The sequence below is a fragment of the Helicobacter pylori genome, assembly GCF_011140715.1.
Lineage (GTDB): Bacteria > Campylobacterota > Campylobacteria > Campylobacterales > Helicobacteraceae > Helicobacter > Helicobacter pylori_DA.
This window is the reverse complement of record NZ_SFZZ01000050.1, coordinates 1-54,410: the sequence shown is the minus strand read 5'-3', so window position 1 is coordinate 54,410 and position 54,410 is coordinate 1. Positions and strand designations below refer to the sequence as shown.

Annotated in this window: 39 protein-coding genes, 4 tRNA genes, 2 rRNA genes and 4 pseudogenes; 35 read left to right on the top strand and 14 right to left on the bottom strand. The window is 39.3% G+C overall.

Annotated features, from left to right (window positions below; genetic code table 11):
• The first annotated feature begins 675 nt into the window (after positions 1 to 675).
• The 5 genes from EWZ81_RS04590 (at position 676) to EWZ81_RS04570 (ending at position 6,991) form a co-directional block, all read left to right on the top strand.
• Positions 676 to 3,562 (top strand): 23S ribosomal RNA (locus tag EWZ81_RS04590).
• Positions 3,563 to 3,796: 234 nt separating this feature from the next.
• Positions 3,797 to 3,914, top strand: a 5S ribosomal RNA gene (gene rrf, locus EWZ81_RS04585).
• Between the two features lie 297 nt (positions 3,915 to 4,211).
• Positions 4,212 to 4,397: a hypothetical protein gene (locus EWZ81_RS08320; RefSeq protein ID WP_205250232.1), complete on the top strand. Its 186-nt coding sequence runs from the start codon at positions 4,212 to 4,214 to the stop codon at positions 4,395 to 4,397.
• Positions 4,398 to 4,537: 140 nt separating this feature from the next.
• Entirely contained in the window at positions 4,538 to 5,362 is an 825-nt protein-coding gene (gene mscS, locus EWZ81_RS04575) for a small-conductance mechanosensitive channel MscS (protein ID WP_000343428.1), read from the top strand.
• Between the two features lie 348 nt (positions 5,363 to 5,710).
• Positions 5,711 to 6,991, top strand: coding sequence for a hypothetical protein (locus EWZ81_RS04570; protein ID WP_165549167.1), 1,281 nt, complete (start codon positions 5,711 to 5,713; stop codon positions 6,989 to 6,991).
• Positions 6,992 to 7,251: 260 nt separating this feature from the next.
• Here EWZ81_RS04570 and ftsZ read toward each other — a convergent pair whose 3' ends face one another.
• From ftsZ to EWZ81_RS04555, 3 genes are all read right to left on the bottom strand, one after another.
• On the bottom strand, positions 7,252 to 8,409 hold the full coding sequence (gene ftsZ / locus EWZ81_RS04565) for a cell division protein FtsZ (RefSeq protein ID WP_165549166.1): 1,158 nt from the start codon (positions 8,407 to 8,409) through the stop codon (positions 7,252 to 7,254).
• Between the two features lie 130 nt (positions 8,410 to 8,539).
• On the bottom strand, positions 8,540 to 10,021 hold the full coding sequence (ftsA, locus tag EWZ81_RS04560; protein WP_165549165.1) for a cell division protein FtsA: 1,482 nt from the start codon (positions 10,019 to 10,021) through the stop codon (positions 8,540 to 8,542).
• A 14-nt stretch (positions 10,022 to 10,035) separates the two neighbouring features.
• A complete protein-coding gene (locus EWZ81_RS04555; protein ID WP_165549164.1) occupies positions 10,036 to 11,499 on the bottom strand; it encodes a peptidylprolyl isomerase in 1,464 nt (487 codons plus the stop codon).
• Between the two features lie 129 nt (positions 11,500 to 11,628).
• Between EWZ81_RS04555 and bioA the strand changes: the two genes are divergently transcribed.
• Positions 11,629 to 12,939 (top strand): adenosylmethionine--8-amino-7-oxononanoate transaminase, encoded by a 1,311-nt coding sequence (gene bioA / locus EWZ81_RS04550; protein WP_165549163.1) that lies wholly within the window; start codon positions 11,629 to 11,631, stop codon positions 12,937 to 12,939.
• Positions 12,940 to 13,057: 118 nt separating this feature from the next.
• Here bioA and gatC read toward each other — a convergent pair whose 3' ends face one another.
• The 3 genes from gatC to EWZ81_RS04535 are packed head-to-tail and all read right to left on the bottom strand — an operon-like array spanning position 13,058 to position 15,924.
• Positions 13,058 to 13,339 carry an Asp-tRNA(Asn)/Glu-tRNA(Gln) amidotransferase subunit GatC gene (gatC, locus tag EWZ81_RS04545; RefSeq protein ID WP_165549162.1) on the bottom strand — a complete coding sequence of 94 codons (282 nt, stop codon included), beginning with the start codon at positions 13,337 to 13,339 and terminating at the stop codon, positions 13,058 to 13,060.
• A 14-nt stretch (positions 13,340 to 13,353) separates the two neighbouring features.
• Positions 13,354 to 14,829, bottom strand: coding sequence for a 2,3-bisphosphoglycerate-independent phosphoglycerate mutase (gene gpmI / locus EWZ81_RS04540; protein WP_165549161.1), 1,476 nt, complete (start codon positions 14,827 to 14,829; stop codon positions 13,354 to 13,356).
• 12 nt (positions 14,830 to 14,841) lie between these two features.
• The gene (locus EWZ81_RS04535) at positions 14,842 to 15,924 is read right to left on the bottom strand and encodes a hypothetical protein (protein ID WP_165549160.1); all 1,083 of its coding nucleotides are present in this window, start codon (positions 15,922 to 15,924) and stop codon (positions 14,842 to 14,844) included.
• A gap of 112 nt (positions 15,925 to 16,036) precedes the next feature.
• Between EWZ81_RS04535 and glyS the strand changes: the two genes are divergently transcribed.
• The 18 genes and pseudogenes from glyS to EWZ81_RS04445 all read left to right on the top strand — a co-directional run bounded on the left by glyS (position 16,037) and on the right by EWZ81_RS04445 (position 37,614).
• A complete protein-coding gene (glyS, locus tag EWZ81_RS04530; protein ID WP_165549159.1) occupies positions 16,037 to 18,142 on the top strand; it encodes a glycine--tRNA ligase subunit beta in 2,106 nt (701 codons plus the stop codon).
• Positions 18,132 to 19,430: a TolC family protein gene (locus EWZ81_RS04525; RefSeq protein WP_165549158.1), complete on the top strand. Its 1,299-nt coding sequence runs from the start codon at positions 18,132 to 18,134 to the stop codon at positions 19,428 to 19,430. The genes glyS and EWZ81_RS04525 overlap by 11 nt, the downstream gene beginning before the upstream one ends.
• A complete protein-coding gene (locus EWZ81_RS04520; RefSeq protein WP_165549157.1) occupies positions 19,427 to 20,506 on the top strand; it encodes an efflux RND transporter periplasmic adaptor subunit in 1,080 nt (359 codons plus the stop codon). Before EWZ81_RS04525 ends, EWZ81_RS04520 begins: the two co-directional genes overlap by 4 nt.
• Entirely contained in the window at positions 20,506 to 23,565 is a 3,060-nt protein-coding gene (locus EWZ81_RS04515) for an efflux RND transporter permease subunit (RefSeq protein WP_165549156.1), read from the top strand. The genes EWZ81_RS04520 and EWZ81_RS04515 overlap by 1 nt, the downstream gene beginning before the upstream one ends.
• Positions 23,566 to 23,575: 10 nt before the next feature.
• Complete coding sequence (locus EWZ81_RS04510; protein ID WP_000880303.1) at positions 23,576 to 23,857, top strand: DUF3240 family protein; 282 nt, start codon at positions 23,576 to 23,578, stop codon at positions 23,855 to 23,857.
• A 67-nt stretch (positions 23,858 to 23,924) separates the two neighbouring features.
• Complete coding sequence (locus tag EWZ81_RS04505) at positions 23,925 to 24,212, top strand: virulence factor (protein ID WP_165549155.1); 288 nt, start codon at positions 23,925 to 23,927, stop codon at positions 24,210 to 24,212.
• 260 nt (positions 24,213 to 24,472) lie between these two features.
• Complete coding sequence (locus tag EWZ81_RS04500) at positions 24,473 to 26,119, top strand: dynamin-like GTPase family protein (protein ID WP_165549154.1); 1,647 nt, start codon at positions 24,473 to 24,475, stop codon at positions 26,117 to 26,119.
• 2 nt (positions 26,120 to 26,121) lie between these two features.
• Positions 26,122 to 28,458: pseudogene (locus tag EWZ81_RS04495) on the top strand (dynamin family protein).
• A 22-nt stretch (positions 28,459 to 28,480) separates the two neighbouring features.
• A pseudogene (locus EWZ81_RS04490) lies at positions 28,481 to 30,060 on the top strand (dynamin family protein).
• A gap of 138 nt (positions 30,061 to 30,198) precedes the next feature.
• Positions 30,199 to 31,137 (top strand): NAD(P)H-dependent glycerol-3-phosphate dehydrogenase, encoded by a 939-nt coding sequence (locus tag EWZ81_RS04485; protein ID WP_165529225.1) that lies wholly within the window; start codon positions 30,199 to 30,201, stop codon positions 31,135 to 31,137.
• A gap of 13 nt (positions 31,138 to 31,150) precedes the next feature.
• The gene (gene glyQ / locus EWZ81_RS04480; RefSeq protein ID WP_165549153.1) at positions 31,151 to 32,047 is read left to right on the top strand and encodes a glycine--tRNA ligase subunit alpha; all 897 of its coding nucleotides are present in this window, start codon (positions 31,151 to 31,153) and stop codon (positions 32,045 to 32,047) included.
• Between the two features lies 1 nt (position 32,048).
• Positions 32,049 to 32,780 (top strand): GTP cyclohydrolase I, encoded by a 732-nt coding sequence (locus tag EWZ81_RS04475; RefSeq protein WP_165549152.1) that lies wholly within the window; start codon positions 32,049 to 32,051, stop codon positions 32,778 to 32,780.
• Between the two features lie 9 nt (positions 32,781 to 32,789).
• On the top strand, positions 32,790 to 33,569 hold the full coding sequence (locus tag EWZ81_RS04470) for a zinc ribbon domain-containing protein (RefSeq protein ID WP_165549151.1): 780 nt from the start codon (positions 32,790 to 32,792) through the stop codon (positions 33,567 to 33,569).
• On the top strand, positions 33,570 to 34,751 hold the full coding sequence (waaA, locus tag EWZ81_RS04465) for a lipid IV(A) 3-deoxy-D-manno-octulosonic acid transferase (RefSeq protein ID WP_165549150.1): 1,182 nt from the start codon (positions 33,570 to 33,572) through the stop codon (positions 34,749 to 34,751).
• Positions 34,752 to 34,762: 11 nt separating this feature from the next.
• Positions 34,763 to 35,491: an RluA family pseudouridine synthase gene (locus EWZ81_RS04460; RefSeq protein ID WP_000409629.1), complete on the top strand. Its 729-nt coding sequence runs from the start codon at positions 34,763 to 34,765 to the stop codon at positions 35,489 to 35,491.
• Between the two features lie 8 nt (positions 35,492 to 35,499).
• Complete coding sequence (gene lgt, locus EWZ81_RS04455) at positions 35,500 to 36,354, top strand: prolipoprotein diacylglyceryl transferase (protein WP_165549149.1); 855 nt, start codon at positions 35,500 to 35,502, stop codon at positions 36,352 to 36,354.
• Complete coding sequence (rdxA, locus tag EWZ81_RS04450; protein ID WP_165549148.1) at positions 36,351 to 36,983, top strand: oxygen-insensitive NAD(P)H-dependent oxidoreductase RdxA; 633 nt, start codon at positions 36,351 to 36,353, stop codon at positions 36,981 to 36,983. Before lgt ends, rdxA begins: the two co-directional genes overlap by 4 nt.
• Positions 36,984 to 37,047: 64 nt before the next feature.
• Entirely contained in the window at positions 37,048 to 37,614 is a 567-nt protein-coding gene (locus EWZ81_RS04445) for a hypothetical protein (RefSeq protein WP_165530835.1), read from the top strand.
• A gap of 2 nt (positions 37,615 to 37,616) precedes the next feature.
• Here EWZ81_RS04445 and EWZ81_RS04440 read toward each other — a convergent pair whose 3' ends face one another.
• Positions 37,617 to 38,273 (bottom strand): CinA family protein, encoded by a 657-nt coding sequence (locus EWZ81_RS04440; RefSeq protein WP_165549147.1) that lies wholly within the window; start codon positions 38,271 to 38,273, stop codon positions 37,617 to 37,619.
• 10 nt (positions 38,274 to 38,283) lie between these two features.
• Positions 38,284 to 38,898: a recombination protein RecO gene (gene recO / locus EWZ81_RS04435; protein WP_163563392.1), complete on the bottom strand. Its 615-nt coding sequence runs from the start codon at positions 38,896 to 38,898 to the stop codon at positions 38,284 to 38,286.
• 80 nt (positions 38,899 to 38,978) lie between these two features.
• On the opposite strand from recO, the gene accD reads away from it, so the two are divergent.
• Genes accD through EWZ81_RS04420 form a run of 3 tightly spaced genes read left to right on the top strand, consistent with a single transcriptional unit; the run spans position 38,979 to position 41,337 of the window.
• Positions 38,979 to 39,848, top strand: a complete 870-nt coding sequence (gene accD / locus EWZ81_RS04430; RefSeq protein ID WP_000505042.1) for an acetyl-CoA carboxylase, carboxyltransferase subunit beta — start codon at positions 38,979 to 38,981, stop codon at positions 39,846 to 39,848.
• Positions 39,849 to 39,861: 13 nt separating this feature from the next.
• Entirely contained in the window at positions 39,862 to 40,314 is a 453-nt protein-coding gene (rlmH, locus tag EWZ81_RS04425; protein WP_001203854.1) for a 23S rRNA (pseudouridine(1915)-N(3))-methyltransferase RlmH, read from the top strand.
• A gap of 9 nt (positions 40,315 to 40,323) precedes the next feature.
• The gene (locus tag EWZ81_RS04420; protein WP_165549146.1) at positions 40,324 to 41,337 is read left to right on the top strand and encodes a LapA family protein; all 1,014 of its coding nucleotides are present in this window, start codon (positions 40,324 to 40,326) and stop codon (positions 41,335 to 41,337) included.
• Between the two features lie 402 nt (positions 41,338 to 41,739).
• Here EWZ81_RS04420 and EWZ81_RS04415 read toward each other — a convergent pair whose 3' ends face one another.
• The 6 genes from EWZ81_RS04415 to EWZ81_RS04390 all read right to left on the bottom strand — a co-directional run bounded on the left by EWZ81_RS04415 (position 41,740) and on the right by EWZ81_RS04390 (position 44,504).
• Complete coding sequence (locus EWZ81_RS04415) at positions 41,740 to 42,102, bottom strand: hypothetical protein (RefSeq protein WP_165549145.1); 363 nt, start codon at positions 42,100 to 42,102, stop codon at positions 41,740 to 41,742.
• Positions 42,103 to 42,417: 315 nt separating this feature from the next.
• Positions 42,418 to 43,908, bottom strand: a complete 1,491-nt coding sequence (locus EWZ81_RS04410) for a Na+/H+ antiporter NhaC family protein (RefSeq protein WP_165549144.1) — start codon at positions 43,906 to 43,908, stop codon at positions 42,418 to 42,420.
• 125 nt (positions 43,909 to 44,033) lie between these two features.
• A tRNA-Ser gene (locus tag EWZ81_RS04405) sits at positions 44,034 to 44,121 on the bottom strand.
• Between the two features lie 49 nt (positions 44,122 to 44,170).
• Positions 44,171 to 44,245: transfer RNA gene (locus EWZ81_RS04400), tRNA-Cys, on the bottom strand.
• 58 nt (positions 44,246 to 44,303) lie between these two features.
• Positions 44,304 to 44,390: transfer RNA gene (locus tag EWZ81_RS04395), tRNA-Leu, on the bottom strand.
• A gap of 39 nt (positions 44,391 to 44,429) precedes the next feature.
• Positions 44,430 to 44,504: transfer RNA gene (locus EWZ81_RS04390), tRNA-Gly, on the bottom strand.
• A gap of 311 nt (positions 44,505 to 44,815) precedes the next feature.
• Between EWZ81_RS04390 and EWZ81_RS04385 the strand changes: the two genes are divergently transcribed.
• From EWZ81_RS04385 to EWZ81_RS04350, 8 genes and pseudogenes are all read left to right on the top strand, one after another.
• Positions 44,816 to 45,193, top strand: coding sequence for a RidA family protein (locus tag EWZ81_RS04385; protein WP_165549143.1), 378 nt, complete (start codon positions 44,816 to 44,818; stop codon positions 45,191 to 45,193).
• 22 nt (positions 45,194 to 45,215) lie between these two features.
• Complete coding sequence (locus EWZ81_RS04380; protein WP_165549142.1) at positions 45,216 to 46,448, top strand: NAD(P)/FAD-dependent oxidoreductase; 1,233 nt, start codon at positions 45,216 to 45,218, stop codon at positions 46,446 to 46,448.
• A gap of 40 nt (positions 46,449 to 46,488) precedes the next feature.
• Complete coding sequence (locus EWZ81_RS04375) at positions 46,489 to 47,841, top strand: alanine/glycine:cation symporter family protein (RefSeq protein ID WP_165549141.1); 1,353 nt, start codon at positions 46,489 to 46,491, stop codon at positions 47,839 to 47,841.
• Between the two features lie 6 nt (positions 47,842 to 47,847).
• Positions 47,848 to 48,981, top strand: a complete 1,134-nt coding sequence (gene alr / locus EWZ81_RS04370; protein ID WP_165549140.1) for an alanine racemase — start codon at positions 47,848 to 47,850, stop codon at positions 48,979 to 48,981.
• Between the two features lie 70 nt (positions 48,982 to 49,051).
• Positions 49,052 to 49,822: an amino acid ABC transporter substrate-binding protein gene (locus tag EWZ81_RS04365; protein ID WP_165549139.1), complete on the top strand. Its 771-nt coding sequence runs from the start codon at positions 49,052 to 49,054 to the stop codon at positions 49,820 to 49,822.
• Entirely contained in the window at positions 49,806 to 50,519 is a 714-nt protein-coding gene (locus EWZ81_RS04360) for an amino acid ABC transporter permease (RefSeq protein WP_165538929.1), read from the top strand. The genes EWZ81_RS04365 and EWZ81_RS04360 overlap by 17 nt, the downstream gene beginning before the upstream one ends.
• 62 nt (positions 50,520 to 50,581) lie before the next feature.
• Positions 50,582 to 52,286, top strand: a pseudogene (locus EWZ81_RS04355) (DUF262 domain-containing protein).
• Between the two features lie 256 nt (positions 52,287 to 52,542).
• Positions 52,543 to 53,917 (top strand): annotated as a pseudogene (locus tag EWZ81_RS04350) (MFS transporter).
• The last annotated feature ends 493 nt before the right edge of the window (positions 53,918 to 54,410 follow it).

The following is a 54,410-nucleotide window of genomic DNA, read 5'->3' as shown; positions in this document are numbered from 1 at the left end:
TGACATGTTTTATTTTGCGATGCGTTTTATCTTTTTATCTTATGAAATGTTGAAATGTTTTATTTTGCGATGCGTTTTATCTTAATTTATTCAAAGCTCTATTGATTCAAAGCTTTATTTTATTAAAGCTTTATTTTATTAAAGCTTTATTGATTTAAAGCTTTATTCCACCCCCCCTTCCAATCATTCCAAACCGCTTTTATCCATTTCTTTCAAATTCTAAAAACTTTAAGCAAAATTTAAGCATTGCATGTCTATAATTACATTTCGTTTTTAAAGACAAGCTTTAAAAAGTTCTTTAATTTGAAACAACTCAAACAAGCCATAAAAGCTTAAAAAGCTTTTAAACAAGTTCAAGTTAAATTATTATAAAAGCTAAAAGCTTTCAACAATAAAAAGCTCCTTAGCTGATAAAACTTGGCGATTAAAAAAGATTAGGGATCAAGCATTGTTAGTCTTCTTTAAAGGGTTTAACATTAAGAGCGATTATAGCGGGTTTTTAAAGAAAAACGAAGTTATTTGATTTAATATTGTTAATAGCCTATGTAAAAGTAAAGTAAAACTACAATAACTCTGTCTTATATTCATTAAGGCAGTGGTAGTGCTGAAGAATATTCGTGCAATTGTCGTTATTCATTATAAAAGGGCGGGTTTTAAAGGATATTTTAAAATTTAAAACAAGCTTTTAAGAGCAGATGGCGGATGCCTTGCCAAAGAGAGGCGATGAAGGACGTACTAGACTGCGATAAGCTATGCGGAGCTGTCAAGGAGCTTTGATGCGTAGATGTCCGAATGGGGCAACCCAACTAATAGAGATATTAGTTACTCTTTAATAGAGAGCGAACCTAGTGAAGTGAAACATCTCAGTAACTAGAGGAAAAGAAATCAACGAGATTCCCTAAGTAGTGGCGAGCGAACGGGGAAAAGGGCAAACCGAGTGCTTGCATTCGGGGTTGAGGACTGCAACATCCAAGAGAACGCTTTAGCAGAGTTACCTGGAAAGGTAAGCCATAGAAAGTGATAGCCTTGTATGCGACAAGGCGTTCTTAGGTAGCAGTATCCAGAGTAGGCCAGGACACGAGAAATCCAGGTTGAAGCCGGGGAGACCACTCTCCAACCCTAAATACTACTCTTTGAGCGATAGCGAACAAGTACCGTGAGGGAAAGGTGAAAAGAACCGCAGTGAGCGGAGTGAAATAGAACCTGAAACCATCTGCTTACAATCATTCAGAGCCCTATGATTTATCAGGGTGATGGACTGCCTTTTGCATAATGATCCTGCGAGTTGTGGTATCTGGCAAGGTTAAGCGAATGCGAAGCCGTAGCGAAAGCGAGTCTTAATAGGGCGAACAAGTCAGATGCTGCAGACCCGAAGCTAAGTGATCTATCCATGGCCAAGTTGAAACGCGTGTAATAGCGCGTGGAGGACTGAACTCGTACCCATTGAAACGGGTTGGGATGAGCTGTGGATAGGGGTGAAAGGCCAAACAAACTTAGTGATAGCTGGTTCTCTTCGAAATATATTTAGGTATAGCCTCAAGTGATAATAAAAGGGGGTAGAGCTCTGATTGGGCTAGGGCTGCTCGCCGCGGTACCAAACCCTATCAAACTTCGAATACCTTTTATCGTATCTTGGGAGTCAGGCGGTGGGTGATAAAATCAATCGTCAAAAGGGGAACAACCCAGACTACCAAATAAGGTCCCTAAGTTCTATTCTGAGTGGAAAAAGATGTGTGGCTACTCAAACAACCAGGAGGTTGGCTTAGAAGCAGCCATCCTTTAAAGAAAGCGTAACAGCTCACTGGTCTAGTGGTCATGCGCTGAAAATATAACGGGGCTAAGATAGACACCGAATTTGTAGATTGTGTTAAACACAGTGGTAGAAGAGCGTTCATACCAGCGTTGAAGGTATACCGGTAAGGAGTGCTGGAGCGGTATGAAGTGAGCATGCAGGAATGAGTAACGATAAGATATATGAGAATTGTATCCGCCGTAAATCTAAGGTTTCCTACGCGATGGTCGTCATCGTAGGGTTAGTCGGGTCCTAAGCCGAGTCCGAAAGGGGTAGGTGATGGCAAATTGGTTAATATTCCAATACCGACTATGGAGCGTGATGGGGGGACGCATAGGGTTAAGCGAGCTAGCTGATGGAAGCGCTAGTCTAAGGGCGTAGATTGGAGGGAAGGCAAATCCACCTCTGTATTTGAAACCCAAACAGGCTCTTTGAGTCCTTTTAGGACAAAGGGAGAATCGCTGATACCGTCGTGCCAAGAAAAGCCTCTAAGCATATCCATAGTCGTCCGTACCGCAAACCGACACAGGTAGATGAGATGAGTATTCTAAGGCGCGTGAAAGAACTCTGGTTAAGGAACTCTGCAAACTAGCACCGTAAGTTCGCGATAAGGTGTGCCACAGCGATGTGGTCTCAGCAAAGAGTCCCTCCCGACTGTTTACCAAAAACACAGCACTTTGCCAACTCGTAAGAGGAAGTATAAGGTGTGACGCCTGCCCGGTGCTCGAAGGTTAAGAGGATGCGTCAGTCGCAAGATGAAGCGTTGAATTGAAGCCCGAGTAAACGGCGGCCGTAACTATAACGGTCCTAAGGTAGCGAAATTCCTTGTCGGTTAAATACCGACCTGCATGAATGGCGTAACGAGATGGGAGCTGTCTCAACCAGAGATTCAGTGAAATTGTAGTGGAGGTGAAAATTCCTCCTACCCGCGGCAAGACGGAAAGACCCCGTGGACCTTTACTACAACTTAGCACTGCTAATGGGAATATCATGCGCAGGATAGGTGGGAGGCTTTGAAGTAAGGGCTTTGGCTCTTATGGAGCCATCCTTGAGATACCACCCTTGATGTTTCTGTTAGCTAACTGGCCTGTGTTATCCACAGGCAGGACAATGCTTGGTGGGTAGTTTGACTGGGGCGGTCGCCTCCTAAAAAGTAACGGAGGCTTGCAAAGGTTGGCTCATTGCGGTTGGAAATCGCAAGTTGAGTGTAATGGCACAAGCCAGCCTGACTGTAAGACATACAAGTCAAGCAGAGACGAAAGTCGGTCATAGTGATCCGGTGGTTCTGTGTGGAAGGGCCATCGCTCAAAGGATAAAAGGTACCCCGGGGATAACAGGCTGATCTCCCCCAAGAGCTCACATCGACGGGGAGGTTTGGCACCTCGATGTCGGCTCATCGCATCCTGGGGCTGGAGCAGGTCCCAAGGGTATGGCTGTTCGCCATTTAAAGCGGTACGCGAGCTGGGTTCAGAACGTCGTGAGACAGTTCGGTCCCTATCTGCCGTGGGCGTAGGAAAGTTGAGGAGAGCTGTCCCTAGTACGAGAGGACCGGGATGGACGTGTCACTGGTGCACCAGTTGTTCTGCCAAGAGCATCGCTGGGTAGCTACACACGGATGTGATAACTGCTGAAAGCATCTAAGCAGGAAGCCAACTCCAAGATGAACTTTCCCTGAAGCTCGCACAAAGACTATGTGCTTGATAGGGTAGATGTGTGAGCGCAGTAATGCGTTTAGCTGACTACTACTAATAGAGCGTTTGGCTTGTTTTTTGCTTTTTGTATAAGATAACGGCAATAGAGCATGGATAAGTTACCACTGCCTTACTGAGTGTAAGAGAGTTGGAGTTTTATAAAGACTTTTATATTATAAATTTTAAGTAGAATGAGATACTCTCTCAATGATTTAAAGTTAAAGGCTATTAACGATCTTCTTTGTTAAAAACAGCTCCCTATAAAGAGAAAGGGGAGTTAAGGGTAAATGCGATTTATCTTTAGCTCCCTTTTCCTTGTGCCTTTAGAGAAGAGGAACTACCCAGTTAACCATTCCGAACCTGGAAGTCAAGCTCTTCATCGCTGATAATACTGCTCTTTTCAAGAGTGGGAATGTAGGTCGGTGCAGGGATAGGGAAATGTTTTTTAGTCTTGCTTTTTATCTGATTTCATTATTGATTATATTTCAGTGTTTTATTTTTCTGTTGCTTTTTTCATTTTTTTATTTTTAGTTGTTTTGGTTTGGGGGTTTATTGTTTTATTGTTTTGTTCTTTGAGAAAAAGGAAGGGTGAAGGCTATAAGCCTTATAAAAGGGGTCAAAAAATTAAGATTGCTAACCACATCAATATTGACCAAAATTGAGAAAGCCCCAACTCCCCTAAATTCTTAAAGAATTACTCAGAGACTTTTAAACACACCATAGCCTTTATGCGAAAATCTTATAGAGCGGTATTTGTTGATAGCATAACGATAAAATCCATTAAAGACAAGCTAGGGGGTAACCATTGCCATAAAGTAAGCGGTAGCCATCAAGTAGGGGGTGTGCGTAAAGTAATCTCTAGGTTCAACACTCAAAAACCCTTTTTCATTAGACAGCATCTTAAAAGCCACTGAATTTATCGCTAATACTGGATTGAGCGTTTGAGTTGTGGTAATAAGGTTAGTCCTAAACATGCTAACATGTCAAAATTAGCTACATAAGGGTAAGTTATCTTGTCTCTTTTAGCGATTTTGTGATTTGCAAGGAAAGATTTATGGATGAAATTAAAACGCTGTTAGTGGATTTTTTTCCGCAGGCAAAGCATTTTGGGATAATCTTAATCAAGGCCATTGTTGTCTTTTGTATAGGTTTTTATTTTTCGTTTTTCTTACGGAACAAAACCATGAAGCTTTTATCCAAAAAGGATGAGATTTTAGCAAATTTTGTTGCGCAGGTTACTTTTATCTTAATCCTTATCATCACCACAATCATTGCACTCAGCACGCTAGGCGTGCAAACCACCTCTATTATCACTGTTTTAGGAACGGTGGGGATCGCTGTGGCGTTGGCTTTAAAAGATTACCTTTCAAGCATTGCTGGAGGGATAATCCTTATTATTTTACACCCTTTCAAAAAAGGAGACATCATTGAAATCTCTGGCCTAGAGGGCAAAGTAGAAGCACTTAATTTTTTTAACACTTCTTTACGCTTGCATGACGGACGCTTGGCGGTTTTACCCAATAGAAGTGTCGCTAATTCTAATATTATCAATAGCAATAACACGGCGTGTCGGCGCATTGAATGGGTTTGTGGGGTAGGGTATGGGAGCGATATTGAACTGGTGCATAAGACTATAAAAGATGTTATTGACGCAATGGAAAAAATTGATAAAAACATGCCCACTTTTATTGGGATCACGGATTTTGGACAAAGTTCGCTGAATTTCACCATTAGGGTTTGGGCAAAGATTGAAGATGGGATCTTTAATGTGAGGAGCGAACTCATTGAACGCATCAAAAACGCCCTGGACGCTAATCGTATTGAAATCCCTTTCAACAAGCTAGATATTTCTATCAACAAACAAGACTCTTCTAAGTGATTGGCGTGAGGCGCGTTGGTTATGGTGGTTGATTTTAAAGGATAACCCATGTCAAGCGATTTCAAAAACCTTTTCATCGGTGCGGATAATTCTAAACGCACCAAGTTTGACTTATTGGATAGCAAAAAAAGACCCTATCAATTCCCATTCGTTATCATCTGTCCTTGATGCTAATCTTAAGGAATACTAAGGAAGCTAAAAAACAGCTATCTCTCTCAAAATTTCTGTCAAAATCCTAACCAATCTTTATTGGCTCAACTAAACGAGTATGACAGGAAAAAGTCAGCGTTAAAGAACGGCGCAAGTAATAGAGTGGTATCATTAAACAATAACAAAAAGGAGCGAGTTATGCTATTGAACTATGATTTTTTGGAAAGAATGGAAGGCTCTAAAGTCAGAGCCATTGATGAGAAAATGAAATTTCTGCATTGTTCGAACAGCATTGACAGGTTGATTTTAAGTTATAAGATGAACCCTATTAAAGACTCTACTATTGAGAGCGCCAATCTTTCTAGGGTGGTGAGTAAGATTAAAAACAGACTACCCTTTGGGACTATCTCGGCGTTTAGACCTTTTAATTTTACTGAAGAGGAACGAGAAAAACTGATTGAAGCGTATAAGAGCGGTTATAAACATTCTAAAGCAGACCGAGTAGCCAAAAATTGGAATGGCAACTCTAATTTCATAGACGCCTATTATGATGCTGACGCCTTTTTGAGAGGTAATGGAACCATCTACGCCAAACTCTGTAAGGGGTTAGGAAAACCTTTTGTTAATAAATTCTTAAATCCTAAAAGTGAAACCCCAATGAAAGGCTTTATGTCCAGTAAGGAATTTGTCAAAAGATACCGCTACACAAGCAAGGACAATATGGAAAGGACACGACAGCTGAAATCATTTTTAAACTTTAAGCGGGATTTTCTGGGTTATATTGAAGTGGTAGGGTATTGGAAAGAGAGCCTAAAAGATGACCTTTTACCCGATAAAGAAACGAGCTTTTTCGTATTTCAAAACGAACCTAGTGATACCTTTAATTTAAAAAAGACCTTATTGGTGTTAGCTAGAGCGTTTAGTCAAGCGGCTATTTGCTATTGTCAAAACGCAAGCGCTAATGAAGTGGATTTAATCGGTGCTGAGCCTGGTAGTTATGGTGAAGTGTGGGATACATTCAATGGCATTGCTTTTTCAGTGCCTGCGCAATTACCTCAATCCCTCACACGATTAAAAGACAAGGTTTATACCTTTTTCAAAAAACAACTTGATAGCGGTTATGGCATAGATTTTGGTGGAATCGCTAAAACGCAAATCAAAGCAGCTATTTTACCTATTGATAGGCTTAGCGAACCTTTTGAGAGCTATATTGTAGGCTCTATCAAAGGGAGGCAGAGCATGGCTCGTGCGTATGGATACCCTAAAGTTTTTACCATTGATGAGGTGAGTGGATGGGAAAAAGAAGCCATTAAAAGCCGAGACTATGAGAGGCGGAATTTGAGTAAGACTTATAGATTGAGCGCGAAACAAAACCTTGAAATCATTAAAATTTCTAACGCTCTGGCACAAGGTAAGAGCATGAGCGTTGGCTTTATTGCGAGCGTGTTAAACAATACCAACAAGCCTAACAACAAGTAGAGAAAACCCATCTCTTATCTATGTGTTGGATAAAGATATAACCTATAACGGCTTTCTAGCGTTTCATTAACAATAGGGGGGTATGATGATTTCCCTTTAAAGTTAAAACCCCCATAAAACGCTCTAAAAATCAGCATAACGAAAAATCAAAGTTTTAAAATCAAAGCTTTTTAATTTTATTCTAAAAAAGAATGAGAGCAAACCCAACAAACCGCTTTATTATGACCCTATAAAAATAGGGGGGAAAGCGAGATCTGCAATTAATCTTGCTGGATCCTTATGGCTGTGGGTGTGGATAGTTCTTCTTCAGTAGGGATTCTTAAAAAATCGCTATTACCCACTTTTCTTGTTTGTTTCACCACAGGCTGAGAGGGCGTAGCGATAGATTCCAAACCCGCTCCACCGCTGTTTCTTTCAGCACCGGTTGCAATGATAGTAACGCGCACATGATCAATGGGGATACTCTCGCTCGTGTGTTGGCCAAACTTAACATCAACATCTTGATTGGCTCGTTCTTGAATAGATATGCAAGCTTGAGAATAAGCATACATAGGATAATCAGGGTGGTGCTCAAAAAAGACAATAATGCTCTTAGCCCCATCAATAGAAGCGTCATCAAGAAGAGGCGATTGGATCGCATTTTCCACCGCTAATTTAGCGGATTCTTCGCCAGTGGCCTCACCAATACCCATTAACGCAAAGCCTTTAAAACCAAGAGCGCTTTTTAAATCAGAAAAATCAACATTAATATCACCGGGCTTAGTGATGATCGTAGAAATACCGCTCACAGCCCTAACCAAGACATCATCAACTTCCCTATAGCATTCCGTGGTGCTGGCGTTTTTTTTCATGGTCAAAAGAATTTTATCATTAGGGATAACCAAAATAGAATCGCTAGATTGCTCCAACTCCTTTAACCCCTCTTCGGCTTTCTTGCTTTTTTGAGACCCTTCGTATTTGAAAGGCTTGGTAACGATAGCAATCGTGAGCGCTCCCACTTCTTTTGCGATTTTAACGATAGTAGGGGTGGCTCCAGTCCCAGTCCCTCCTCCAAGCCCTGTAGAGACAATGACTAATTTGGCGTCCTTAATCGCTTCTCTAATTTCATTAGCGCTTTCTTCAGCGGCTTTCCTACCAATATCAGGAACCCCTCCAGCGCCTAAACCTCCAGTAGACTCTTTGCCTAAAAGGATTTTAACCGGAGCGGGATTGTTTTTGAGATGTTGGCCATCAGTGTTCGTTGCAATGGGGGTAACATCTTGATGCACTCCGTATTCAACCAGGTGTTTAATCATGTTAGACCCCCCACCTCCAACACCGATGACGACAATCTTAGCCCCTTTATAAGCTGGATCGCTTACTTCTTCAATGCTCGCTTGACCAATATTATAATTTTCCATCTCTGATTGATGAACCATAGCCACATTCCCCTTGAGATACGATTTTTGCAAATCTTAAACTTTGATAAATAGCTAAAGGATTATACCATGTTTTCTGGCTTTTGATAACTATCAAGGCGTTTTTATCGCATAAAGAAATGGCTGTATCTTAAAAGATTTTAGAAATCTTATCAAGGAAACTTTTAAAAAAACCTTTTTGTTCGGTGGGTTTTATAGGCAAGAAGTCATCGTTTTTAGCGGTGTTTAAAGGAGTGCTAGAGGCTTTTAAATCGCTCAAATTCCTTTCTGTAGGCGATGAATGGATATGGGGGGTAGGGCTTGATTGATGGGCTGTTCTTGTGTAATCATCGCTTTCATGGTAGCGGATAACCCCTTTAGAGTCTCTTTCATAATTGGTATGCCCCCCTGCTTTGTATAAAATCAAGCCAACCACGACTGAAAAGCGAGGATCTTTCAAGTCTTCAAACATGCCCATGATATTGTATTTTTCCACAGGGGCCGCTAAACGCACCGGGTAATTAGTGAAATGGGTTCTGGCTAATTCTTTGATCCCTTTCATTAAAGCCATCCCACCGGTTAACACAACGCCCCCGCCCAAATGCTCTTCTAAGCCGCTATCTTGAATGCTTCTGTGGATGATTTTAAAAGTTTCTAAAGCCCTTTCCCTCATGATAGTTTGGATTTCACTGAGCGGCACAATATGGCTTTCATGGCCATCAGAGCCGGTGGTAGGGATTTGGACATTTTGAGAGGGCGTTTCTTCTCCGCCTTCAAAAGAAAGATCCCCATATTTGATCTTAACTTCTTCAGCGTAAGGGAATGGGGTATTGAGCATGTGCGACAAATCCGTGGTTAAATGGTGAGAGCCTACGGGTAAGTATTTGTTATAGCGTATGGAATTGCCGCTATAAATCGTAAGGTTGCATGTCTCTCCGCCCATATCCACGCAAGCCACGCCCAATTCCCTTTCGTCATTAGACAAGGTAGCAATCGAGGCGGCATAAGAATTGATCACGATGTTTTCAATCTCTACCCCAGATTGGATCATGATTTTTTCTAAATTTTCAATGTTGTTTTTTTCTGTATAGACAATATGGATAAAGACTTCTAGGCGAGTCCCGCTCATCCCTAAGGGGTCATTCACTTCCTGTTTGTCTAAAGTGAAGCGATAAGGGAGGGCATGCAAAATGTGTTTGTCGTTATCCAAGCCTGCTTTAGCGCATGCGTTATTGATAGCGCGATTGATTTCATCTATAGTAACCACATTGTCTTTGGTGCTGGCCACACCAGTAACATCTCTAATGCTTTCGGTATAAGCCCCAGAAAAAGAAACGATCGCCTTAGTTTTAGGGTGATACGATTCTCTAAAGGAGGAAATGGGGTTATTCCTGTCTTCATCAGCGTTCAAACCTGCCATTTTTTTAGCGCTATTAATCACTTCCTTAATGGCGTTAGAAGCGTGAGCAAGGCTATTGATACGCCCTCTTTTAATGGCTTTTGAATTGATTTCTTTAGAGTCTTGATGAGCGGTGCCAATGATGCGTAGAATCCCGTCTTTAAATTCAGCCACTATGGCACAAATCTTTCTAGAGCCTATATCAACCCCTATAACGATTTCTTTATGTTCCATGATTTCCCCTTGCATTATTGAATGTATTTGACTATCTTATAGCGTTTTTTCAATTCTTCTATCAACGCTTTATCAAAAAAATCCGTTTTAGTGTTATTGACTAAACGCTGCATGTACTGGCTTTCTTCTGCGCTAAAGGGGTGGTTGAAATTTTGTTCTGTGATTTGATAAAGCACCACTTTATTACCTATGGTTACAAACCCCTTTTTTTCCTGGCGGTTAAAAAGGGTGTTGATAAATTTGGCGCTCTCTTCTTGATTCAGCTCATTAATAGTGCCTCCAAAATTAGGGCTTACATAGCCCACGCTTTTCCCTTTAAAATCCTTAAGTTTTTCTTTAGCTAAAGTTTGCAACGCCATAAGGGTTTTTTCTTGAGTCAGACGGGTTTTAAGAGCGTTTTTGGCTTCATCAAAATTTTGCAATTCGTCTTTAACTTGAGAGATGAGCTGCACCACAATAAAACCATCTTTAAAAGGCTCTGGTTTTAGGACTTCAAGGGGCTTGAGAGCGGTGAGTTTTTGCGTGATTTCAGCAGTATAGGGGGAGTTGTTTTCTTCAAAATCTTGCGTGGTGTAGTTTTGTGCGTTCGCTTTTTTTAGAGCGATATAGCTCCTTAAGGCTTTTTCATTCGCTTTTTGCATGCTTAAATCATGCTTGACTTGCTCTTGAACGCTTTTAAAATCCTGTAATTTCCCCTCTTTGTCCAAATAAGAAACCTTGTTTTTATGGTAGTATTCCTCCAACTCTTTCAAATCAGTTTTTTCTAAACTAGCGTCAAAATATAAAGAGCGTGTTTTAAAGCTTGTGGGCTTTTTAAAATCCTTTCTATGGTTTTCATAATATTTTTTCATCTCTTCTTCATTGAGAGAGATTTTAACATCATCAGGGTTTAGGATAAGAATGTCTAATTTGTCTTGCAATTTTGCCCAAAGCGATAAACTGGATTGCTCCAAAGGGGTGGTGGTTTTGGGGAATAGAGTGCTGATTTTTTGAAGGATTAAAAGCCTTTCAACGCTTTCTTCAAAATGCTTGGGGCGGTAATGGCTTTGCTTTAAGATATTTTTATACAACTCCTCATCAAAAACGCCATCTTTTTGAAAAACGCTTGTTTTTCTGATCTCTTTCGCCACTTCTTGCTTGGTAGCGCCAAGCCCTAAATCTAAAGCGAGATTTCTCAATAGGGCTTGATTGATGAGCGAATCTAAAGCGCTTTTTTCTAAATGCATGGCTTTGATTTGATCCTCAGTGAGTTCTTTAAAATTGGGGATAGACTCAGCGTATGCGTCTTTAAGGCGGCGGTATTCTTGGGCTAATTCTTCTTGAGAAATCTTAATCTGTCCCACTTTGGCAGCGCTATCGCTATCTAAAGAAAAGCTGTATTGCCCCCAGCCTATCATCCCGGCAGCAATAAAAGCGATCGTGCTTATCCATATTGTAACCACTAAATACTTTCTATGATTTTGCATCCATTCAATCATAAGAACTCTAATCCCTTTTAAAAAATCAAAAATGTGAAATTCAGGTTTAAACAACCTTATAGTAAAATCAAATAACCTTATTTTAACCAAAGGTTATTAAAATTATCCTTATTATAGAGAGTTTTTAACATGAATTTTCAAGAAAATTTAGCCGCTTTGGATTTGGAGTATCTTTGGCACCCTTGCTCGCAAATGCAAGAGCATCAAAATTTCCCCATTATCCCCATTAAAAAGGCTCAAGGGATTTATCTCTATGATTTTAATGATAACGCCTACATGGATTTAATCAGCTCATGGTGGGTGAATCTTTTTGGGCATAATAACGCCTACATCAGCCAGCAGCTCAAAAATCAAATTGATAATTTAGAGCATGTCCTTTTGGCCTCTTTTAGCCATAAGCCCATCATCACGCTCTCTCAAAGGCTTTGCCAGCTCACCGGTATGGATAAATGCTTTTATGCGGATAACGGCTCATCTTGTATTGAAATCGCTTTGAAAATGAGCTATCACGCCCATTTTTTAAAGAATCAAACGCGCCCTAAAAAGCTTTTTTTATCGCTTTCTAATTCCTATCATGGCGAGACTTTGGGAGCGTTAAGCGTGGGCGATGTGAAACTTTATAAAGACACTTACACCCCCTTATTGCTCAAGAATCTCATCACGCCCGTGCCTAAAAACGACAGCGAGATAGAAAATAGTTTGAACGCTTTAAAGCGTTTGTTAGATAAACATGGTGAAGAAATTTGTGCCTTCATTGCAGAGCCGCTTTTGCAATGCGCAGGGAATATGCATATTTATAGCGCGAAGTATTTAAAACAAGCTGTTTTATTGTGCAAGCAAAAAGACATCCACATTATTTTTGATGAAATCGCTACCGGGTTTGGGCGCACAGGGAGCATGTTTGCTTATGAACAATGCGAAATTGAGCCTGATTTTTTATGCTTGTCTAAAGGGATTAGTGGGGGGTATTTGCCTTTAAGCGCGCTATTAACCCGCAATGAAATCTATAACCAATTTTACGCTCCCTATGAAGAAAATAAAGCGTTTTTGCATTCGCACAGCTACACAGGAAACGCCCTAGCATGTGCATGCGCGAACGCTACGCTGGATATTTTTGAAAAAGAAAATGTTATTGAAAAAAACAAGGCTTTAAGCGAGTTGATTTTTAGAACGCTCCAAAACGCGTTAAAACCCTTGATAGAGCGACAAGTGGTGTCTGATTTAAGGCATTTGGGCATGGTCTTTGCCTTTGAAGTTTTTATTCAAACTAAAGAGCGTTTGAGTCTGGCGGTTTTTAAAAAAGCTCTAAAAAAAGGTTTGTTACTGCGCCCCTTAAACAACACGATCTATCTCATGCCTCCTTATATTATCATGCATGAAGAAGTCAAAAAGGCGGTTGCGGGGTTAGTGGAAGTGATTGATGAGTTAAAAAAAGGCTGAAAGCGTTTTTAAAAATAAAATAGTAAAAAATCTTGAATTGGATCAAGCGATAGCCTCTTTTTCTCTTTGATTTTAAAAATCAAGCTTTTCACTTGATATTAAGCCTATTCAATCAAACCTATTCAATGATTTTAGGTACAACGAAATAATGATCCTGGCTGTGTTTGTTGTGGCTTAAAATCTCTTTGGCAATGTTAGGTTGGCTTTTGGGCTTATCTTCTCTTAAGGGGGTGCATAGCTCTGTATCCGTTTTTAGTGCATGAGTTTCTAAAGCGAAGATGTTTTCTACAAAGCCTAAAACCTCCGCTAAATGGCCTTTAACGCTCTCTTTATGCTCGTCTTTAATTTCTAACATGCTCAATTTTTCCAAGCGTTGCAATAGTTTATCATCAATTTGCATTCTTTTCCTTTAGTTTAAAATAGGGGTTCGTCCATTGTTGCTGGGGCTTTGATGCCCATGAGCTTTAACACGCTGCTAGCGATATTGTTCAACGCTCCGTTTTTTATGGATTTGACTCCATCCCCCAAAACAAAGCAATACACGCTCCCAGCGGTGTGGTTGGTTAAGGGGTTTTGGTTTTCATCTTTCATGCGTTCGCAATTCCCATGATCGCTTGTTAAAAGCATGGCGTAATCCAATTCTTTAGCCAGTGAAAGGATTTCCCCTAAGCATGCATCCACTGCTTCTACCGCTTTAATACTCGCTTCAAAATTCCCCGTATGCCCCACCATGTCGCCATTGGCAAAATTCACAATGATCAAATCCGTGCCTAGTTTCATTTGCTCTAACACCGCAAGGGTTACTTCTTTAGCGCTCATTTCAGGCTTTAAATCATAAGTGGTAACTTTAGGGCTTTGGATAAGCACTCGGTTTTCATTTTTAAAAGGCGTCTCCACTCCGCCATTGATGAAAAAGGTTACATGCGCGTATTTTTCAGTCTCAGCGATATGGCTTTGGGTCAGGTTGTGTTGAGAGACCACTTCAGCGAGCGTGTTTTGAACGCTTTCTTTGGGGAATAAAACAGGGTAGGGGAAAGTGTTATCATAAGGCGTCATGGTAGCGATATGGAGTTTTTTAAAAGCTTGGCGCTTAAAGCCACTGAATTCCTTTTGGCCTAAAGCGCTCACGATTTCTCTAGCCCTATCATTCCTGAAATTGATAAAAATAAAGCTTTCACCATCTTGCATGCCGCAATAATCTTTAAAACAAGTGGGCATGATAAATTCATCAGTGATATTTTTATCGTATTGGCTTTGGATATATTCGCTAGGGCTTAAAGGCGTGTGATTAAGCCCCATTAGGCTGTTATACGCAATCTCAATCCTTTCAAAGCGATTGTCCCTATCCATCGCATAAAAACGACCACCTATGGTAGCGATTTGAATGTTTTCATTGCAGATATTTTGCATGGTTTCTAAATAAGTTAAAGCGCTTTTAGGAGCCACATCGCGCCCATCGGTGATTAAATGCAGACAGACTTTTTTATGGGATTTTTCACACTCTAAAGCCAGAGCGATAAAATGCTCAATGTGTGAATGCACGCCTCCATCGCTCATCAAACCCATAAGATGCACTACTTTACTTTTTTGGATCGTGTTTAAAAAAGCGGGGTTGTTTTTTAATTCATCGTTTTGAAAGCTTAAAGAAATTTTAACTAAATCCTGATACAGCACCCTACCAGCCCCAATGCACATATGCCCCACTTCAGAATTTCCCATTTGCCCTTCAGGTAAACCCACGCTCAAGCCATGCGTATCAATCAGGCTATAAGGCAAGGTTTTAAACATCAAGTCATAAGTGGGTTTTTTGGCATGGAAGAAAGCGTTATGATCGCTATCTTTACGATACCCAATGCCATCAGTGATAATCAAAAGAGTTTTTTGCGCCATTTTTAGGACTTTTTAAAGCTCTTGCATGAGAGTGATGTGGTTAGCTAAAATCGCATTCCTTTGCCCTGGAGAGCAATTTTTGCACACTTCTTTATTTTTAGAATTTTTGGAAGCGGTTTTAGTGTGGCTTTTTACATTATTTATATTATTTTTGGAGAAGCGTTTTGGACTCGCTTTAGCCGGTTTTTTGGGGCTTTTTTTAGCGGGTGCAAAATCAGCGCTATTATTTTGAGCCAAATACATGGGTTTATCTTTTGCTTTTTCTGGCTTGTTGGTTATTTGCTCGCTAGTTGCCTCTTTCATTTCTTGGGGTTTTTCTGCTTGGGTTTCCTCTATTTGAGATTTTTCTATTTGAGGTTTTTGGGCGGCTAAAGTTTGGGGCATAGCGTTGCCGATAGGATCTAAGTCCAAGTTACTATTAGCACTTTTTTGCAATTCTTGGTCATTACTGGACTGCGAATCAAAGATTTTAGATTCTTTCAAACGCCTGATCCTGTCTTGTATCTCTTCGTAATATTTTTCAGCATCAGCGTTAGACTTCTCGTTTTTTTCCCAACGACTGCCCTTGTTGTAAGATTTAATCATGTCTTTTAGATTGTCATGGTAGCGTGTTTTCCAATAGAGCAACTCTTTTAGAGCCACTTCAGAAGCAAACGCATCGTCTTTAATGAGTAATTCCCCCATCACATTACGCAAAAAGGGGCTATCGTTATGCCCATAGCTTTTTAGAACGCTTGGGATATAAGAATGGTACACGCCCGCACTCGGATCGGAAAAATTGATTTTATAAACCCCCGCGCATGATTCTTTCCATGCGATGCCTGCCATTTCATAGCCTAAATTTTCTTTAGAGCCGAATTGATAGGCGGCTTTTAAGACTTCTTTTTGCTTGGCGTTAAAATCTTTAAGATTATCGCAATTGGTCATCATGACTTTAGTAACGGGAGATTTGGGTTTGTTTTTAACCCCCTTAGTGGGCTTAGGCTCTGTTTTAGTGGGGCTTTCTGCTGCAACTAAGCTTAAAGATACGCTTAAGGCTGCACCTAGCCATAAGGCTTTAAAAAGGGTGTGAGTGAGTGGGGTCAAATGTTTCAAAACGCCTACCTTTTGTATTTAAAAAATAAACTAAACTAAAAATAAATTCAAGTATAATTCTAACATGATTTAGTCTTAAAAGTGATTTTGTTTTTTAGGGAGAATTGAGATTTTGCATTCAGATGAATTGTTAGTAGAGATTTTAGTTGAAGAATTGCCCGCGCAAGCGTTATTGAATGAATATAAAGAAATGCCTAAAAAACTCCACGCTCTTTTTCAAAAACGCGCTTTAGAAGTGGGAACTATAGAGGTTTTTTACACCCCTAGGCGCTTGTGTTTGTTTATTAAAGACTTTCCTCTTTTAACTCAAGAAACTAAAGAGGAATTTTTTGGGCCTCCCGTTAAAATCGCATGCAATCATCAAGATAAAACGCAAGGGTTGAACGCTCTAGGTTTAGGGTTTTATCAAAAATTAGGGTTAAAGGATCCCAAGCATTTCCAAACAGCGTTTAAAAACAATAAAGAAGTGCTTTATCACGCTAAAATCCATGCCAAACAGCCTACAAAAGATTTGATCATGCCCATTGTGTTAGAGTTTTTAGAGGGTTTGAATTTCGGGAAGTCCATGCGTTGGGGCAATGTGGAAAAAAGCTTTATCAGACCCATTCATAATATTTGCGTGTTGTTTAATGGGGAAAATTTTAACGATATTGAAGTTAAAGAGTATGGTTTTAAAACCAAGCAAGCCACCAAAGCGCACCGACAAGAGGGTTTTGATTTTATTGAAGTGGATAGCCCTAAAGCGTATTTTGAAGTTTTAGAAAAAAACCATGTCATTTTAGACCCTAAAAAGCGCGAAGCTAAAATCTTGCAAGAAATTAAAGAGTTAGAAACAAAGCACCACATCATCGTAGAAATGGATAGGGGTCTATTAGATGAGGTTGTAGCGATCACGGAATACCCCAGCGCGCTTTTAGGGGAGTTTGACAAGGCGTTTTTAAAATTACCCAGTGAAATCATCACCACTTCCATGAAAGAAAACCAGCGCTATTTTGCAACCTTTAGTCAAAAAAGCCAAGAAGAAAGCCCAACATTACACAATGGCTTTATTGTGGTGAGTAACGCTATCAATAAAGACAAGCAAAAAATCATTTTAGGCAATCAAAAGGTTTTAAAAGCCCGTTTGAGCGATGCGGTTTTCTTTTATGAAAACGATCTCAAAAAGCCTTTAGATAACGCCCCTTTAGAGAGCGTGGTTTTTGTGCAAGGTTTAGGGACTTTAAAGGATAAAATGGAGCGAGAATCAACCATCGCTCAATATTTGACGCAAAAATATCTTTCATCTTTAAACATGCCTTTAGAAAAAGCCCTTGAATTGATTGGCCGAGCCGTTCAAATCGCTAAAGCGGATTTACTCAGTGAAGTGGTGTATGAATTTAGCGAGCTTCAAGGGATCATGGGCTATTACTACGCTTTAAAACAAAATGAAAACGAGTTAGTCGCCTTGAGTGTGAAAGAGCAGTATTTGCCCGCAAGCGAAAACGCCCCCTTGCCCTCTAGTGTTTTTAGCGCAATCGTGGCTTTGAGCTTGAAATTAGACAGCCTGTTTTCTCTTTTTAGCGCGGGTAAAATCCCTAGCGGATCTAAAGATCCTTTTGCTTTAAGGCGCTTGAGTTTTGGGCTATTGAAAATCATTGCGCATTATGGGTTAGAATTTGATTTGAAAGCGGATTTAAAAAATCTCTTTGAAAAAGTGGGCGTTTATCAAAGCTTTGATTTAGAGATTTTAGAAAAGTTTTTACTGGAGCGCTTTAATAATTTAATAGATTGTAACCCTTCTATCATAAGGAGCGTGTTAAACACCAACGAGCGAGACATTGTTAAAATCATTCAAAAAGTCAAGGCCTTAAAACGCTTTTTAGACGATCCTAAAAACGCTCAAAAAAAAGAGTTGCTTTTTAGCGCTTTCAAACGCCTAGCCAATATCAATAAAGACAGAAACCCTAACGAGTCAAGCGAGTTTTCTACCCGTCTTTTTAAAGAGCCAAAAGAGCATGCCCTTTTTGAAGCGTTCAATGCGATCAAAACGAGCGCTTTTGAGAGTTTGGATAGCAAAATAGAGGCTTATTTTGGTTTGCATGCACCTTTAGAAGAATATTTTAAAAGCGTGTTAGTGATGGATAAAGACATAGAAATCCAAAAAAATCGTAAAAATTTCCTATGGGGCGTGTATCAAAGTTTCTTAGAAATTGGGGATATTAAAGAAATTGCGATTTAATGCTATCAAACGCAAAGTCCAGCGTTTTTTAGGGATCGTTTCTTTTATAAGCATGCTTAGTGCGGGCATGCTTAGCGCGAAAATCTTTACCCTACAAGAGTTTTTTAAAGAAGTAGAAATTAATTCAATGGAGTTGATCGGCAAAAAAGCCGATTTTAAAAGCCGTTTGAATGAGCAACGCTCCGTAAACGCTTGGGATTTCCCCTATATTTATAATGAAACTTCTATGGTGAAAAACTTCCAAGGCATTGTAGAAGCGCAGCCCAGAACCCTTTTAATAGTAAGGCCCAAGCTCCCATGGGTGAGTTCGCTTTTATCCAAAAGCCTTTCTATCAAAACCATTCAATACGATAAAAGTTATCAATTGAGTAAAAATCTCGCTTTTATTGGCGCTAAACGCCTTTATTTGACTTATGTGATGACTAAAGAAAAGTATCAGGTGTATGTGCAACGAGAAGCGAACTTTTATTCGCAGCTCAAAATCGCTAAAGAAAAAGTCAAAGCCGGCAGCATGAGCGAAAAGGATTACATCAACTTCAAGAATTCTTATTTGGAATCCAAACTCGCTAAAACCAATGTGGAAACCAAACTCATAGATTTAGAAAAAATGCTAGACACGATGCTCGCTATTGTAGAGCCGGTCAAAGAGGGGGCGCATTTTGACACTTATTTAAACCATTTGCATGATGTCAAGGTGATCGGTTTGGATTTTGAATACGTGCGATTAGAGCCTGAAGCCTTAAAGTTCAAACTGGATCGCTCGTTGTATGTGGATATTTTGGATTTGACGGCTAAAGATTATCAGGTGAATGCGAAATTGGCTAATAGAGATGTGTTTAATGCATTTGAATTTGGGATTGGCTCTGAAAGCTATAACTCTTCAACCAATCTTTCCGTGGAAGTGCGTATCCCTTTACCGGTAACGCCTAAAAATATCTATCAAAAGCGTAAATTCTTGGATTTGCAAAGCGGGACGCTCGCGCAAAATGAAGTGATGAAACGAAACATTAGAATCAACGCCAACTCCTACTTAAACCAGCTCAAAACCAAAGAAGCATACATTGAAACCCAAAAAGAAGCCATTGCCAATAAGAAGCGTTTGATGGAAATGGGGCGCATCGCTTATGAAGCCCAAAAAATCGGGCTTTTTGAATACTTGATTTATCAAAATTCTTACATGGACGCTCTCATCACTCTAGCGGAAGCGAAGATCGAATACATTGATATTAGCGCGCTTTTAGAAGAGACTTTAGGGGAGAGCTTGACCAGATTAGGAGAATTGCATTGAAGCGGGCGTTATGGTGGCTTATGTTAATGGGCGTTTTTTCAATGGGTGTTTCTTTAAAAGCCAAAGAGTATCCAGAAATTGTTTTAGAAGAAAAAAACTTGCAACCCATGGGGTTAAAGGTGATTAAATTAGATAAAGAGATTTTCAGTAAAGGGCTTCCTTTTAACGCTTATATTGATTTTGATAGTAAAAGTTCTGTGGTGCAGAGTTTGAGTTTTGATGCGTCTGTGGTCGCTGTTTATAAAAGAGAGGGCGAGCAGGTGAAGGCTGGAGATGCGATCTGTGAAGTGAGTTCCATTGATTTGAGCAATTTGTATTTTGAATTGCAAAACAACCAAAATAAATTAAAAATCGCTAAAGATATCACTAAAAAAGATTTAGAGCTTTATAGGGCCGGGGTGATCCCTAAAAGGGAGTATCAAACTAGTTTTTTAGCCAACCAGGAAATGGGCTTAAAGGTGGAACAATTAGAGAGTGAGTTTAAAAGCTTTGGCGTGGATCCCAAAAACCCTAAAGGGCAGTATGGTTTTAGGATTGTGGCTAGAGATAGCGGTCTTTTAGCGTTAGCGCCTAAAAATGTGGGCGAGAAGATTTTAGCTTTCACTAGCTATGTGCGTATTTCAAAAAGCGATGATTTGATCGCTCAAATTAAATTGCCTGTAGGCGTTTCTAAATCCATTAAAAGAGATTCGCCGGTCTATAATGAAGAGGGGGAAAAAATTGGAAAAATCCAAAGCATTTCGGTGGTGTTAGACAAAGGCTCTAACACGATTTTAGCCACCGCTTTATTAGATGAGGGCAATTACCATGTGGGGGAAATGGTAGAAATGTATATTCAAGGCTCACAGCCTAAAGGCTCGGTTTTGATCCCTTCAAACGCTTTGATCAGAAACGGAAAGGATTACCTGGTGTTTGTGAGAACGCCTAAAGGTTTTAGGCCTGTGGTGGTTCAAGTTTTAGAAGAGCGCAGCAAGATTTTTATCGTGAACGCTAAAAATTTACACCCCAATGACAGCGTGGCAGTGGGGTCATTGATAGGGTTAAAAGGCATGATCAACAATTTAGGGGAAGAATAATGCTCGCTTCCATTATTGAATTTTCCTTACGCCAGCGAATAATCGTGATTGTTGGCGCGATTCTTGTTTTGTTTTTTGGGACTTATAGTTTTATCCACACTCCAGTAGACGCTTTCCCGGATATTTCGCCCACTCAAGTCAAAATCATTTTAAAACTCCCCGGCTCTAGCCCTGAAGAAATGGAAAACAACATCGTGCGCCCTTTAGAATTGGAGCTTTTAGGCTTAAAGGGGCAAAAATCTTTAAGAAGTGTTTCAAAATATTCTATTTCAGACATCACGATAGATTTTGATGACAGCGTGGATATTTATTTAGCGAGAAACATTGTTAATGAACGCTTGAGCAGCGTGATGAAAGATTTGCCCGTGGGGGTTGAAGGGGGCATGGCACCCATTGTTACGCCGTTGTCAGACATCTTTATGTTCACCATTGATGGCAATATCACCGAAATAGAAAAACGACAGCTTTTAGACTTTGTGATCCGCCCGCAATTAAGAATGATTAGCGGCGTGGCGGATGTCAATTCTATTGGAGGCTTTAGTAAAGCGTTTGTGATCGTGCCGGATTTTAACGACATGGCAAGGCTTGGGGTGAGTATTTCTGATTTAGAATCGGCTGTGAGAGTGAATTTAAGAAACAGCGGAGCGGGGCGCGTGGATAGAGATGGCGAAACCTTTTTAGTCAAAATCCAAACCGCTTCTTTGAGTTTAGAAGACATTGGCAAAATCACCGTTTCCACTAATTTAGGGCATTTGCACATTAAGGATTTTGCAAAAGTCATCAGCCAGTCTCGCACCCGTTTGGGGTTTGTTACTAAAGATGGCGTGGGCGAGACCACAGAGGGCTTGGTGCTTTCTTTAAAAGAAGCCAACACGAAAGAAATCATCGCTCAAGTGTATCAAAAATTAGAGGAATTAAAACCCCTTTTACCGAATGGCGTTTCCATTAATGTTTTTTATGATCGCTCAGAATTCACGCAAAAAGCCATTGCCACCGTTTCTAAAACCCTCATTGAAGCCGTTGTTTTAATCATCATCACGCTCTTTTTATTTTTAGGGAATTTGAGGGCGAGCGTGGCTGTGGGGGTGATTTTACCCTTAAGCTTGTCCGTGGCGTTTATTTTTATCAAGCTCAATAATTTGACTTTAAACTTGATGAGTTTAGGGGGGTTGGTTATCGCTATAGGCATGCTCATTGACTCAGCCGTGGTGGTGGTGGAAAACGCTTTTGAAAAATTGAGCGCTAACACTAAAACCACTAAACTCCATGCAATCTATCGTTCTTGTAAAGAAATCGCCGTTTCAGTGGTGAGTGGGGTGGTGATCATTATTGTGTTTTTTGTGCCGATTCTAACCTTACAGGGGTTAGAGGGCAAGATGTTTAGGCCTTTAGCGCAAAGCATTGTGTATGCGCTTTTAGGCACTTTAGTTCTATCTATTACGATCATTCCTGTAGTCAGCTCTCTTGTTTTAAAAGCCACACCCCATAGCGAAACCTTTTTAACGAGGTTTTTAAACAGAATCTACGCCCCTTTATTGGAATTTTTTGTGCGTAACCCTAAAAAAGTGATTTTAGGAGCGTTTGTTTTTTTAGTGGCGAGCCTTTCTTTATTCCCTTTTGTGGGGAAGAATTTCATGCCCGCTTTAGATGAGGGCGATGTGGTTTTGAGCGTGGAAACCACCCCCTCTATTTCCTTAGATCAATCTAAAGATCTCATGTTAAACATTGAAAGCGCGATTAAAAAGCACATCAAGGAAGTTAAAAGCATTGTCGCGCGCACAGGGAGCGATGAATTGGGGCTGGATTTAGGGGGCTTGAATCAAACCGATACTTTTATTTCTTTTATTCCTAAAAAAGAATGGAGCGTTAAAACCAAAGATGAATTATTAGAAAAAATCATGGATTCTTTAAAAGACTTTAAGGGGATTAACTTTTCTTTCACCCAACCCATTGAAATGAGGATTTCTGAAATGCTGACAGGGGTTAGGGGGGATTTAGCGGTTAAGATTTTTGGAGATGATATTGGCGAATTGAATAAATTGAGCTTTCAAATCGCGCAAGCTTTAAAAGGGATTAAGGGATCTAGTGAAGTTTTAACCACGCTCAATGAGGGCGTGAATTATTTGTATGTAACCCCTAATAAAGAATCGATGGCGGATGTGGGGATCACTAGCGATGAATTTTCCAAGTTTTTAAAATCCGCTTTAGAGGGCTTGGTTGTAGATGTGATCCCTACAGGGATTTCACGAACCCCAGTGATGATCCGCCAAGAGAGCGATTTTGCAAGCTCTATCACAAAGATTAAAAGCTTGGCCTTGACTTCAAAATATGGCGTTTTAGTGCCTATCACTTCTATCGCTAAGATTGAAGAAGTGGATGGCCCTGTTTCTGTTGTGCGTGAAAATTCAATGCGCATGAGCGTGGTTCGCAGTAATGTGGTGGGGCGCGATTTGAACTCTTTCGTAGAAGAGGCTAAAAAAGTCATCGCTCAAAACATCAAACTCCCTTCTAGCTACTATATCACTTATGGGGGGCAGTTTGAAAACCAGCAACGGGCCAATAAAAGGCTCTCCACCGTTATCCCCTTAAGCATCTTAGCGATTTTTTTCATTCTTTTTTTCACTTTTAAAAGCATTCCTTTAGCTTTGCTCATTCTTTTGAATATCCCTTTTGCGGTTACCGGAGGCCTTATTGCGTTGTTTGCGCTAGGGGAGTATATTTCAGTGCCAGCGAGTGTGGGCTTTATCGCTCTTTTTGGGATTGCGGTTTTAAACGGCGTGGTGATGATAGGCTATTTTAAAGAGCTTCTCTTACAAGGGAAAAGCGTGGAAGAATGCGTTTTATTGGGTGCTAAAAGGCGTTTGAGGCCGGTTTTAATGACCGCTTGCATTGCCGGTTTGGGTTTGCTCCCTTTATTATTTTCTCATAGCGTGGGATCCGAAGTCCAAAAACCTTTAGCGATCGTGGTGCTTGGAGGTTTGGTTACCTCAAGCGCTCTAACCTTACTCTTACTGCCGCCCATGTTCATGCTCATCGCTAAAAAGATTAAAATCAATTAAGGGATTTCACATGCTCGCTTTAGAAATTTATATTGATATTTGCTTGAAAGACGCTTTAATAGATTATTTATTTGAAAAAGGCTTTGATGATTTTTTTTATGTGGAATGCTATAAATACGCCGCTTCTTCGCTGCTTTTAAGCCAAAAAGAGCAGGTGAGCGGGCGCAAAGACTACGCTAAATTCAAGCTTTTTTTAAGCGATGAGATCGCTTTATCTCTAGCAAAAGCTTTAAAAAACCAGTTCGCTTCTAAAGACATGAAATTATTTTATTCTCAAACGCATGGGTTGTAAAACGCATGCATTAACCAAACGAAATTCTAAGTAAAAATATGCTATAACACCAATAAAGGAGCTAATGATGTATGCTGTAACTTTTGATCTTGACACGAATTGCTTGAATGAAAACGGGATGGATCTGTCAAAAGTTTATTCGGATATTCGTAAATTCATGGAACAACACGGCTTTAAATGGCAACAAGGTAGCGTGTATTTTGGCGATGAAACCATCAATGCTGTTACTTGTGTCGCTACGGTGCAAATTCTAGCCAAACAAATACCATGTTTTGCGGATTGTGTTAAAGATGTCAGAATGTTAAAAATAGAAGAAAACAACGATTTGATGCCGGCTATTAAAATCGTTTTATAAGCATAGCTTTTGCGGGTTTTGGCAAACAAGAGGATTCTTAGGCTATATCCGTAAAAATCAAGTACAATACCCACTATTAAATGGTGCTAGGAGTTTGTAATGACTATTATTCTTAAGAATTCGCCTTCTCTCTCTCTCTCTAGTCAGCCGTTTTATCTTTTCACCCCCATATAAACCCATACCCATATAAACCCTATCTGTTTTTTTAGGGATTTTTGCGTTTGATTTAGATTTTAATTTTTAATTTTAAAGGATTGGTGATGATTTTACGCGCACAAACGAATTTTGTGGAGTTTTTAGAACAGGTTTTAGAAGTTTTAAAAGAAGTGGAGATCGATAAAACAGAATGCTCTACTCTTTTAGCGAGCATTCAAAAACAACAGCTTGTGATACCCGTTGTGGGGAATTTTAGCGCAGGGAAAAGCACGCTATTAAACCGCTTTTTAGGCAGTAGCGTTTTGCCTACCGGTATCACGCCAGAGACTTCTTTAGCCACTGAATTACATTATAGCGCTAATGAACGCATAGAGGCTTTTTCAAGCAATGATGAAAAAACAGAGAGTTTTGAACTGAATGAGCAAAGTTTTGAGACGATTAAAGAGAATGCGGCGAAGTATTCCTACCTTAAGGTTTATTTGAATAATGAGGCTTTGAAAAACAGCGCGCCTTTGGTGTTTGTGGATATGCCCGGGTTTGATAGCCCCATTTCAAGCCACACCCATGCCATTTTGGAATATTTAGAAAGGGGCGTGCATTTTGTCATTCTCACAAGCGTAGAAGAGGGCAATCTCACTAAACGCATGGTTAGGGAATTGAAAAACCTTTTAGAGTTTGACAAAGGCCTTAGCTTTATTTTGAGTAAAACGAATTTAAGGACGCCTTCGCAAGTGGGAGAGATTTCTCATTATATTGAAGAGCAACTTCAGGATCACCTTGATTTGACAACGCATCTTATTTATTCTAATAAAGACAATAACACTCTTTTAGAGGTGGCGGATAAAATAGACGCTGAAAAGCTTTTTAGCGCTTTGTATTTGAAACGATTGAAGTTTTTAAATTCCCAGTTACAAAACAGCCTAAAAAGCGTGATGGAAAGCTTTGATTACTCCAAAGAAAAGGCTTTAGAAGAAATACAATCTTTGGATTTGGGCGTTAAAGACATTGAAAAAACCTATGAAAAATTAAGGGCTAATTTAGAAGAAGAATATTCTAGCGTAGCTGTGGGATCGGTGGTTAAAAAAGTAGTAGAAGAGGTCAGGGAGCAAAAATCCTATTTAGCCTCTTTAATCAACAAGCCTAACGAGTTCAATAGCGAAATAGAAAGCATCATGCAACAAAGCTTGATCAAAAACGCTAAATTAGAGATTGAAGAGATCAACCTTTCTTCTTCAAAAGATTTTTGCGTGGAATTTGCAAGCTTGAACAACACGCAGCTTTCTAGCGGCTTTTCTGTAAATGTAGAGCATGGCCTTGAATTAGGGATCAACGCCTTAAGCGTGATTTTAGCCAAGCACCCGGTTACAAGACCCTTCGCGCTGATCTTGCAAGGGCTAAAACCTCTTTTAAAAGATTTACTGACATTACTGCCTAATATCATCGCTTCATTCTTTAGAAACGAGGAAAAAGAGCGGGCGAAATTAGAAAATCTGATTGAAGTCAAAGTGATACCAGAGGTTCAATACAAGCTTAAAAAAGTTTTACCGGGCTTGTTTAATGAATGCTTGGAAAATTCCCTAAAAGGTTTAAAAGATCGGTGCGAACTGGAAATCACGCATAAAAAACAAGAAATCGCGCTCGCTCAAAAAGAAAAAGAAAAACACCTAAACGATCTAGAAGCGCAAAAACAAATCTTAGAAAACAAGATCAACGCTTTAAGCGATCTAGAACAACAATATTTAAAGGATTAAAAATGAACGCTCAAGAACTCATTAAAAAAAGCGCTTTAATTGAAAAAACGCTACAAGAACAAGGCTTGCAAGAAAGAGCTGGGCCTTTTATCAGCGAAAACGCTGTGATTACAACCGAAGAGTTAGAGAAAACGCTAAAAGAAATGCAGGCTGAAGATAGGGATCTTAAAGTCGGTATCATCGGGCGCGTGAAAGCGGGTAAAAGCTCGCTCTTAAACGCTTTGATTTTTGAGGGTGTAGAGGTTTTACCCAAAGCGGCAACACCCATGACCGCTAGCCTTACCATTTTAAAATACGCTCAAAATCTGAGCGCTGAAGTGGAGTTTTATAGCCCAAAGGATATTGCAGAGCTTGAAAACGAACATGAAAGGTATGTAAGGGAGTTTAACAGGATTGTTGGAGAAGAAGTCAAAAAGCAAAAAGAAAAACAAAGTCTTTCAAACAGAGCTAAAGAGAGAGTTAGGAATCTTAGCAACAAGTTTAGCAGAAACAAAAACCCTGAAGCAGCGCCCAAAGAGAATATTTTAAGCGATGAAGAAATAGTAAAAAGGGCTGAAAGGATCGCTAAAAACGAGTTAGAAAAGGATACAAGACTCGTTTCATCACACGATCAATACGAAAAAATGAAAAAAAGCGGATTGCTCAACACGGAAAACTTGGATCCGCGTATTCAAGCCAATAGCTTAGAAGAGCTGAATCAAAAATTGCTCCAATTCGTGGGCGCGGATGGGAAGTATATGCCCTACGCTAAAGCGGTGCAAATTTCTTTGAATAACCCCAATCTTAAAGATTTGGAAGTGATTGACACCCCAGGAGTGAATGATCCCATCGCTTCCAGGGAAGAGCGCACCAAAGCCTTATTGAAAGATTGCGATGTGGTGTTTATCATAAGCCCTTCTAATCAGTTTTTAACGGATAGCGATATGGATTTGTTTGACAGGGTTTCTAATAAAGAAGGCCTTCAAGAAATTTATTTTGTGGCAAGCCAGACAGATAGCACTGTTTGCAGTCCTAGTGAAGTGGAACAATCTCGCCAACACCTCCCTACAGCCTTTGAAAACGCGTAAAAAGCCCTTTCATCTCAATTAAATAATATCATGGAAAAGTTGATTGAAAACTACCCTAACCAACGAGAGATTTTTGAAAAAGCAATCAAAAATGGCGTCATTCTGGCTTCAGGGGTTTGCTTTAGCATGTATAAAGACTTTAGCAACCAAGCTTCTTGGGAAAGAAACCAAAAAACAGAAGAGTATCACAATGCCTTACGGAATTTAAGAGACGCTTACCCTGACGCTTTTAATAGCGATGATAAGTCTAAAGAAAGCTTATTGTTTTTAAGCAATATGGGCGCGATTGAAGAGCGTTTAGAAAAAGCCGCAAAAGAGAAAGAAAAAATCATTTCTCAAAAATGGCAAGATTATGCACAGAGCCAAGCAAACAACCTCCATAAATTCATAGCGCAGTTGTTGCAAGATTTGGAAGAAGAAAAAAAGAGGGTTAAAAGCGCTGATATGAGCGCTATCAAAGAGCAGATAAAGGCTTATCAAAACCTCTTTGGTAACATTGAAATGAAGTTTAGGGAAGCGTATGAAGAATTTATCCTGCATTTCATCAACAATATTAGAGCTGGCTTGGAAGAAACATTGAAGAAAGCTATCCAAACGGCTAAAACGCGCTCTAGAGAAGAAGAGGAAGAAGAGCATTATATTGAAAGAGTGAAGCAAGGCGGTTTGGGAGGTTGGGCAAGATGGTTTGGTAGCATTGTTGGTGAAAAAGATTGGGGCTATAATGAAGTAGAACGCACAAGAGCAACCATTAAAGCCGGAGCGGTGCTTGATTATTTGACAGAGATGCATGAAAGCTGCGAAGAAGCCTTAAACAGAAGCGCTGATTCTTTTAAAGTCGTTTTTAGAAAAGAACTCTACGCTAAAGTCTTTTCTAGAATGAGTGAAATCATCCGTGATAATAGTTTGATTGATAAATACGCTTTCAAAAAAAGCGTGATAGCTGTTTTAAATCCCATTGAATTTAAAGAGTTTGATTACACTGATAAGCTTCCTGGCGAGATAAGGGGGAAAACGGGCTTTTTAAAAGGCGATGAAGCTAATGCTTTCATACAAAGCGTGGGGAATTATGTGAGGGATTTTGAAGCTGAGGCTAAAAAAGATGTGAAAGGCTATATCCAAGGTTTAAGAGAGACTTTAGAAAGGCAAAACTTCGCCAGCGATACGCTTCAAAAACTTGAAGAAAACATGCAAAACTTACAAAATCAAGTGCAAAACAAAGAACAATCCATCGCTCAATTAGACGCAAAAATCCAAGCTTTAAAGGGAATTTAATGAGTATTAATTTTTTAATGGTATTTTTAATGACAATAGCAGGGCTGAAAACCACCACAATACAGAGGGTTTAAAAGAACGCTACGATCTAATCGCTCGTATTTTAAACGCTAAAACAAACAATGAAGGGCTAGAAGAATACCAGCAAATTTTAGACAACGAGTTTTTAAAGTTCGCTAGCGGCGTGGATTCGCTCAAAGAAAAGGAAATAGCGTTACTGATGCTCCAAGAAATCCAAAAAAAATTGCAATTGGTGGCGAGCTACCCTAGTTTGTTCCAAAAAACCATCGTTGCGGTGGGGGGAGGTTTAGCACGGGAAAATCCACCTTTTTAAACAACTTGTTGGGCTTGAAATTAAAACTCCCTGAAGACATGAAACCCACCACAGCTATCCCCACTTATTGCTTAAAGGGTAAAAGAGAAGTTTTAATGGGGTTTTCTCAAAATGGGGGCATGGTGGAATTACCTAATCTCGCTTTTGACCATCAGTTTTTAAAATCCCTTGGCTTTAATCTCAAAGAAATCATGCCTTTCATGCTTTTGAGCGCTCCTAGCGTGCCTTTTGAATTTTTATGCTTCATAGACACGCCTGGCTATAACCCCGGCAATCAAGGCTATACGGGTGGGGACGAACAAGCCTCTAAAGAATCCCTAAAACACGCTAAACACATTTTATGGCTTATTAGTTGCGAGCGTGGGGAACTTCATAAAGATGATTTAGAGTTTTTGCAAGAATTATACGAAGAAGGCAAGCAGGTTTTTATCGTATTGAGTAGGGCTGATAGGCGCACTAAAAGCCAATTAGAAGTAGTCGCTAAACAAATTAAAGAGACTTTAGAGAATAATGGCATTGAGTTTTTAGGGATTTGTGCTTACAGCGCTACAAGGTATCAAGAAATTAAAGAGTTCAGCGAAAAAAGCCCTGTTTTTGACTCGCTTGAGGAATTTCTAATGAGATTGAATCAAAGGAGCGAGAAACAAAACGAAATTTTAGGATATTTATACGAGGTGCATTTCATGTATGAAAAGGCTATTAAGCAAGACGCTAACCGATTCAAACGCTACCAAAAGGCTTTGCATTCTGTCAAACTGGATTTAATGCAAAAAGGCTTTGATGATTTCAACGATGCTACCTTTAATAAAATTTATTCGCTCAACAAAGAATTTTCTGAGCAAGAGCGATCCAAAAGAGAGAATTTAGTGCAATTGAACGGAGTGATTGACTTGTTTAAAGAAAGCATTGATAAGGTTTTTGATCGTGTGAGCGCTTTCACTTGGGAAAAATACAAAGAACAAAACGACGACGAAGAGGACGATGAAGCAAACTACAGGGAATTTGAAGAAATCAAAAAAATGGCGCTGTATTTTAGGGATCTCTGTTTGTTTTATTTGGATTGGTATGATTTGAGTGAAGAAGAAATTCAAAAATATAGAGATTGGATAGATTATGACAATGAACTGCTCCAATTAGATTATTCTTTAAGAAATTTGTCAATACTTAAAGGATATAAAGAAAGAAATGAGAAAGTTTATCAAGAGTCTTTAAACGATGAGAGGCTTCAAAATAATTTGCGGGAATGGAGGAGAACAAAACAGCGGTGATCTAGATCAGAGCGTGAAAAAATTTTCTGATTTTTACTACCCTATTTTTAATCAAAGACAGCGTTTTGAATGTAAGGGCTATTTTAAACTTATTATTGTAAAATGGTGAGTTTTACAATCAATGAGATTAGGAATTTAATGGAAATTGCAGTATTTGGTGGCGGGGCGTGGGGGAGGGCTTTAGCCTTTGCTTTTGGAGAAAAGAGTGAAGTGAAAATCATTTCAAGGCGGGATTTAAACGAGCCGTTAAAAAAGCTCAATGACGCCTTGATTTCTAAAGGTTCTGCCCCCATAGAGCAAGTGGATTTACAAAGAGGCTTAAAAGCAACGCTCTATGTCATCGCTATTAGCGTGCAGCACTTGAGGGAATGGTTTCAAAACGCTTCTTTACCCAAAAACGCTAAGGTTTTAATCGCTTCTAAAGGGATAGAGGTTTTAAACAAGGCGTTTGTGAGCGAGATCGCAAAGGATTTTATCGATCCTAACGCTTTGTGTTTTTTAGCCGGCCCGAGTTTTGCGGCTGAAATCATTCAAGGCCTGCCTTGCGCGTTAGTCATCCATTCCAATAATCAGGCTTTAGCGCTAGAATTTGCCAATAAAACCCCCTCTTTTATCAGAGCCTACGCCCAACAAGACATCATAGGGGGTGAAATCGCTGGGGCGTATAAAAATGTGATAGCCATTGCGGGGGGGGTTTGCGATGGCTTGAAATTAGGCAATAGCGCTAAGGCGAGTTTATTGTCTCGTGGTTTAGTGGAAATGCAACGCTTTGGGGCGTTCTTTGGGGGCAAGACAGAGACTTTTTTAGGGCTTTCTGGGGCTGGGGATTTGTTTTTAACCGCTAATTCCATTTTATCTAGGAATTATCGTGTGGGCTTGGGACTAGCCCAAAACAAGCCTTTAGAGGTGGTTTTAGAAGAATTGGGCGAAGTGGCTGAAGGGGTGAAAACGACCAACGCCATTGTGGAAATCGCTAGAAAATACGGCATTTACACGCCCATTGCGAGCGAATTAGCCTTGCTTTTAAAGGGTAAGAGTGTGCTAGAGAGCATGAACGATTTGATCAGACGCGCTTAAAAGGAAAGAGAGCATGCAAGATTTTTCAAGTTTATTATTAAAATTACAAGAGTATTGGAAAGATCAAGGCTGTTTGGTGATCCAGCCTTATGATATTCCTGCAGGAGCTGGGACATTCCACCCGGCTACGCTTTTAAGGAGTTTGGATAAAAAGCCGTGGAATGTGGCGTATGTCGCGCCCTCTAGAAGGCCTACTGATGGGCGCTATGGGGAAAACCCTAACCGCTTGGGGAGTTATTACCAATTCCAAGTAGTCATCAAGCCAAGCCCTTCTAATATCCAAGAACTCTATTTAAAAAGCTTGGAAGTGTTAGGGATAAACCTTAATGAGCATGACATACGATTTGTAGAAGACAATTGGGAGAGTCCGACTTTAGGGGCATGGGGGCTTGGCTGGGAAGTGTGGCTTGATGGCATGGAGGTTACGCAATTCACTTATTTCCAGCAAGTGGGGGGCATTCCTTGTAACCCTATCCCCGTGGAAATCACTTACGGCTTAGAAAGATTGGCGATGTATGTCCAAAAAGTGGAAAATATCCTAGAGATTGAATGGGCTAAAAAGGATAATGAAAGCGTTCGTTACGCGCAAGTGCATTTGGAAAGCGAATACGAATTCAGCAAGTATCATTTTGAAGTGGCGAGCGTAACAAGGCTATTAGAAATGTTTAAAAGTGCCCAAGCCGAAGCCTTGCATTGCTTAAAAAACAAGCTCCCCTTGCCGGCTTATGATTTTGTGATGCTATGCTCGCATTTTTTCAATATTTTAGACGCCAGAAAAGCGATTTCGGTGGCTGAAAGGCAAAATTATATTTTACAAATCAGGGATTTAGCCAAAGGGTGCGCGTTTCTTTATAAAGAGCAAGAAGAAGAAAGAGAAGAGCGTTTAAAAAACGCTCTAATAAAGGCTTAAAATGGCATTAGTTAAGGAAGTGTTGGAAGTTTTGAACCGCCTTTCGCCTTTTGAACTCCAAGAATCGTGGGATAATAGCGGGTTGAATGTGGGGAGTGAAAATAGCGAGTTTAGCGAGATTATCGCATGCTTAGAAATCACGCTTCAAATCGCTCTAAACGCTCCACAAAACGCCCTAATCATCACGCACCACCCTTTAATTTTCAAGCCCTTAAAAACGCTAAATGTTGAGGCTTATCCGGGGAATATTTTAAAAACCTTAATCCAAAAAAACATTTCAGTCATCAGCATGCACACGAATTTTGACAAAACGCATTTAAACAAGCATTTCGCGCGCGCGCTTTTAGGGTTTGATGGCTTGATAGAAAAAGGCCTTATGTTAGTGAAAGAAAACGCCAATATAGAATTTGATGCGCTGTTAGAAAAAATCAAATCTTCTTTAGGGGTGGGAAAATTAGCATGCGTTAAAAGTTCTCAAATGATTAAAGATTTAGCGTTTGTGTGCGGATCGGGAGCGTCCATGTTTTCTTCTTTAAAAGCGCAAAGCTGCTTGATTACAGGCGATGTGAAATACCATGACGCTATGATCGCTCAATCTTTAGGGATAAGTTTGATTGACGCCACGCATTATTATAGCGAAAGGGGTTTCGCACTCATTGTGGCTGAAATTTTGCATTCTTTTAATTATTTGGTTACAATAGAGAATTTTAAAAACCCCTTGCAAATCATTTAAAGGAAAGCGATGAACACCCACCTCAAACAATTGATTGAAATTTCGCATTTGGATAAAGAAATTGACTCTTTAGAGCCGTTGATCAGAGAAAAACGAAAAGACTTGGATAAGGCCTTGAATGATAAAGAAGCTAAAAATAAAGCGATTTTGAATCTGGAAGAAGAAAAATTAGCCCTAAAATTACAGGTTTCTAAAAACGAGCAAACCTTACAAGACACGAACGCTAAAATCGCCAGTATCCAAAAAAAAATGAGCGAGATCAAATCCGAAAGGGAATTGCGATCTTTAAACATTGAAGAAGATATTGCTAAAGAGCGATCCAATCAAGCCAACAGAGAAATTGAAAACCTGCAAAATGAAATCAAGCACAAAAGCGAAAAACAAGAAGTTTTGAAAAAGGAAATGCTAGAGCTTGAAAAATTAGCGTTGGAATTAGAAAACTTAGTGGAAAATGAAATCAAAAACATCAAAGAAACCCAACAGATCATCTTTAAAAAGAAAGAAGAATTAGTGGAAAAAACCGAGCCTAAAATCTATAGCTTTTATGAAAGGATTAGAAGATGGGCGAAAAACACGAGCATCGTAACGATCAAAAAACAGGCTTGTGGGGGTTGTTTTATTCGGTTGAACGATAAGATTTATGCCGAAGTGCTAACGAGTGGGGACATGATCACTTGCCCGTATTGCGGGCGTATTTTATACGCTGAGGGCGCGCATGAAAGTAACGCTCAACCTCCAAAAGAAAGCCAACCAAAAGAAAGCCAAGAAGAAAGCCAAGAATCCGTTTGATTGTTTAAGTTTTTCTACCTTTTATTGTTAACTTTGGGGCATCTTTTTGGTGCACCTTTCATCTTTTTTTGGAGTTTTAAGGAAAAATACCGCCATTCTTTGAAAGCCCGTTTTTTTCTCAAAGACAATTTTTTAAAAAGCGAGCCGACTTTTTGGTTTCATGCATGCTCTTATGGGGAGGTCAAATCCTTAGAGCCGATCATTCACGCTTTAAAAGAGCCGATTTTAATCAGCGTTACCACTAATACCGGCTTTGAATTAGCCGCTCAAACTTACCAGCATTCCCAACATATAGAGGTGCGTTACCTGCCTTTTGAAACCCTATTATTTGCATGGAAAAAAAACTTAAAACGCTTAAAAACTTTGGTGGTTACAGAAGCGGAATTGTGGTTTAATGTGTTTGATACGGCTCAAAAACTAGGGGCAAAAACCATGCTCATTAACGCTAGGATTAGCGTTCGTTCTTACCCCAAGTACCAGCGTTTTTCTTTCTTTTATGCACTTTTATTCAAACGCATTGATTTGATTTTAGCGCAAAGCAAGGCCGATCAAAAACGCTTGTTGAATCTAGGGGCTAAAAAAGTGGTGGATTTTTTGAATATCAAGCGTTTTTCAAAGCCTATGATCACTTCGTTTTACCCTAAAAACCCAAGCGCTTTAAACATTGTTTTAGCCAGCACGCATGAAGGCGAAGAGGAATTAGGGTTAAAAGCGTTTTTAGAATTGAAAAAGACTTTTAAAAACGCAAGACTGATTGTCGTGCCGCGCCACCCTGAGCGTTTTAAAAGCGTGCAAAATTTGTTGCAAGATATTTTAAAAACGACTCGTTTTAGTTTGGAGTGTTTTTCTTCAAAGGGTTTTGTGGAATGCGATATTTTGTTAGTGGATAGCTTGGGGGAATTGAATAACTTCTATGCGATCGCAGACATTGTCATTTTAGGGGGTTCGTTTGTCAAAATGGGGGGGCATAACCCTTTAGAGCCGGCGTTTTTTAATGCGCGCCTAATCACAGGGGAGTATCTTTTCAACCAGGTGGCGTTGTTTGAATTAGTCAAGCCTTATAAAATCGTTCCAAAAGAGGATCTATTAGGCACTCTTTTAGATTACAAAAATTTAGGCGTGGCGCGTTTTTTAGAAAACGGGCATGATTTAAACGAATTGCTCGCTTTCATTAAACATTAAAAAGGATAAACATGGAAAAAGCTTATAAAATATTGAGCGTTCAAGAAAACGTTTCGCATAAAAAAGCCAAAGCTTTGATTGATTTGGGGTTAGTGAGTATAGGGGGGAAGAAATTGATGGTCGCCAGAAAAGAACTCCCCAAAAACACGCGCTTTAGCGTCCAAAAAATTGAAAAACCCAGCGTGATTTTTGAAGATGAAAACATTCTAGCCCTTTTTAAACCCCCTTTCATAGAGAGCTATGATCTAGCCTCTTTTTTCAAAGGTTGGGCGTTGTTGCACCGCTTGGATAAAGAAACAAGCGGGGTGATTTTATTGGTGAAAGAAAATTCAGAATTCCATTTAAAAGCTAAAAAGGCTTTTAAAGACAGGGCGGTTAAAAAAGAGTATTTAGCGATCGTTCAAGGCATCATAGAAGAAGAGCGAGAAATCAACGCCCCCATTCTTACCATTAAAACCACTAAAGCGTTTAGCAAAATCTCTAAAAAAGGGCAAGAAGCGGTTACAATCATCACGCCCTTAAAAATCATCAATAAAAAAACCCTTTTAAAAGTGGGGATCAAAACCGGAAGAACCCACCAGATCAGAGTCCATTTAAAGCATATCAACCACCCCATTATAGGCGATACGCTTTATAACAATGAGCCAAGTTCCGCCAAACGCTTGATGCTCCATGCACATAAAATCGCGCTGTTAGGGTATGAATTTGAAGCGATCGCTCCTAAAGAATTTGAAATTTAAGGATGAGCATGAACGCTTGGAATACGATTTATGAACGATTTAACCCCATCGCTTTTAGTCTTGGCGGTATTGATGTGCATTGGTATGGTTTGGCGTATGCGTGCGCGATTGTTGTCGCTTTTTACATGGCGTTGAGAATGATCCAAAAAGATCCCAAGCGATTCCCCATTGAAAGGAAGGAATTTGAGAGCTATTTTTTATGGGCGGAGCTTGGCATTGTGCTAGGGGCAAGGATAGGATACGTTCTTATTTATGAGCCTAATTCCAGCTATTATTTGACGCATTTTTGGCAAATCTTTAACCCTTTTGATAGCCATGGGAATTTTGTAGGCATTCGTGGGATGAGCTATCATGGGGGGCTAGTAGGGTTTTTGATCGCTTCGTATCTTTATAGCCGTAAGGATTTGAAAAAGCTTTTGATTTATTTGGATTTGATTGCGATTAGCCTGCCTTTAGGGTATGTTTTTGGGAGGATTGGGAATTTTTTAAACCAGGAGCTTGTGGGGAGGGTTGTCCCCAAAGACAGCCATTTAGGGCAAATCATAGGCATTATGGTGGATAACGAGTTGCGTTATCCCAGCCAATTGATTGAAGCGTTTTTAGAGGGGGTTATCGTGTTTTTTATGGTGATGTGGGCTAAAAAACACACCAAAACGCATGGGTTGCTCATCGTGGTTTATGGCTTGGGGTATTCCTTGATGCGCTTTATTGCGGAATTTTACAGAGAGCCGGATAGCCAAATGGGGGTTTATTTTTTAAATTTGAGCATGGGGCAGATTTTAAGCTTATTTATGGTAATTGTTTCATTAGGGATTTTATTGTATGCTACGAAAAATTCTGAAAAAATAAAGGAAAATCAATGAAATTTTTGGATCAAGAAAAAAGAAGACAATTATTGAATGAGCGCCATTCTTGCAAGATGTTTGATAGCCATTATGAGTTCTCTAGTGAAGAATTAGAAGAAATCGCTGAAATCGCCAGACTATCGCCAAGCTCTTATAACACGCAGCCATGGCGTTTTGTGATGGTTACTAATAAGGATTTAAAAAAACAGATTGCAGCGCACAGCTATTTTAATGAAGAAATGATTAAAAGCGCTTCAGCGTTAATGGTGGTATGCTCTTTAAAACCTAGCGAGTTGTTACCACACGGCCATTACATGCAAAATCTCTATCCGGAGTCTTATAAGGTTAGAGTGATCCTCTCTTTTGCTCAAATGCTTGGCGTGAGATTCAACCACAGCATGCAAAGATTAGAAAGCTATATTTTAGAGCAATGCTATATCGCTGTGGGGCAAATTTGCATGGGCGTGAGCTTAATGGGATTGGATAGTTGCATTATTGGAGGCTTTGATCCTTTAAAAGTGGGCGAAGTTTTAGAAGAGCGTATCAATAAGCCTAAAATCGCATGCTTGATCGCTTTGGGTAAGAGGGTGGCGGAAGCGAGCCAAAAATCAAGAAAATCAAAAGTTGATGCGATTACTTGGTTGTGATTAAACAAAATCAAAAACTTTTTAACTATAATCAAACCTAAATTAAAGTTTAAGGAGTGGTATTTTGTTTAAAAGAATGGTTTTAATCGCTCTTTTAGGGGTGTTTTCAAGCGTTTCATTAAGCGCTAAGAGTATTTTAAGAGATGATGGGATTTTAGTTTCTGATTTAAAGGGCATGAAATCAGAATTATCTGATGCTCCTGCTTGGGTTTTTGAAGACCCTAAAGTCCCTTACGAAGAAATGGGCGTGGCATATATCCCCGTTAATAACAAATATTTAGGGATTGAACAAGCGACCTTAAACGCTAAATTGAGCCTGATCGTGGTTTTTCATGAAATCATGTTGAAGTATAAAAAACGCTTCATGGAGCAATTCCATGAGTCCGAGCAAACGGCTACGAATATCAGCTACGCTATCTATAATTACCTAGCGACTAAGATCCAAGTAGCCTACACTTACACGAATTTAAAATCGGAGGTGGCTGTGGTGAAAATCAAGCTAGTGGGTTGTCAGATTGAGCAAATCAAAAGGTATTTAAAAGCGAGCGTTGAAAACCTTAACGATAATGAAATCGCTTATATCGCTAAGGTCGCTCAAAAAGAGTTTGGTAGCGTTTGCGCTTTAAGGTAGTTTTATAGCATTCTAGCGAGCATGTTTAGGGCATGCTCTACGCTTTTATTTTGAATACTTTCTCTGTCCCCTTTAAAAAAACAACGATCAATGAAAGCTTGAGATCCTAATCTTTGCGTGCCAATATAAATCGTGCCTACAGGATTAGCCTTACTCCCCCCATTAGGGCCAGCCACCCCGCTAATCGCCAGCGCTAAATCCGCTTTAAAATTGAAAAACACGCCCAATAGCATTTCTTTCACGCATTCTTCGCTATAAACCCCAAAGACTTTTAAAGTCGTGGCATTGACTTTCAACAATTCGCGCTTGACCTCTTCACTATAACACACAACACCCCCCATAAAAACCGCTGAAGCCCCGCTAATGGAAGTGAATGCATGCGATAATAACCCCCCAGAGCAGCTTTCAGCCACCGCAATTTTTAAACCTAAAGATTTCAAGCGCTCTATTACAGCGTTTGCGCTTTTTTTGTTATCGTCTAATTCCACAATATTAGAATTAAAAAGCGTTTGAAGATAAACCCTCGCACGCTCTACATTCTCGCCTTTTAATTCAATGCCATCTTCTTTGACTTGAGCGGTGATTTTCAATCGTTTCAATTCTTTTTCAATCAAAATAAAACCGCTCTCATTATCCATATTCAAAAATTTAAATTTCATCTTTAACCTTTTAAAACCCTAAATTCAGCGTGCGCCATAATTCTTCCACTTCTTCTGTTTCTAAATCAATCGTGCTTTGAGTGCAAAAAAAAGCCTGGATTTTTTCTAAATCCAAGCTTTTAGCTTTTAAACAAGAGGGGTGCGCTAGAATAAACCCTTGCGCTAAAGCGACAGAACGCTCTAATTTTGCATCGCATAAAAAACAAGAATTGTAACTTTGCAAGCGCCCTTCAAAATTCAAAAGCGTTGCATACATTTCTAAAATCACTCTTAAGGGGTGCTGTTTGGAGAGTTTGCTAGCCCCATCATCTAAAGTGTCAAAATAGATGCTATCCAAAGAATGCACGCCCTCTAAATGCTTGAATAAAAGAGCGCAAAAGCGTTGCCAAAAAAACAAGCGCTCCATTTCTCTTTCCCAAATATAGCCTAAATGCAAAATATTCCTTAACTTGGGTAAAAATTTATCATCGTTTTCTTCTTCAAAATCAATTTTACGCCCCACATTCAGCACGCTGTGGCGTTTGCCATAGAAACGATAGAGGGTTTTGAGCTGGTTTTTGGTTAAAACGCGCACGATCAAATCTTCATCTCTTATGCTTTGTGTTTGTAAAAGAAACCCTTGCATCACTACTCTTAAGATAATTTGGTTTATTATAAGCAAAACTTGGATACAATCCTAATAAAACTGCAAAATTAAGGAAAAACATGGGATTTGCAGATTTCTTTAAAAATTTTAAGATCAATAAATTGCGGACAGCACCAAGTAAGGAAGAACAGCCAAGCCATTGGGTGAAATGCCCTAAATGTTATGCGTTAATGTATCATAAAGAAGTGTTTGGCAAATACAGCGTGTGTTTGAAATGCCATTACCATTTCCGCATGAACGCGACTGAAAGGATTGAATTTTTATGCGATGTGGGGAGTTTTGAAGAGTTTGACAAGCATTTACGGCCTAATGACCCTTTAAATTTCGTGGATAAAGAGAGCTATAAACAACGCATTAAAAAATACGAAAAAAGGACTAACCGCCCAAGCTCCGTGATCAGCGGTGAGGCTAAAATCAACCGCATGCCTTTGCAGATCGTGGTGTTTGATTTCAGCTTTATGGGGGGGAGTTTAGGCTCTGTGGAGGGGGAAAAGATCGTAAGAGCGATCAATCGCGCGGTCGCTAAAAGAGAAGCGTTATTGATTGTTTCAGCGAGTGGGGGGGCTAGGATGCAAGAATCCACTTATTCGCTCATGCAAATGGCTAAAACGAGCGCGGCTTTGAACCGATTGAGTGAGGCCAAACTCCCTTTCATTTCGCTCTTAAGCGATCCCACTTATGGGGGCGTTAGCGCGTCTTTTGCTTTTTTAGGGGATCTCATTATCGCAGAGCCTGGGGCGATGATAGGTTTTGCAGGGCCTAGGGTGATTAAGCAAACTATAGGGGCGGATTTGCCTGAGGGCTTTCAAACGGCGGAATTTTTATTAGAGCATGGCTTGATTGATATGATTGTGCATAGGAAGGATTTGAAAAAGACTTTGAGCGATCTCATCGCTATGATGACGCATAAGACTTCAAAGATTTTTTAAAGTTTTAAGATTGATGCGTTGCGTGGTGTATTCTATTGCTAAAAATTCGCCTTTAGAGTTATTAAAAAGCTATCAAAAGCAATGCAAGCGATTTGATTGCGAGTTGGAATTAGTGGATTTGTTCCCTAAAAATACCGCCAACGCTCAAAAAATTTCTAAAGAACTCGCTCAAAAAAGCTACTCTCTAGCCTTTGAGCCGTATTTAAACCCTAAGGCAAAAAATATTGCCTTACACCCTAAAGCTCAAAGGGGCGATAGCTTTGCGTTTAGTAAAATGTTAGAAAATCATCTTAATATTAATTTTTTTATCGCTGGAGCGTATGGGTTTGAAGAAAATTTTTTAAAAGATTGTCAAGCTTGGAGTTTGAGCGAGATGACTTTTAGCCATGAAGTGGCTAAAATTGTCTTATGCGAGCAAATCTATAGGGCTTTAAGCATTATTTTTAAGCATCCATACCATAAATAGGAGGTGCACATGCGTTTTTACATTATCTTTACATTTTTGTTTATTGTGGGTTTTGGTGTGTTTGTTTATAGTATTGATCCGCAAGCTTACGCCTTTAATTTAGGGAGCTACAGCTTTAATCTTCCCATTGCGGTATGGCTTATGGGCGTTTTGGGCATGTTCGCTTTTTTTTCATGGGTTTTTTTATTCAAACACAATCTCAGCCATAAAATCCGCTTATACCACGAAAAAAGGGATTTTGACAAATTGCTCAAACAAATCCTATCCCAAGACACCCAAAAGACTTTTTTAAAAACGAAATTTAAAAGCGATCTCGCTAAAAACCTCTCCCAAATCTTAGCCCGCTATGATTTAAAAGCTGATTTAAACACGCCAAATAGCGGGTGCGAAAAAGTGGATAACCTTTTTAAACATTACCACAATATAGAAAATAACACCCTTGAGCCTAAAGATCACGCTAAGCATTCGTTAGCTTATGAACATGCTTATTTTTCTAAACGCTTGAAGGCTTTCATTCATAACGATTTAAAAAACGCCTTTGAAGTTTTAACAAACGCGCAAATCCCTTTGGAATTACGCCGCTACGCTTTTATAGAAATCGCCCAAAAAGGCAGCAAAAAAGAGGTTTTAAAGGCTTTGAATGCGATGCAAGATAACTTGGACAAAGAGTGCGTGAAGTCTTTTTTAAAAGCCTTTTTTGAAAAATCTTTAAACACAGACACTTTAAAAATTTCAGAGCTTTGCAAAAAGGTGGGTTATGATAAGAATGATTATTTAAAGCTCGCGCAAAAAGCGCAAAAATTTCTCGTCCCTGATCAATGGTTCCAGTTTTTTGAGGTTTTAAGCCAAGAAGACGATAAGGCGCAAAAAGCCTTTTTATTCGTGTTGTTAGAATTAGAAATGAATGATCTCGCTAAGGAGCATCTAGCGGTTTTATCTTTTGAAGAATACATGCTTTTAAACGCTTATATGGATTTGAAACAAGAGCATAAAAAAGCCTATAAGTTGGAAGCGTTTTTGTAGGGGGGTTGTTTGGCTTCATGTTTTTAGGGCAGATAAAAATAGATGGTTACAAAAAATTCAAGGAATGGGCTAATGGAGTCGCTTTTAGCGCCAAATGATAAGAGGAAAGACGCTAATCATTTAAACCCTGATGGGATTAATCCTTTTAAAAGAAACAATTAAAGCCAAAAATACGCTATACCACCATAAAAGGTTTTAGTAACCCATTTTGATGAAAACAAAGCCTTTTTATTTCTTAATTTTTTTATGAATTTTATCCGTATTTTAAAAATACTTCATTCATCACTACAACAAAAGAGTTTTAAGAATATTTAAAAAAGGGCTAAAAAACAAATTTGTGTTTTTAAAAAAAAGATGATAAAAAAGATAACAAGGGTATTAAAGAATACCCCAAATAAAGCTTTAAAAACGCACCACCATAGTGACCATGTATGAACCTGATTTGAAGTTGCTAGGAGCACCTTCAGGCAATTTGATATGGAAATACTTTTGACAACCATTAACCGCTTTTTCATAATTTTTAGTGAAAGAATGATGATGGCGGTTTTCTAAAGGCCCTTTCATGTGTTTGCTCATTAACGCAGAATGCTTCAATTTCACAAACAGAAGCAAGTTTTCACCGAACAATGATTTCATCGTGAAAACGAACGCTCGTTTATAGAATGTTCGTTTGTCAATATCAATCCCAATCATCCCACTTCCGGCTGAATAGACTAAAGGTTTTGAATACAACCTCAGATCATCGCCATTCAAAACGCTTAACAAAATCCCTAAACTTATTAGTGTCCTAACCCCATTTTCTTTCCTTAAGATATAACATTATCCGTATGTTTAACAGATAAGGAAATTTAACTTAAAACACCTTAATGGTTGATTAAAAAATTAAAAAAAATGTATTTTTTAAAAAAGCGTTACGATTTAGAGATTTGTGAAGATTTTTATAATTGTATGGTTATTTTTGAATAACTTTTTTAAATTGATTGACAACGGAATAAGACTCTTTTTTAATCCAATAGGGATCGCTAAAACCTTATTTTAATTTTAAAAGATGGGATTTTTAAGCTTCACTTCAATCAATATTCAAGTTTTTAGATTTTCACCATACAACCTTTTTAAAAGATAAAACACCCCCACAAGCAAAGCCACACCGATTAAAAGAGCGAGCGAGCGCGAATGCATAAAACTTGCCACCCCTAAACTCACCGCGCTGCAAAGCATCGCAATAGTCGCATAAGGGAGTTGCGTGATGAAATGGCTTTGCACCGAACACCCTGCCCCTGCAGCCGATAATATAGTCGTGTCAGAAATGGGGCTTGTGTGATCGCCATAAACCGCGCCTGAGAGGATCGCTGAAACAATCAAAATAATATCGCTTTCATTGGCCATGCCCGCTCCAATGGGCAGCATGATCGCAAACGCCCCCCAGCTTGTGCCGGTAGAAAAAGCGATAAACCCAGAGATTAAAAAAAAGATTAAAGGCATATACACGTCTCCCCCATTGTTTAAAAACCCCTTGCTGATGTGGGCCAAGTAAAGCCCTGTTTGAGCGTCATCTCTAATCACAGGCCCGATAGCCCAAGCGAGCGTTAAGACTAGTATCGCCGGCCCCACACTTTTAAAGCCATCCAACATGAGTTTTAAAAAACTCCCTTTTTCTAAAAATGGATAAGCCAAAAGATAAGTGACAATGAGTGAAAACAGTCCTCCATAAAAGAGCGAAAAACTCGCATCAGTGTTTTTTAAGATCACTCCAGTATAAAAAATCAATGATGAAATGGACACGATCAATAATAAAATGGAAAGGGGTAACAAGCTTAAGGGGGCTAGTTTTGAAGAATCCTCTTCTTGCTCGCTATAAAAATCCTTCACGCCTATGTTTTGATATTTTCTCATGCTAGGGAGGTTGATTTGCCATAAAATAGTAAGAAACACCGCAATGAGCGCAAAAATCGCATAATAATTACTGCTCAAGCTTTGCACAAGCACCGAAAAACTATCTTTTAATAAGGGCGAGCTGTCGTTATTCATGATCCCCATAATATACGCCCCCCAGCTAGAAATAGGGACTAATAAGCACACCGGCGCTGAAGTGGAATCTATGATATAAGCCAAGCGCTCTCGTGTGGAGTTATGAGCGTCGTTTAAAGATTTTGAGATTTGCCCCACGGTTAGGGCGTTAAAATAATCATCTACAAAAATAATGATGCCTGAAAAAAAGGCGATAAATTCAGGGGTTTTGGCGTTTTTGGAGTATTGTTTGGCTTTTTTGACAAAGTTCTGCACGCTACCGGATTTTAAAATCACCTGGCTTAAGACGCCTAAAAAGATTAAAAACCCAAAAACATAGAGGTTGGAAAGATTGAAATGAAGCCCCTTTTCTGGCTCATAAGTGTAAAAAACGGAAGTGATTTTATGATAAATATATTCTACAAGTTGGGAAAGGTGTAACGAATGCATTAAAACAGCGCTCACTAAAATGCCCACAAACAACGAGAGTGCGACTCTTTTAGTAAAAACCACCATTAAAATAACGATAAGAGGAACAATAAGGCTTGATGCTGACAATCCCACCGAATAAAATCCTTTAAATCAATCCTTAAATTTCAATTAAAAGAGACAATCAATATTCACAAAATTCTTTGTTAAAAGAAGAGATGAATTTGCCAAAACCAATCGCTTAAAGGATTTCAATCAAGTGGCCGGGAGAGAGGGATTCGAACCCCCGGAGGTATGACCCTCAACGGTTTTCAAGACCGCCGCTTTCAACCACTCAGCCATCTCCCGCTATTTTTATAAAAGTCCCTTGCAAAAGTCCCTAAATGACTACAATAAATGGAGGCGACACCCGGATTCGAACCGGGGGATCAAAGTTTTGCAGACTCATGCCTTACCACTTGGCTATGTCGCCTTAAATTTTAACACTAGCGTATTCAAAAAATAAAATCAAATCGCACTCAATTTGAAAATGGTGCCCAAAGCCGGACTTGAACCGGCACGGTATTGCTACCGAGGGATTTTAAGTCCCTTGTGTCTACCAATTCCACCACCTGGGCAAACTAAATAGAAACCATGCTCTAGAAGTTAAATCAATATGGAGCGGGAAACGGGGATCGAACCCGCGGCCCCGACCTTGGCAAGGTCGTGCTCTACCACTGAGCTATTCCCGCACTCTTTATTCAAAAAGACGATTGTTATTGTATCTAAACTCAATAATAAAAGTCAAGGGCTTATGAAAAATTTCAAAACTGATTTTAAAACCAATCAAAACAGCCAAAACCCCTTTTATTTAAAAAATGAACAATAATGTTTTGAGTTTCCATTCAAATAAAACCCGTTCAAGAGTTTCTAAATATGGGTAAAAAATATACAATACCTTATAATATAAAAATTCATGGCGTTTTGCGTTCGTTTTTTATTTCTTTTTAATTTGATTGCATAATAATAGCTGACATAACACACAATCATAGGAGTTTCAATCATGAAAGAAGTCATCCATTCAACGCTAGCCCCAAAGGCTATAGGCCCTTATTCTCAAGCTATCGCTACCAACGATCTTGTTTTTGTCTCTGGGCAATTAGGCATTGATGCAACTACCGGCGAGTTTAAAGGCACGGACATTCATTCTCAAACCACGCAATCCATGGAAAATATCAAAACGATTTTAAAAGAAGCTAATTTAGGGATGGATAGCGTGGTTAAAACGACTATTTTATTGAAAAGTTTAGACGATTTTGCTGTGGTGAATGAAATTTATGGGAGCTATTTTACAGAGCCTTATCCGGCTAGAGCGACTTTTCAAGTGGCTAAACTGCCTAAAGACGCTTTAGTAGAAATTGAAGCGATAGCCATTAAGTGATCTTATTAAAGGGGTTATCAGCATGAAAAAAGAAGTCGTGGTAATCGGCGGTGGGATTGTAGGGCTTTCTTGTGCGTATTCTATGCACAAGTTAGGGCATAAGGTTTGCGTGATTGAAAAAAGCGATGGCGCAAACGGCACTTCTTTTGGGAATGCCGGGCTTATTTCTGCGTTTAAAAAAGCCCCGCTCTCATGCCCTGGTGTGGTGTTAGACACCCTAAAGCTCATGCTCAAAAACCAAGCCCCTTTAAAATTCCATTTTGGGCTTAATTTAAAGCTCTATCAATGGATTTTAAAGTTTATGACAAGCGCGAACGCCAAATCCACGCACCGCACCATGGCGTTGTTTGAACGCTACGGGTGGCTGAGTGTTGATATGTATCATCAAATGCTAGAAGACGGCATGGATTTTTGGTATAAAGAAGATGGGTTGTTGATGATCTACACTTTAGAAGAAAATTTTGAAAAAAAGATTAAAACTTGCGATAACAGCGGTGCTTATAAGATTTTGAATGTGAAAGAAACCAAAGAATACATGCCTATCGCTAATGACAATATCTGCGGGAGCGTGCTTTTGACCGAAAACGCGCATGTGGATCCGGGCGAAGTGGTGCGCTCTTTGCAAGAATATTTACAAAACGCAGGCGTGGAGTTTCTTTATAATGAAGAAGTGGTTGATTTTGAGTTTAAAAACAACCTTATTGATGGCGTTATCACGCATAAGGAAAAAATCCAAGCAGAAACAATCATTCTAGCCACCGGGGCTAACCCCACTCTCATTAAAAAAACCAAAAATGATTTTTTAATGATGGGGGCTAAAGGCTATAGCATCACCTTTAAAATGCCTGAAGAATTAAAGCCCAAAACCTCTTCTTTATTTGCGGATATTTTCATGGCGATGACCCCACGAAGAGACACTGTAAGGATCACTTCTAAATTAGAATTAAACACCAATAACGCCCTCATTGATAAAGAGCAAATCGCTAACATGAAAAAGAATTTAGCCGCTTTCACGCAGCCTTTTGAAATGAAAGACGCCATAGAATGGTGCGGTTTCAGGCCCTTAACCCCTAATGATATTCCTTATTTGGGCTATGACAAACGCTATAAAAACTTAATCCATGCGACAGGGCTTGGGTGGCTTGGCATCACTTTTGGCCCGGCCATTGGTAAAATCATCGCTAATTTGAGCCAAGATGGCGCGAATGAAAAAAATGCCGATATTATGCTTTTTTCTGCATTTTTTAGGGATTAAGGAATTTCTTTTTTAAACCCTAGTTTATTGAGGAGTTTTTATGGAAACGATTGATTCGGTGGTGCGTTTATTATCTAATTTGGTGTGGGGGATTCCCATGCAAATTTTATTAGTAGGCACCGGTTTGTTTTTAACTTTTTATCTTAAGGGTTTGCAATTCAGTAAAATCTTTTATGCGATCAAGATCCTTTTTGACAAAGAGTCCCAATCTAAAGGCGATATTTCGCAATTTTCCGCCCTCATGCTTTCTTTAGGAGCAACCGTAGGCATTGGGAGTATCGTAGGCGTAGCGACCGCTATCAGCATTGCAGGGCCAGGAGCGGTGTTTTGGATGTGGGTTACTGGGCTTGTTGGCATGGCGACTAAGTATTCTGAGGGGATTTTAGCGGTGAAATACCGGGAAAAAGGGGCGTTTGGATACAACGGAGGGCCCATGTATTACATCAAAAACGGCCTTAACATGCCCAAACTCGCCATGGCGTTTGCGATTTTTACGATTATTGCGAGCATTGGCACCGGTAACATGACGCAATCTAATGCGGTTTCTTCCATTTTGAGTGAACAAGCGAACTTGCCTAATTGGGTTTCAGGCTTATTGCTCACGATTTTAACCGCTGTTATTGTTATAGGGGGGATCAAATCCATTGGTAAATTCACTTCTTACTTAGCTCCTGTTATGGTGCTTTTATATTTGATCGCTATTATTTATATTATTGTTAGCCATTTTGATTTAGCCCTTCAAGCGATCAAGCTCATTTTTGAAGAAGCCTTTAACCCTAAACCCGTTGTGGGCGGAGCGAGTGGCGCGTTGGTAGCGACAATGATAAAAACGGGCGTGGCTAGGGGATTGTATTCTAATGAAGCGGGGTTAGGGAGCTCAGCCATTATTGCCGCAAGCGCTCAAACGCGCCACCCGGTGCGCCAAGCCTTAGTGTCCATGCTCCAAACTTTTATTGTAACCTTAGTAGTGTGTTCGGCGACAGCGAGCGTGATTTTAATGGCTCCAGAATACAACACCTTGCTCCCTAATGGGGAAAAATTAAGCGCTAATTTGCTCACTTTAAAAAGCACGGAGTATTTTTTAGGATCATTAGGGACGGTGGTGATTTTTACAACCATGATCTTTTTTGCCTACTCTACGATCATTGGCTGGGCTTATTATGGGGAAAAATGCACGGAATACGCCTTTGGTGAAAAAAAAGTGAAATATTACCGCTTGATCTTTTTAGCGAGTGTAATGGTAGGAGCTATGGCTAAAATTGATTTTGTGTGGAATTTAGCGGATCTTTCTAACGGGCTTATGGCTATCCCTAATTTAATCGCTTTAATCTTATTGCATAAAGTGGTTTATTCTGAAACTCGTTGGTATTTTAGCAAGCATTCTAACAAGTAAGATAGCATGTTAAAAAGGGCGAGTTTTGTAGAAGTGAACACCGCTTCTTTAAGGCATAATTTTAGCGCAGTCAAAAGCATTGTCCCTAAAGACGCTCATATCATGGCGGTTGTCAAGGCGAACGCTTATGGGGCAGGGGCGATTAAAGCGAGCGAAATTTTTTTACAAGAAGGGGCTAATTATTTAGGGGTAGCGGCCTTAGATGAAGCTTTAGAGTTGCGTTCTCATTTTTCTAAAACCCCCATTTTGATCTTAGGTTATAGCCCTAACGCTAACGCTTCCATGCTGATTGATAACGATTTGAGCGCTATGGTTTTTAGCCTTGAACAAGCAGAAGTTTTTTCTCAAATGGCTTTAAAAGCCAAAAAACGCTTAAAAATTCATCTTAAAATTGATACCGGCATGCACCGCTTGGGCTTGGAGCCTAATTTTAAAAGCATAGAAACCATTAAAAAAATCCGCGCTTTAAAGGGCTTAGAAGTGGAAGGGATATTCACGCATTTAAGCAACGCTGATGCTAAGATTAAAACCCATGCTAAAAACCAAATGAAAGCCTTTAACGCTTTTTTAGAGCAGCTTTTGGATCAAAAAATAGAGTTCCAATACCGCCATGCTTACAATTCCGCCGGTATCCTTTCTTTGTGTAACGGGAATGAAAACCGCTTCTTAAACCTCTATCGCCCAGGGATCATGCTCTATGGTTTTTACCCCTCTAATGAAATGAAAGAATCATGCCCAACCATCTTGAAAAATGTTATCAGTTTAAAAGCTCAAATCGTTCAAATCAGAAGCGTTAAAAAAGGCGAATTTATTGGCTATGGCGAGCATTTTTATACCAATGAAGAGACTTTAGTGGGTGTTTTAGCTCTAGGGTATGCGGACGGGTTAGCGCGCGCCTTAGGCAATCGCATTCAAGTAGCGATCAATAACCAACTAGCCCCCCTTATTGGCAAGGTGTGCATGGATCAATGTTTTGTCAAACTCAATGATATTGAAGCTAAAGAGGGCGATGAGGTCATTTTGTTTGGGGATAAAAGCGCTAAGGCTAATGACGCAAGCGAAATCGCTGCACTTTTAAACACCATTGCTTATGAAACCATCAGCACTTTGTCCAAACGCTTGGAGCGTGTTTATATTTAAAATCAAACCATGCAAAATTTTTATTTTGCGCTAGAATGCGCGAAAAATAATGATTAGGATTGATTAAAAAATGAAAAAAGTTTTATTTTTATTAGTAATAAGCTTTTTTTGGGGTTTTTTGAACGCTTCTGGCTTGTATGAAAAGCTGATTAATAAAGAAACTATCAGCGTTGGCACAGAGGGCATTTACCCCCCTTTCACTTACCACAATAAAGAAGGCAAGCTCACCGGCTATGATGTGGAGGTGGCTAGGGAGTTGGCTAAAGAGCTTGGCGTGAAGATCAAATTCCATGAAACTTCATGGGATCTTATGCTGACAGGCCTGAAATCGGGGCGTTTTGACATGGTCGCTAATCAAGTGAGTTTGACGACTAAAAAACGCCAAGCGGCTTTTGACAAAAGCTTGCCTTATAGCTATTCAGGCACTATCATGCTAGTCAGAAAAGATGAAAACCGCATTAAAGACATTAAAGATATTAAGGGCTTAAAGGCGGCTAACACTTTAAGCTCCACTTATGGGGAAATCGCTTTTAAATACGACGCTCAAATCGTTTCGGTGGATTCTATGGCGCAAGCCTTGTTGTTAGTGGCGCAAAAACGAGCCGATTTGACCTTAAATAGTTCTTTAGCGATCTTAAACTACTTAAACACCCACAAAAACAACCCCTTTAAAATCGCATGGGAGTCCAAAGAAAAAGACGGGGGCGCTTCCTTTGTCATTAACAAGCACCAAGAAAAAGCCTTAGAGCTTATCAACCAAGCGATGCAAAGATTGATCAATAAAGGGGTTTTAAAACGCTTAGGCGAACAATTTTTTGGAAAAGATGTCAGCCAGCCCTAATCTGTCTTTGTTTTTTGAAACTTTAGATTTGAGCAAGGAGCGTTTGGAATTATTATTAGAGGCTTTCTACCCCATGCTAAAAGCCGCTTTTTGCATTTCTTTGCCTTTAGCGATCATTTCTTTTATTTTAGGATTATTGATTGCTATTGTGGTAGCACTCATTAAAATCGCACCCCCTAAACATTTCATGCATAAGGCTTTATTAGCGGGCGTGAATTTCTATGTTTCGCTCATTAGAGGCACGCCTTTATTGGTCCAAATCGTAGTCGTGTTTTATGGTTTGCCCGCTCTTGGGGTTTATATGGATCCAATCCCGGCAGGCATTATTGCGTTTTCTTTTAATGTGGGGGCATACGCTTCAGAGACTTTAAGGGCGAGCTTTCTTTCTGTCCCTAAAGATCAATGGGATTCAAGCTTGAGTTTGGGCTTGAACTACTTGCAAACCTTTTGGCATGTCATCTTTTTTCAAGCGCTCAAAGTCGCTACGCCAAGCCTGAGTAACACTTTCATCAGCCTTTTTAAAGAAACTTCTTTGGCTTCGGTGGTAACTATCGCAGAGGTTTTTAGGATCGCGCAGCAAAAAGCGAACGCTAGCTATGATTTTTTGCCTATTTACTTGGAAGCCGCTTTGATTTACTGGCTTTTTTGCTTGGTTTTAGAAGTGATCCAAAAGCGCGTGGAAAAAATCTTAAATTAGGTTGGCTCATTCTAATATTTGATTATAATACAGCCTAAATAATACAAAATAAGGAGATTCTCATGGGTGTGTTTTTGGATAAGAACATTAAAGAAGTGGTAGATGGATTGAATGAGTGTTATTTTTTGCCTGACATTCAGCGTGAATACGTGTGGCTCAAAAAAGCCGATGAAAAAAAGATAGAGCAACTTTTTGACTCCATTCTTAGGGGCTATCCTATCGGCTCTTTTTTATTTTGGAAATTACAAAAAGAGGATATAGCCAAGAGCGATGAACAAGATAGCGATAAACTCAATTTCCAACTCTATCAATTCATTACAAACTACGATGAGCGAAAGCCCCACAATGAAAAAATCCGTATTGAACAAATCAAGCGTGATGATTTGTATATTGTCTTAGATGGCCAACAGCGTTTAACCTCGCTTTATATCGGGCTTAAAGGCACTAGAACGCTTAAGAAAAAGGGGGCTAAAAACGATAACCCTAACGCTTACGAAGAGAAGCGTTTGTATTTGAACTTGAAACACCAGCCAAACATGGACAATCCAGAAGATAATTACCAGTTTGAATTTCATGCCAAAATGCCTGAGAATGATAAAAAACATTGGTGGTTTAAGGTGGGGGATATTTTGGAATTAAAGAGTGTTGTAAATTATACGAGAGAACACAATTTAGGTAATGGAGAGTCAGAATTACTAGAAACACTAAACAAAGCTTTTCACGACAAACAACTCATTTCATTTTTTGAAGAAACAGAAAAAAATCTTAATAAAGTTTTAAATATCTTTATCCGTGTCAATAGTGGCGGGGTTAAGTTAAGCTATTCTGATTTATTGATGTCTATTTTGACAGCAAGTTTTTCAAGCGATATTAGAGAAAAAATGAATGAGCTAGTAGATACTTTAAAAGATAAAGGTTTTCCAAATGTGGGGAAAGACCAGGTGTTAAAAACTTGCTTGCTTCTCATTGGTAAAGACACTACTTTTGAATTAAAAAATTTTAATACAAAAAATATCAAAGAGATTGAAGAAAATTGGGAAAAAATTACAGAAAGCATTTATAACGCTACAGAACTATTAAAAAATTTTGGTTATGCGGGCTATTTGGGTTCAGCTTATATTTTATCCAGTTTAGCCTATTTTTATTTTTTAAATTCAAAAATGGATAAAAACGATGAACAACAAGCCCTAAAATTTGTCCGTAACGCTCAAATCACGAGTTATTTCACTCCTTCAACGGATACAAAAATTAAGTATCATAGCTCAGAGCATCAAAGATGCGCAAACCTTTGAATCATTCAACCATAATTTAGCCAAACACCAAACATGCCCTTTAAAAATCACTAACGATGCGATAGAAGAAATGATGTGTTCTAGTAGCCATGCTTTAGTCTTTCCTATTTTACAAATCTTATACCCAAACTTGAACTACAAAACCAACACTTTTCATATAGACCATATTTATCCAAAGTCCAAGTTTAAAAAGGAAAATAAAAAATTGGATAAAGATTTCTATAAGTGTGAGAATCATCTATACAATCTCCAGCTTTTAGAAGGCGCAGAGAACCAAGCCAAAAAGGATAAAGACCCTGAGGTGTGGCTCAAAGAAGAATATAAAAATCAACAAGCCATAGAAGAGTATAAAAAAAGAAATTATATTGACCCTAATTTAAAATTAGAGTGGGAAAATATCAAGGAATTTCGTAAAAAAAGAGAGAAGACTATCATTACCAAATTAAAAGAAGCGTTATTGCCCAAGTCTTCATAGGAGTGTTTTTTTAGCTGATATAATCAAGTAAGCGTTTAAAACGGGTAAAACAAAATTTAAACTTGTTTAAGTGATGTTTAATGATAAAAAAGATAGAATAACCCACTTTTTGAACGCTAATCAAATTTTATTTAATATTTGTTATCTAAAAAATGCTCTTAAGGTGTGAGGTAGTTATATAAAATCAATCTTATCAATCTTAGTTTCAAAATGAAAAATTTAAAACAGGGCGATAGCCTTAGTGAAAGGATAATCAATAAAACATTTAGGCAAAAAAGAGGTAAGAACCTTAGGGTTATCTTCGCTTGGCGGGACTTTAGAATTTTACGATTTTATCATCTTTGTATTTTTTACGAGTATCATTGCCAAACACTTTTTCCCAAACACGCTCAGCCCTATTTGGTCTGAAATCAACACTTATGGTATCTTTGCTGCAGGTTATCTGGCGCGCCCGCTTGGTGGCATAGTGATGGCCCACTTTGGGGATAGATTCGGCCGTAAAAACATGTTCATGCTCTCTATTTTACTAATGGTGATCCCAACCTTTGCACTCGCTTTGATGCCAACTTTTAATCATTTGGTGGGTTTTGGCGTGGATAGCATGGGACTTAGCCTAAAAAACGCTCATTATCTTGGTTACATAGCTCCTGTTTTTTTGGTATTTGTTAGGATTTGTCAAGGCGTTGCTGTGGGTGGTGAATTGCCTGGTGCTTGGGTTTTTGTCCATGAACATGCCCCACAAGGGCAAAAAAACACTTATATCGGTTTTTTAACCGCTTCCGTAGTTTCTGGGATTTTGCTTGGGAGTTTGGTTTATATGGGGATTTACATGGTTTTTGACAAGCCTGTTGTTGAAGATTGGGCTTGGAGGGTTGCTTTTGGGCTTGGAGGGATTTTTGGTGTCATTTCTGTGTATTTGAGGCGCTTTTTAGAAGAAACTCCTGTTTTTCAGCAAATGAAGCAGGACGATGCCTTAGTCAAATTCCCGCTTAAAGAGGTGTTTAAAAGCTCTCTCTTTGGTATATTAATCTCCATGCTTATCACTTGGGTTTTAACCGCTTGTATTTTGATTTTTATCCTTTTTGTTCCCAATTTTACCCTTACGCATCCCAATTTTAATTTCACTCCTTTTGAAAAAATCTATTTTCAAATTTTAGGACTTGTTAGTATTGTAAGTTCTATTATTTTCACCGGGTTTTTGGCCGATAAAATCAAACCGCACAAAGTTTGCATGGCTTTTAGCGTGGTCTTTGCCTTTTTTGGCTTTTTATTCTTTAAGGAATTTTATTCTAACGCACCAAGTTTAGTCAATACTATAGTTTTATACTTTTTAGCTTGCTTTTGCGCGGGCATTATGAATTTTTGCCCCATTTTTATGAGCGATGTGTTTAGCGCAAAAATCCGTTTTAGCGGGATTTCCTTCGCTTATAACATAGCCTATGCTATAACCGCTGGCTTTACCCCTCAACTTTCAAGCTGGTTAAACGCAAAAGCCATAGCAGCGCCTGAAAGTTTGCAGTTTAAGCTTTTACATCCTCATAGTTTCTTTAATTGCCTTTATTACATCGCTTTTAATGGCGCCAATTTACAATAAACCTAACACCCAACATGAAGTGTCGCCCACAACATGAAAGAAGCGCAAACCTTTGAGTCATTCAACCAAGATTGAGCCGATTTTCATTAAACCATATTTAAAAAAATCGTATTGACCCTAGAATTAAAAATATAGAGGAATTTCGTGGAAAAAGAGAGAAAAAGCTAAAAAGGAAGCGTTATTATTTAAGTTTTAATAAGGTGTTTTAGCGCTATTTGTTGTAAGGGTTTAACGCTTAGCGTCGGTGGATTTTGGTGGCGATGAAATTCTTAACATTCAAAGATTTTTGCAAAGATTTTTAAACTTGTTGTTTTAGATTTTATTTTGTTGTAAAACTCTTAAGGGGGTGAGAGGATATTATATTCCCCTCTGCAATCTCATTAAAATCCCCTTAGATCCCTATGGAGCGCATCACAATGCGATTATCGCTTGATTGAGCTTTTTAATACTTTAGCGTCTTAGAATATCCACCCATAATTGAAAAACACCTTAAAATGGCTAGCCCCTTCATTGAAAACAAAAGAGTTCGT

Coding starts and splice junctions, on each gene's coding strand:
- EWZ81_RS08320 (WP_205250232.1), top strand. CDS start 4,212: ATGCGAAAATCTTATAGAGCGGTATTTGTTGATAGCATAACGATAAAA.
- mscS (WP_000343428.1), top strand. CDS start 4,538: ATGGATGAAATTAAAACGCTGTTAGTGGATTTTTTTCCGCAGGCAAAG.
- EWZ81_RS04570 (WP_165549167.1), top strand. CDS start 5,711: ATGCTATTGAACTATGATTTTTTGGAAAGAATGGAAGGCTCTAAAGTC.
- ftsZ (WP_165549166.1), bottom strand. CDS start 8,409: ATGGTTCATCAATCAGAGATGGAAAATTATAATATTGGTCAAGCGAGC.
- ftsA (WP_165549165.1), bottom strand. CDS start 10,021: ATGGAACATAAAGAAATCGTTATAGGGGTTGATATAGGCTCTAGAAAG.
- EWZ81_RS04555 (WP_165549164.1), bottom strand. CDS start 11,499: ATGATTGAATGGATGCAAAATCATAGAAAGTATTTAGTGGTTACAATA.
- bioA (WP_165549163.1), top strand. CDS start 11,629: ATGAATTTTCAAGAAAATTTAGCCGCTTTGGATTTGGAGTATCTTTGG.
- gatC (WP_165549162.1), bottom strand. CDS start 13,339: ATGCAAATTGATGATAAACTATTGCAACGCTTGGAAAAATTGAGCATG.
- gpmI (WP_165549161.1), bottom strand. CDS start 14,829: ATGGCGCAAAAAACTCTTTTGATTATCACTGATGGCATTGGGTATCGT.
- EWZ81_RS04515 (WP_165549156.1), top strand. CDS start 20,506: ATGCTCGCTTCCATTATTGAATTTTCCTTACGCCAGCGAATAATCGTG.
- EWZ81_RS04510 (WP_000880303.1), top strand. CDS start 23,576: ATGCTCGCTTTAGAAATTTATATTGATATTTGCTTGAAAGACGCTTTA.
- EWZ81_RS04505 (WP_165549155.1), top strand. CDS start 23,925: ATGTATGCTGTAACTTTTGATCTTGACACGAATTGCTTGAATGAAAAC.
- EWZ81_RS04500 (WP_165549154.1), top strand. CDS start 24,473: ATGATTTTACGCGCACAAACGAATTTTGTGGAGTTTTTAGAACAGGTT.
- EWZ81_RS04485 (WP_165529225.1), top strand. CDS start 30,199: ATGGAAATTGCAGTATTTGGTGGCGGGGCGTGGGGGAGGGCTTTAGCC.
- glyQ (WP_165549153.1), top strand. CDS start 31,151: ATGCAAGATTTTTCAAGTTTATTATTAAAATTACAAGAGTATTGGAAA.
- EWZ81_RS04475 (WP_165549152.1), top strand. CDS start 32,049: ATGGCATTAGTTAAGGAAGTGTTGGAAGTTTTGAACCGCCTTTCGCCT.
- EWZ81_RS04470 (WP_165549151.1), top strand. CDS start 32,790: ATGAACACCCACCTCAAACAATTGATTGAAATTTCGCATTTGGATAAA.
- EWZ81_RS04460 (WP_000409629.1), top strand. CDS start 34,763: ATGGAAAAAGCTTATAAAATATTGAGCGTTCAAGAAAACGTTTCGCAT.
- lgt (WP_165549149.1), top strand. CDS start 35,500: ATGAACGCTTGGAATACGATTTATGAACGATTTAACCCCATCGCTTTT.
- rdxA (WP_165549148.1), top strand. CDS start 36,351: ATGAAATTTTTGGATCAAGAAAAAAGAAGACAATTATTGAATGAGCGC.
- EWZ81_RS04440 (WP_165549147.1), bottom strand. CDS start 38,273: ATGAAATTTAAATTTTTGAATATGGATAATGAGAGCGGTTTTATTTTG.
- recO (WP_163563392.1), bottom strand. CDS start 38,898: ATGCAAGGGTTTCTTTTACAAACACAAAGCATAAGAGATGAAGATTTG.
- accD (WP_000505042.1), top strand. CDS start 38,979: ATGGGATTTGCAGATTTCTTTAAAAATTTTAAGATCAATAAATTGCGG.
- rlmH (WP_001203854.1), top strand. CDS start 39,862: ATGCGTTGCGTGGTGTATTCTATTGCTAAAAATTCGCCTTTAGAGTTA.
- EWZ81_RS04420 (WP_165549146.1), top strand. CDS start 40,324: ATGCGTTTTTACATTATCTTTACATTTTTGTTTATTGTGGGTTTTGGT.
- EWZ81_RS04385 (WP_165549143.1), top strand. CDS start 44,816: ATGAAAGAAGTCATCCATTCAACGCTAGCCCCAAAGGCTATAGGCCCT.
- EWZ81_RS04380 (WP_165549142.1), top strand. CDS start 45,216: ATGAAAAAAGAAGTCGTGGTAATCGGCGGTGGGATTGTAGGGCTTTCT.
- EWZ81_RS04375 (WP_165549141.1), top strand. CDS start 46,489: ATGGAAACGATTGATTCGGTGGTGCGTTTATTATCTAATTTGGTGTGG.
- alr (WP_165549140.1), top strand. CDS start 47,848: ATGTTAAAAAGGGCGAGTTTTGTAGAAGTGAACACCGCTTCTTTAAGG.
- EWZ81_RS04365 (WP_165549139.1), top strand. CDS start 49,052: ATGAAAAAAGTTTTATTTTTATTAGTAATAAGCTTTTTTTGGGGTTTT.
- EWZ81_RS04360 (WP_165538929.1), top strand. CDS start 49,806: ATGTCAGCCAGCCCTAATCTGTCTTTGTTTTTTGAAACTTTAGATTTG.